The organism is Bradyrhizobium sp. USDA 4502 (assembly GCF_054063355.1).
Genome location: NZ_JBSSGF010000001.1, coordinates 9122921 through 9180591, shown reverse-complemented (window position 1 = coordinate 9180591; position 57671 = coordinate 9122921). Strand labels below are relative to the sequence as shown.

53 protein-coding genes and 3 pseudogenes (2 of these 56 running past the window's edge) are annotated in these 57671 nt (G+C 59.2%); 11 read left to right on the top strand and 45 right to left on the bottom strand.

Annotated features, from left to right (window positions below; genetic code table 11):
- Positions 1 to 1043, top strand: a pseudogene (locus ACVW1B_RS42770) (IS5 family transposase); it begins 291 nt to the left of the window's first position.
- Positions 1044 to 1132: 89 nt separating this feature from the next.
- Here ACVW1B_RS42770 and ACVW1B_RS42765 read toward each other — a convergent pair.
- The 3 genes from ACVW1B_RS42765 to ACVW1B_RS42755 all read right to left on the bottom strand — a co-directional run bounded on the left by ACVW1B_RS42765 (position 1133) and on the right by ACVW1B_RS42755 (position 8854).
- Entirely contained in the window at positions 1133 to 1519 is a 387-nt protein-coding gene (locus ACVW1B_RS42765; protein ID WP_253588048.1) for a transposase, read from the bottom strand.
- Positions 1520 to 1709: 190 nt separating this feature from the next.
- On the bottom strand, positions 1710 to 8309 hold the full coding sequence (locus ACVW1B_RS42760) for a shikimate kinase (protein ID WP_253603974.1): 6600 nt from the start codon (positions 8307 to 8309) through the stop codon (positions 1710 to 1712).
- Complete coding sequence (locus ACVW1B_RS42755; protein ID WP_141713704.1) at positions 8288 to 8854, bottom strand: hypothetical protein; 567 nt, start codon at positions 8852 to 8854, stop codon at positions 8288 to 8290. Before ACVW1B_RS42755 ends, ACVW1B_RS42760 begins: the two co-directional genes overlap by 22 nt.
- A gap of 1244 nt (positions 8855 to 10098) precedes the next feature.
- Here ACVW1B_RS42755 and ACVW1B_RS42750 point away from each other — a divergent pair.
- Positions 10099 to 10862 (top strand): IS5 family transposase gene (locus ACVW1B_RS42750; RefSeq protein ID WP_141713710.1). Its coding sequence is split into 2 segments (ribosomal slippage): positions 10099 to 10434 and positions 10437 to 10862, totalling 762 coding nucleotides; the frame shifts between segments, so codons are not numbered across the junction.
- A 56-nt stretch (positions 10863 to 10918) separates the two neighbouring features.
- Here ACVW1B_RS42750 and ACVW1B_RS42745 read toward each other — a convergent pair.
- Entirely contained in the window at positions 10919 to 11176 is a 258-nt protein-coding gene (locus ACVW1B_RS42745; protein ID WP_253587780.1) for a LexA family protein, read from the bottom strand.
- A gap of 43 nt (positions 11177 to 11219) precedes the next feature.
- Between ACVW1B_RS42745 and ACVW1B_RS42740 the strand changes: the two genes are divergently transcribed.
- From ACVW1B_RS42740 to ACVW1B_RS42715, 6 genes are all read left to right on the top strand, one after another.
- Positions 11220 to 12341, top strand: coding sequence for an IS630 family transposase (locus ACVW1B_RS42740; protein ID WP_253588045.1), 1122 nt, complete (start codon positions 11220 to 11222; stop codon positions 12339 to 12341).
- Between the two features lie 335 nt (positions 12342 to 12676).
- Positions 12677 to 13174 (top strand): type 2 periplasmic-binding domain-containing protein, encoded by a 498-nt coding sequence (locus ACVW1B_RS42735; protein WP_069277635.1) that lies wholly within the window; start codon positions 12677 to 12679, stop codon positions 13172 to 13174.
- A 28-nt stretch (positions 13175 to 13202) separates the two neighbouring features.
- On the top strand, positions 13203 to 14372 hold the full coding sequence (modC, locus tag ACVW1B_RS42730; RefSeq protein WP_245313880.1) for a molybdenum ABC transporter ATP-binding protein: 1170 nt from the start codon (positions 13203 to 13205) through the stop codon (positions 14370 to 14372).
- 10 nt (positions 14373 to 14382) lie between these two features.
- Positions 14383 to 15060, top strand: coding sequence for a DUF2478 domain-containing protein (locus tag ACVW1B_RS42725; protein ID WP_069277634.1), 678 nt, complete (start codon positions 14383 to 14385; stop codon positions 15058 to 15060).
- A 343-nt stretch (positions 15061 to 15403) separates the two neighbouring features.
- Positions 15404 to 15958 (top strand): peroxiredoxin, encoded by a 555-nt coding sequence (locus ACVW1B_RS42720; protein WP_069277633.1) that lies wholly within the window; start codon positions 15404 to 15406, stop codon positions 15956 to 15958.
- Between the two features lie 6 nt (positions 15959 to 15964).
- On the top strand, positions 15965 to 16513 hold the full coding sequence (locus tag ACVW1B_RS42715; RefSeq protein WP_069277632.1) for a carboxymuconolactone decarboxylase family protein: 549 nt from the start codon (positions 15965 to 15967) through the stop codon (positions 16511 to 16513).
- A gap of 225 nt (positions 16514 to 16738) precedes the next feature.
- Here the strand turns inward: ACVW1B_RS42715 and ACVW1B_RS42710 are convergent, their stop codons facing one another.
- The 7 genes from ACVW1B_RS42710 to nifH all read right to left on the bottom strand — a co-directional run bounded on the left by ACVW1B_RS42710 (position 16739) and on the right by nifH (position 24290).
- Entirely contained in the window at positions 16739 to 17035 is a 297-nt protein-coding gene (locus ACVW1B_RS42710; protein ID WP_069277631.1) for a ferredoxin family protein, read from the bottom strand.
- Between the two features lie 39 nt (positions 17036 to 17074).
- Entirely contained in the window at positions 17075 to 18382 is a 1308-nt protein-coding gene (locus tag ACVW1B_RS42705; RefSeq protein WP_253588051.1) for an FAD-dependent oxidoreductase, read from the bottom strand.
- A gap of 13 nt (positions 18383 to 18395) precedes the next feature.
- Positions 18396 to 19505 carry an electron transfer flavoprotein subunit alpha/FixB family protein gene (locus ACVW1B_RS42700; RefSeq protein WP_253588052.1) on the bottom strand — a complete coding sequence of 370 codons (1110 nt, stop codon included), beginning with the start codon at positions 19503 to 19505 and terminating at the stop codon, positions 18396 to 18398.
- A 957-nt stretch (positions 19506 to 20462) separates the two neighbouring features.
- Positions 20463 to 20804 carry a nitrogenase stabilizing/protective protein NifW gene (gene nifW, locus ACVW1B_RS42695; protein ID WP_253588053.1) on the bottom strand — a complete coding sequence of 114 codons (342 nt, stop codon included), beginning with the start codon at positions 20802 to 20804 and terminating at the stop codon, positions 20463 to 20465.
- 179 nt (positions 20805 to 20983) lie between these two features.
- Complete coding sequence (gene nifV / locus ACVW1B_RS42690) at positions 20984 to 22171, bottom strand: homocitrate synthase (RefSeq protein WP_253588054.1); 1188 nt, start codon at positions 22169 to 22171, stop codon at positions 20984 to 20986.
- Between the two features lie 376 nt (positions 22172 to 22547).
- On the bottom strand, positions 22548 to 23264 hold the full coding sequence (locus tag ACVW1B_RS42685) for a nitrogen fixation protein NifQ (RefSeq protein WP_253588055.1): 717 nt from the start codon (positions 23262 to 23264) through the stop codon (positions 22548 to 22550).
- Between the two features lie 141 nt (positions 23265 to 23405).
- Positions 23406 to 24290 (bottom strand): nitrogenase iron protein, encoded by an 885-nt coding sequence (gene nifH / locus ACVW1B_RS42680; protein WP_057018216.1) that lies wholly within the window; start codon positions 24288 to 24290, stop codon positions 23406 to 23408.
- 843 nt (positions 24291 to 25133) lie between these two features.
- On the opposite strand from nifH, the gene ACVW1B_RS42675 reads away from it, so the two are divergent.
- Together ACVW1B_RS42675 and ACVW1B_RS42670 are read left to right on the top strand one after the other, a co-directional pair.
- Positions 25134 to 25547, top strand: coding sequence for an ArsC/Spx/MgsR family protein (locus tag ACVW1B_RS42675; protein WP_253603976.1), 414 nt, complete (start codon positions 25134 to 25136; stop codon positions 25545 to 25547).
- Positions 25548 to 26009: 462 nt separating this feature from the next.
- Positions 26010 to 26754 (top strand): annotated as a pseudogene (locus ACVW1B_RS42670) (OmpW family protein).
- A 567-nt stretch (positions 26755 to 27321) separates the two neighbouring features.
- Here the strand turns inward: ACVW1B_RS42670 and ACVW1B_RS42665 are convergent.
- From ACVW1B_RS42665 to ACVW1B_RS42595, 15 genes are all read right to left on the bottom strand, one after another.
- A complete protein-coding gene (locus ACVW1B_RS42665; protein ID WP_253588057.1) occupies positions 27322 to 27669 on the bottom strand; it encodes a (2Fe-2S) ferredoxin domain-containing protein in 348 nt (115 codons plus the stop codon).
- 955 nt (positions 27670 to 28624) lie between these two features.
- The gene (locus ACVW1B_RS42660; RefSeq protein WP_253588058.1) at positions 28625 to 29098 is read right to left on the bottom strand and encodes a Rieske (2Fe-2S) protein; all 474 of its coding nucleotides are present in this window, start codon (positions 29096 to 29098) and stop codon (positions 28625 to 28627) included.
- On the bottom strand, positions 29095 to 29316 hold the full coding sequence (locus tag ACVW1B_RS42655) for a hypothetical protein (protein ID WP_057018212.1): 222 nt from the start codon (positions 29314 to 29316) through the stop codon (positions 29095 to 29097). The genes ACVW1B_RS42660 and ACVW1B_RS42655 overlap by 4 nt, the downstream gene beginning before the upstream one ends.
- Positions 29317 to 29575: 259 nt before the next feature.
- A complete protein-coding gene (locus ACVW1B_RS42650) occupies positions 29576 to 30769 on the bottom strand; it encodes a DegT/DnrJ/EryC1/StrS family aminotransferase (RefSeq protein WP_253609789.1) in 1194 nt (397 codons plus the stop codon).
- Between the two features lie 5 nt (positions 30770 to 30774).
- Positions 30775 to 31044: a hypothetical protein gene (locus tag ACVW1B_RS42645; protein ID WP_057018211.1), complete on the bottom strand. Its 270-nt coding sequence runs from the start codon at positions 31042 to 31044 to the stop codon at positions 30775 to 30777.
- 34 nt (positions 31045 to 31078) lie between these two features.
- Complete coding sequence (locus ACVW1B_RS42640) at positions 31079 to 31438, bottom strand: DUF3024 domain-containing protein (RefSeq protein WP_253603980.1); 360 nt, start codon at positions 31436 to 31438, stop codon at positions 31079 to 31081.
- 13 nt (positions 31439 to 31451) lie between these two features.
- Entirely contained in the window at positions 31452 to 31691 is a 240-nt protein-coding gene (locus ACVW1B_RS42635) for a nitrogen fixation protein NifZ (protein WP_057018209.1), read from the bottom strand.
- Positions 31684 to 32007, bottom strand: a complete 324-nt coding sequence (locus ACVW1B_RS42630) for a nitrogen fixation protein NifZ (RefSeq protein ID WP_057018208.1) — start codon at positions 32005 to 32007, stop codon at positions 31684 to 31686. The genes ACVW1B_RS42635 and ACVW1B_RS42630 overlap by 8 nt, the downstream gene beginning before the upstream one ends.
- Entirely contained in the window at positions 32000 to 32383 is a 384-nt protein-coding gene (locus ACVW1B_RS42625; protein ID WP_253588059.1) for a hypothetical protein, read from the bottom strand. The genes ACVW1B_RS42630 and ACVW1B_RS42625 overlap by 8 nt, the downstream gene beginning before the upstream one ends.
- Positions 32384 to 32541: 158 nt before the next feature.
- Positions 32542 to 32766 carry a 4Fe-4S binding protein gene (locus ACVW1B_RS42620; protein WP_081334786.1) on the bottom strand — a complete coding sequence of 75 codons (225 nt, stop codon included), beginning with the start codon at positions 32764 to 32766 and terminating at the stop codon, positions 32542 to 32544.
- Positions 32767 to 32775: 9 nt separating this feature from the next.
- A complete protein-coding gene (nifB, locus tag ACVW1B_RS42615; protein ID WP_253603982.1) occupies positions 32776 to 34335 on the bottom strand; it encodes a nitrogenase cofactor biosynthesis protein NifB in 1560 nt (519 codons plus the stop codon).
- Between the two features lie 345 nt (positions 34336 to 34680).
- The gene (locus ACVW1B_RS42610) at positions 34681 to 35544 is read right to left on the bottom strand and encodes an SIR2 family NAD-dependent protein deacylase (RefSeq protein WP_069277626.1); all 864 of its coding nucleotides are present in this window, start codon (positions 35542 to 35544) and stop codon (positions 34681 to 34683) included.
- Entirely contained in the window at positions 35541 to 35765 is a 225-nt protein-coding gene (gene nifT, locus ACVW1B_RS42605; RefSeq protein WP_069277625.1) for a putative nitrogen fixation protein NifT, read from the bottom strand. Before nifT ends, ACVW1B_RS42610 begins: the two co-directional genes overlap by 4 nt.
- Complete coding sequence (nifS, locus tag ACVW1B_RS42600; protein ID WP_069277624.1) at positions 35762 to 36955, bottom strand: cysteine desulfurase NifS; 1194 nt, start codon at positions 36953 to 36955, stop codon at positions 35762 to 35764. The genes nifT and nifS overlap by 4 nt, the downstream gene beginning before the upstream one ends.
- A 319-nt stretch (positions 36956 to 37274) precedes the next feature.
- Positions 37275 to 37595, bottom strand: a complete 321-nt coding sequence (locus tag ACVW1B_RS42595; protein WP_069277623.1) for a HesB/IscA family protein — start codon at positions 37593 to 37595, stop codon at positions 37275 to 37277.
- A gap of 273 nt (positions 37596 to 37868) precedes the next feature.
- Between ACVW1B_RS42595 and ACVW1B_RS42590 the strand changes: the two genes are divergently transcribed.
- Positions 37869 to 38459 carry a hypothetical protein gene (locus ACVW1B_RS42590; RefSeq protein ID WP_253588062.1) on the top strand — a complete coding sequence of 197 codons (591 nt, stop codon included), beginning with the start codon at positions 37869 to 37871 and terminating at the stop codon, positions 38457 to 38459.
- 7 nt (positions 38460 to 38466) lie between these two features.
- Here ACVW1B_RS42590 and ACVW1B_RS42585 read toward each other — a convergent pair.
- The 19 genes and pseudogenes from ACVW1B_RS42585 to hypD all read right to left on the bottom strand — a co-directional run.
- Positions 38467 to 38861, bottom strand: a pseudogene (locus ACVW1B_RS42585) (Rieske (2Fe-2S) protein).
- Between the two features lie 664 nt (positions 38862 to 39525).
- The gene (locus ACVW1B_RS42580) at positions 39526 to 40365 is read right to left on the bottom strand and encodes a host specificity protein (protein ID WP_253588063.1); all 840 of its coding nucleotides are present in this window, start codon (positions 40363 to 40365) and stop codon (positions 39526 to 39528) included.
- A 629-nt stretch (positions 40366 to 40994) separates the two neighbouring features.
- Positions 40995 to 41294 carry a ferredoxin III, nif-specific gene (fdxB, locus tag ACVW1B_RS42575; protein ID WP_092084232.1) on the bottom strand — a complete coding sequence of 100 codons (300 nt, stop codon included), beginning with the start codon at positions 41292 to 41294 and terminating at the stop codon, positions 40995 to 40997.
- Positions 41295 to 41307: 13 nt separating this feature from the next.
- Positions 41308 to 41508 (bottom strand): CCE_0567 family metalloprotein, encoded by a 201-nt coding sequence (locus ACVW1B_RS42570; protein WP_092084234.1) that lies wholly within the window; start codon positions 41506 to 41508, stop codon positions 41308 to 41310.
- A gap of 8 nt (positions 41509 to 41516) precedes the next feature.
- Positions 41517 to 41987 carry a NifX-associated nitrogen fixation protein gene (locus tag ACVW1B_RS42565; RefSeq protein ID WP_253603984.1) on the bottom strand — a complete coding sequence of 157 codons (471 nt, stop codon included), beginning with the start codon at positions 41985 to 41987 and terminating at the stop codon, positions 41517 to 41519.
- 6 nt (positions 41988 to 41993) lie between these two features.
- Positions 41994 to 42389: a nitrogen fixation protein NifX gene (nifX, locus tag ACVW1B_RS42560; protein ID WP_092084238.1), complete on the bottom strand. Its 396-nt coding sequence runs from the start codon at positions 42387 to 42389 to the stop codon at positions 41994 to 41996.
- Positions 42386 to 43795 carry a nitrogenase iron-molybdenum cofactor biosynthesis protein NifN gene (gene nifN / locus ACVW1B_RS42555; protein WP_069277618.1) on the bottom strand — a complete coding sequence of 470 codons (1410 nt, stop codon included), beginning with the start codon at positions 43793 to 43795 and terminating at the stop codon, positions 42386 to 42388. Before nifN ends, nifX begins: the two co-directional genes overlap by 4 nt.
- A gap of 9 nt (positions 43796 to 43804) precedes the next feature.
- Positions 43805 to 45451 carry a nitrogenase iron-molybdenum cofactor biosynthesis protein NifE gene (nifE, locus tag ACVW1B_RS42550; protein ID WP_069277637.1) on the bottom strand — a complete coding sequence of 549 codons (1647 nt, stop codon included), beginning with the start codon at positions 45449 to 45451 and terminating at the stop codon, positions 43805 to 43807.
- A 111-nt stretch (positions 45452 to 45562) separates the two neighbouring features.
- A complete protein-coding gene (nifK, locus tag ACVW1B_RS42545; RefSeq protein WP_253603986.1) occupies positions 45563 to 47119 on the bottom strand; it encodes a nitrogenase molybdenum-iron protein subunit beta in 1557 nt (518 codons plus the stop codon).
- An 89-nt stretch (positions 47120 to 47208) separates the two neighbouring features.
- Positions 47209 to 48711 carry a nitrogenase molybdenum-iron protein alpha chain gene (nifD, locus tag ACVW1B_RS42540; protein WP_253603988.1) on the bottom strand — a complete coding sequence of 501 codons (1503 nt, stop codon included), beginning with the start codon at positions 48709 to 48711 and terminating at the stop codon, positions 47209 to 47211.
- 273 nt (positions 48712 to 48984) lie between these two features.
- Positions 48985 to 49122, bottom strand: a complete 138-nt coding sequence (locus ACVW1B_RS42535; RefSeq protein ID WP_253603990.1) for a hypothetical protein — start codon at positions 49120 to 49122, stop codon at positions 48985 to 48987.
- A 62-nt stretch (positions 49123 to 49184) separates the two neighbouring features.
- Positions 49185 to 50432, bottom strand: coding sequence for a cysteine desulfurase (locus tag ACVW1B_RS42530; protein ID WP_253603992.1), 1248 nt, complete (start codon positions 50430 to 50432; stop codon positions 49185 to 49187).
- Positions 50432 to 51751 carry a Fe-S cluster assembly protein SufD gene (gene sufD, locus ACVW1B_RS42525; RefSeq protein ID WP_253603994.1) on the bottom strand — a complete coding sequence of 440 codons (1320 nt, stop codon included), beginning with the start codon at positions 51749 to 51751 and terminating at the stop codon, positions 50432 to 50434. Before sufD ends, ACVW1B_RS42530 begins: the two co-directional genes overlap by 1 nt.
- 19 nt (positions 51752 to 51770) lie before the next feature.
- Positions 51771 to 52523, bottom strand: a complete 753-nt coding sequence (gene sufC, locus ACVW1B_RS42520; RefSeq protein WP_253603995.1) for a Fe-S cluster assembly ATPase SufC — start codon at positions 52521 to 52523, stop codon at positions 51771 to 51773.
- 69 nt (positions 52524 to 52592) lie between these two features.
- Positions 52593 to 54089 carry a Fe-S cluster assembly protein SufB gene (gene sufB / locus ACVW1B_RS42515; protein WP_253603997.1) on the bottom strand — a complete coding sequence of 499 codons (1497 nt, stop codon included), beginning with the start codon at positions 54087 to 54089 and terminating at the stop codon, positions 52593 to 52595.
- Positions 54090 to 54279: 190 nt separating this feature from the next.
- Positions 54280 to 54474, bottom strand: coding sequence for a 4Fe-4S binding protein (locus ACVW1B_RS42510; protein WP_253603999.1), 195 nt, complete (start codon positions 54472 to 54474; stop codon positions 54280 to 54282).
- A 702-nt stretch (positions 54475 to 55176) separates the two neighbouring features.
- Positions 55177 to 56289 carry an alanine dehydrogenase gene (gene ald, locus ACVW1B_RS42505; protein ID WP_253604001.1) on the bottom strand — a complete coding sequence of 371 codons (1113 nt, stop codon included), beginning with the start codon at positions 56287 to 56289 and terminating at the stop codon, positions 55177 to 55179.
- 204 nt (positions 56290 to 56493) lie between these two features.
- Positions 56494 to 57540, bottom strand: a complete 1047-nt coding sequence (gene hypE / locus ACVW1B_RS42500) for a hydrogenase expression/formation protein HypE (protein WP_253604003.1) — start codon at positions 57538 to 57540, stop codon at positions 56494 to 56496.
- Positions 57537 to 57671, bottom strand: partial view of a hydrogenase formation protein HypD gene (hypD, locus tag ACVW1B_RS42495; RefSeq protein WP_253604005.1) — the 3' portion only. It continues 1008 nt past the right edge of the window; the window shows 135 of its 1143 coding nt (coding positions 1009-1143); the start codon falls outside the window, past its right edge — the gene reads right to left on this strand; the stop codon is at positions 57537 to 57539. The genes hypE and hypD overlap by 4 nt, the downstream gene beginning before the upstream one ends.

The window sequence follows — 57671 nt, the reverse complement described above, 5'->3', positions numbered from 1 at the left end:
GCCACCGTCTGCCGTTCGATCGATCGTCGATGACGCGCTGGCGGCAGCGGCTCGGCGAGGAGCAGCTCGTTGCGCTAATCCAGGAAAGTCTGTCGGTGGCGCACAAGACAGGCGCCCTCGGCCCGAAGGACCTGGAGCGCGTGGTGGTCGATACCACGGTGCAGCCCAAGGCGGTTGCGCATCCGACCGACGCGCGGCTCCTGCATCGAGCAATCATCAAGCTGGTCGGGCTCGCCAAGCGCAACCGTGTGCCGCTACGCCAGAGCTATCTGCGCCTGGCCAAGCGCGCCGCCATCATGACCGGCCGCTATACCCACGCCCACCAGTTCAAACGCGCCCGGCGGCAGCTCAAGTTCCTGCGGACACGGCTTGGCCGGATCATCCGCGACATCCGCCGCAAGATTGATGGCGATACGGTGCTGGAAGCTCGCTTCGGCCCGTTGCTCGGTTTAGCGCAGCAGGTGCGCAGCCAGGATCAGCATCAGCGCGGTCCGAAGGTCTATGCGTTACATGCTCCGGAGGTTGAGTGCATCGGCAAGGGTAAAGCCCGCGCGCCCTACGAGTTCGGCTGCAAGGTCAGCATCGCCACCCCTGTGACGTCTCCGAAGGGCGGCCAGTTCGTGGTCCATGCCAAGGCGCTGCATGGCAATCCCTTCGATGGGCACACGCTCGGTCCCGTAATCGCCGACATGGAGAAGCTCACCGGGGTGGAGGCTCGCGGTATCCACGTCGACAAAGGATATCGCGGTCACAACCACCCGCATCGGTTCAGGGTCTGGATCTCGGGTCAGGTCCGCCGCGTCACAGCTTCCATCCGTCGCGAGATGAAGCGTCGCGCGGCTGTCGAGCCCGTCATCGGCCACGTCAAGGCCGAGCACCGCATGGACAGAAATTATCTCAAGGGACGCCTCGGCGACCGCATCAACGCTGTTCTCGCCGCTGCCGGCTATAACTTCGGCCTGCTGCTGCGATGGCTCGCAGAGCTCTTGCGTGTCATCATCCGAGCCTTCTTCGAGACCCTCCCGGCTCGAAACACCGCTTGAGCCGGGCGCCGGCGCCAGTTCTTCACGAACGACTAAAGATCAGGCGTGAAGCGTCAATCTTGCCTTGATGGGCCTTCCAGCGTGTCCGCTTACGGGCGATGTCGGGGCGATCTTGTTCGACTGGCAGGATCGTTTTTTTTGAAGCTCAGCCCTTCGGCATGCACAAACGTCCACACCGCCCGCACATCGGTCTTGATCCCGCGCGCCGCCAGTTCCTGTGTCAGCTTCCGCAAAGTGAATGGTCCCGAGAGAACGCGCTTACGCAGCCAATCAGCATTGGCACCGGACAGAACCGGCTTCTTGTGACCGCCGATCTTGCCGGGCGAAACGCCCCCAGTCTCCCGTTTCAGATTCTTCCACTTCGTTACACAGGACGGGCTGATCTGAAGCGCCTCTGCAATCGAACGAACTGTCTCTCCTGCATCAGCTCGCGCCAGAGCCCGTTCACGAAGGTCTTCTGAATAGGGTCGCGTCATCCATGCTGGCCGCCGTTCTCCAGCACGGAGTTTGAATCAGAAATCGCTCCCGCTGGGAATCCCGATTCTGCGAAAAAACAACATGCTCTAGAGCCGTGGATACGACGCCGATCATCCCGCTCGAGGCGAAGAGACTGTTCGGCTCGATCCCTCGGGGCGATATCGACAATCAACCTTGTGAGCGGCGAGGTCATGGTGCCGCTCCCATGACATTGGCCGGTGTCCGGTCCGCGCCCCCTTCGCCGCAAAGGTGGGCACGCAGCGCGGCCACACATTGATCTGCGTTCTTGTTGTCACGTTTTTGACCGGGGACGATCGTGAGATCGGCAAGTTGATAGAACGGCGAGCGCTCGCTGATCAGCTGCGTGATCTTGTCCTTCCGGTCTTCGGTCTGCAACAGCGGGCGGGCGGTGTCACGACTAAGGCGTTTCCTGATCTCACCTTCGTCGGTATTGAGCCAGATCGAGACACCCTTCTCCGCGACGCGGTGCCGCGTCTCCTCACGCATGAACGCGCCGCCACCGGTGGCCAGCACCACCGGCCCCCGCTCGAGAAACTCTGCGATTGACCTCGCCTCGAGGTCCCTGAAATACTGCTCCCCTTTGGTTGCAAAAATCTCCGCAATCGGCATGCGAGCCGTCGTCTCGATTTTTTTATCGGTGTCGATGAAGGGCAGCCCCAGTCGACGCGCAAGAAACGGGCCGATGGTGGATTTGCCGGAACCGGGCATGCCGACGAGCACGATCGGCCGTCCGTCGAGGGCAGCGACAACTTCCTTTGCAGTCGGTGATCGCTCGGGCGTCGCGGTCTGTTGGGCAGATCGCAACCCGAGGGTTGCGCCGACGCCAGCTGTCCGCGCCCCTTCGATCGAAAAGTGGGGAATGTTTCTGACACCCTCCGGTATCGCAACTTCTTTGCAGACCTCGCGCACGCGCTGGGCGAGCTGCTCCATCTTACGGGGATCCGGTGCATCGCCTCTGCGCCGTCGCTGGAGTTCCTTGTACGTGTCGTGATTGGCAATTTTGGCCTTGTAGCTGCCCGGCGTATGGAACTCCGCCTCGAATCGGTAGCCATCCGGCGTGGCGAGCACAGTCTTCATGCCGACAAACGTCGGAGCGCTCATCCTGAACCAGTTGGTTGTGCTGATTTCGGCGTAGCCTTGCTCCTCAAACGCCAGAATGCCTTTCGTGAAGGCACGTGCAAAATCCTTGTCGGGCACTTCGAAGACATGGCGCACGGCGCTGCTGATCAGCAGTGAGGCGCCTTCGGGGGCATCATTCACCTCCATGAGTTGGTCTCTGAGGGAGCTTTCCGATCTTAACCGACGGTCGAGATGGGGCATCTTCACATCGATGCCCAACAGCTCAAGGTCCTTGGCAACCTGACGTGCTGCTACAGTGATCTCCTTCTCTTCGGCTGCGGCGCGCGCGACCTCGATTTGGGCGCGCTCTGAAGCCTGCTCGCGAGTTAGCGTCAACGTGATGGCAGAAGCCTCGGCAGGCTGTCGGCCAAAGCCAGGCAGAATCCCTTTCTCCGCAGCAAGATGAATAGAGGCCTCCATGATTGAAGCTGCCAATGTGGGATTGTCCTTCAGATCCTCCAGGGTCGTGTCGACATTGAACCGTCCGTGGTTGAGGGTCGCCGCCATGCTCTTGACATAGGGCACGGACTTCAGGCCTGGCGTCTGCTGCAGGAGCCCCTGGAGCCATTCGCTTTTCTTCATGAAGAGCTGGACACTCGTGTCGGACTTGAAGGCGTCCGTTCCGACCTTGATCCCGAGGCTCAGAAGATTGCTCGCGCTTTGCACGAGGTCATCGGCAATGTACCCATCCGGCCGCGGAGTGATGCGCGGAGGATAGTGGTCGAGCAAGGACTGGATGCGGTCGCGTGGGTGAGCGGCTGCCGGATAAGTCTCCGCCAGGCTTGGGAAAAGCTCCGCAAGCGCTGGGCTCACAGTCAGTTTAGTGTCGCTCACGCTTTCGGATGTTTCGGGCAGCATCTGCTCAGCTGTGCTCGCTGCCCACGCCTCGAGGTCGTTGACGAGCAACTCGGCAATTTCGTGGGCGACTGCATGGTCTGCAAGCTTGATCTCGGGCCTCGCTCTATCGAGCATGTGCTCGACATCCTGGGCGCTCACCTGCTCCTTGGTCAGCAATTGACGGATGTCGCGCTGAAGTTCGTGATGAAACCCCTCGTAAGTTCCAAAAACCGCGCGCTCAGCAAACCAACGCCGTGCTTGATGGGATTGCGCCAGAAAGCTCCGCTGCAGGCCGCTATAAATTTCCAACGCGTTCCGCGTCGCCGCGAGGATCTGGCTGGCACGACTGAATTGGTAATTGTTGCCCTCGATCGCCGGGGTATACGACTTCGGCGGCTTGAGCGAGCGAACTCCGCGAGCTTGTTCCTTCTCATCGAACTGGCGAACATGCTCATACAGCTGCGGCCGATCGCCGATGATAACGACGGTATCCCCGTCGAAGTCGCCGTCGAGCTTTTTCTGCTCGCCGGTCGGGACGGCGACCAACGACCCCGGAGCGAACACTTCGGTCGCCTGCAGGATACCCACACAGTCGACCGGCGTGTCTACGTTTGCACGGTCTTTGCGCTCGGTCCAGCTCGAATGGCACTTGACGTCTTCGGCCGACATCACCAGCCCGCGGTCCGCGTAGTTGGCCGGCCACATCCCATCCGGCACCACGATCAGAATGCCTTTGGCAAAGAAGCTCGGGTCGTCGGCCGCCAGCTCCTCCTGCGACTTCTGGGCGACACTGAAACTGTATTGCATGGCCACGCATCTATCGAGGAATGCCGCAGTCGGATCCCCGTCAGCTGCCGACCTGACTCGCTCGGCGGCGAGTGGGCGCAGGTTAGGCTTGTCATAGGGAGATCGCCCGATCAGCACGCCCCCCGTTCCCGTTAACGTCTCACTCTTGCACTTCGGCACATGGAGGTAATCATCACTGGACGGGACGGCAACGCCACCGGGAGCATCGATGTGGCCTGCCGTCACCATGCGAAACAGCTGCTCGCCTATCAGGCTTTCCCCTCCTCTGCTGTCCAGCCAGCTCTTGGCCTTTTCGCGAGCCTCGTCGGCCACCTGCTCACTGCGCGGATAATGTTGCAACGCCGAGGCAGGAACGGACGATCTCCTTCCCTCACCATAGGCCGGCATTCGATCGGGGCCTTCCTGGGGGCCGGCCCGGCGAATAGCGAGCATACGTTCGGCGAGCGAGGCCTTGATAAAGCCACAGCCATCATGCGGTCGCAAAGCAATCGGGCCTTCCGGTCCAGTCAATTTGAACGGATGCTCCTCGTTGGTAGGGCGGTCTGGCGTCAGCAACAGCTTGAAGGCGCCCTCCAGCGCGTAATCGTGAGGGCCCAGATCCTTGATTGCGGGTGGCGCCGCAAACCCCCTGCGCTGAGTATACCAATAGGCTTCCTTGAACGGGGCCCAGGCCCGCAACAGCTTCTCGAATGACGTCCCCGGCGCGGTTTCGGCATAGGGAATGGCGAGCAGTTTTCCCCCCGAAGACGGTGCTGCCGGTCCGCCTGGAGTATGGGCGGCGATTTCGAGCACGGTCGGTCTTGGTGCTTTCAACTTGCTGCCGCCGAACAGGTCCATGCGGTACGGCACCCCCTTGTAGGTGAGCGTGCGCGCCAGCATGAGGGCGCTCGGCTTTGCCGGCAGCTGGACGGCGACCACCTCGATCGCGCCTGAGGTCAGCCGATGAAAGATCGAGTATCGTGTCTCGGGCTCTGTGGCCAGTGGCCGTCCTTGCATGTCCACCACCGGCAACCGCATCAGACCCGCTTCGCCCTGTGGGGGCCTCGGCTCGTGATCCATGGCTCGCAATACCTCGTGGACATCGAATGTGGACGCAGGATATTTGTCCCGGATCGTTGCCGCGTTTTGCTCGACGAATGTGTCGAGCGCATCGACCGGGCTCTCCGCCTCGATCTGTGCGATCAGGTTCCAGCTCATGTTGGAAAGATCGCCCTGGATGAGGTCGCGCGTGCCGGCCAGGATCTCTTTGGTACCGTGCCGCAGCTCTTGCTGCCTCTTGCGCAAATCTGCCTTCTTGCCCTCGATAACCGGTCGCTTGAACATGTTCGCCAGGACTGCACGAGCCTTGAGCATCTGATAGATCGAGAGGGCAGGATTGCGACTCGCGCGCGGCCCACGGATGCGCTCTGCCGCGCTCGCATCGAAGTGTGCCTCGATCTTTTGCTCCACGATCGGTTGGACATCGTTCAGCAAGTGGAGAGCCACTCTGCGGTGCCAGCGCAGGTGCGGGCTGCGCGCCAGCGGCACCAGCGCGGCACAGAGATTGCCCATGGTTTCGAGGTTATTCTCAGCGGCAAAACCAGGGGCACGATGCAATTCGTTGAGCCGATCCAACCCGGTCGAGGCGAGCGAGCCAAGATCTTCGAATAGTCGAGCCTTCGCCAAGGCCTTGAAAATGGTGGCGATAGTCAGAACATCGCTCTGCTCCAGCCGATCATTGTCGTAGTGAAGGTGATGGGCCAGCTGATGTAAGCGATCCTTCAGCAGAGCGGTCTCTATGATCTCTCCCGCGTCTTCCCCTCTCGTGATACCTCGCCCCAGGGCATTGGCGATCATGTTGAACTCGGGCGTCGTGAAGGTACCGAAGCGTTGACCGCCCCGGCCTAGTCCGCGCGCGATGTCCACTACCGCCCGGTGACACGCCGGGTCGTCCGGCCACTTGCTGAAGCCATTTATCAGATGTGCCATTTGCTGCGGCGTGAAATCGGAGAGCGCGCGGCGACCGACCTCACCCGCGACCACGGCTGCGGAATGGCAAATGTCCTCGTCTTCCGGCCACTTGCTGAAACCGTTCACCAGGTTCGCCAGCTCCTGCTCATGAAAACGAGCGAGCCGGCGGCCGTCGTCACAGACCTCACGGGCGATTGCGAGGACGGCCCGGCCGGCATCGTCCTGGCCCGGCCACTTGCTGAAACCGTTCACCAGGTTCGCCAGCTGCTGCTCATGAAAACGAGCGAGCTGGCGGCCGTCGTCACAGACCTCACGGGCGATTGCGAGGACGGCCCGGCCGGCATCGTCCTGGCCCGGCCACTTGCTGAAACCGTTCACCAGGTTCGCCAGCTCCTGCTCATGAAAACGAGCGAGCTGGCGGCCGTCGTCACAGACCTCACGGGCGATTGCGAGGACGGCCCGGCCGGCATCGTCCTGGCCCGGCCACTTGCTGAAACCGTTCACCAGGTTCGCCAGCTGCTGCTCATTAAAACGAGCGAGCTGGCGGCCATCGTCACAGACCTCACGGGCGATTGCGAGGACGGCCCGGCCGGCATCGTCCTGGCCCGGCCACTTGCTGAAACCGTTCACCAGGTTCGCCAGGTCCTGCTCATGAAAACGAGCGAGCTGGCGGCCGTCGTCACAGACCTCACGGGCGATTGCGAGGACGGCCCGGCCGGCATCGTCCTGGCCCGGCCACTTGCTGAAACCGTTCACCAGGTACGCCAGGTCCTGCTCATTAAAACGAGCGAGCTGGCGGCCATCGTCACAGACCTCACGGGCGATTGCGAGGACGGCCCGGCCGGCATCGTCCTGGCCCGGCCACTTGCTGAAACCGTTCACCAGGTTCGCCAGGTCCTGCTCATGAAAACGAGCGAGCTGGCGACCGTCGTCACAGACCTCACGGGCGATTGCGAGGACGGCCCGGCCGGCATCGTCCTGGCCCAGCCACTTGCTGAAACCGTTCACCAGGTTCGCCAGCTCCTGCTCATGAAAACGAGCGAGCCGGCGGCCGTCGTCACAGACCTCACGGGCGATTGCGAGGACGGCCCGGCCGGCATCGTCCTGGCCCGGCCACTTGCTGAAACCGTTCACCAGGTTCGCCAGCTGCTGCTCATTAAAACGAGCGAGCTGGCGGCCGTCGTCACAGACCTCACGGGCGATTGCGAGGACGGCCCGGCCGGCATCGTCCTGGCCCGGCCACTTGCTGAAACCGTTCACCAGGTTCGCCAGGTCCTGCTCATTAAAACGAGCGAGCTGGCGGCCGTCGTCACAGACCTCACGGGCGATTGCGAGGACGGCCCGGCCGGCATCGTCCTGGCCCGGCCACTTGCTGAAACCGTTCACCAGGTTCGCCAGCTCCTGCTCATTAAAACGAGCGAGCCGGCGGCCGTCGTCACAGACCTCACGGGCGATTGCGAGGACGGCCCGGCCGGCATCGTCCTGGCCCGGCCACTTGCTGAAACCGTTCACCAGGTTCGCCAGGTCCTGCTCATGAAAACGAGCGAGCTGGCGGCCGCCGTCACAGACCTCGCGGGCGATTCTGATCGCCCCATTGCGGCATTCCGCCGCCCGGAGGTTCCGACCAAACGATAATGCGAAGAGCGAAAGCGCATTAGGGTCGACTTTCGTTATTAACGCATCTTCCAGCTGCGACAGCCGAGCTGCCAAGGCCCTGCAAGCTTCCACACCTGCACGACCACCGGCCTCTCGGCTCACCACGTTGCATGTTGTGGCGTACCCCCATGATCGCCCGGCGCGGATGTTTTCCTCCAGGCGCGAAACGAATTCAGTCTTGAAATCAACGGCGGCCTTTTCCAGAAACCTTTCATGGTCCTCCCGGTCCGCCTTTCGCAGCCTCTTGTCATGCTGCACCACTGCAGTTGAGAACGCACGGATGTCGCGAACGTGATCAAGGTCCCTCAGAGCTGCATTAAGTTCATCCGCACGTCTATAAGGACGCGCCAAGCTTGCAGCCCGGACGCTCTCGGCGCCTATATCTTCGATACGCTGCATTTTTGGTCCAGCACCCAGGTCAGGCACGGATTGCCTATGTCGAGAGAGCGCATCTGTCTGCGAGCTGGTAGCGGCTTGATCGCCTCGCCAGTGGTCGCCGCTTGAACGCCAGCTTGCTCCCCCAGGTACTCCGTCAAGATAGGATCCATACGGTCGTTCGGAGCTCGCACCTTGGACCCTCTGCGCGGCGACATCGTCAATGCGCTGCCTTCCTGGTCCGCCACTTCGGTCAGAGATGGATTGGCCATGCGGCGCCAGCCCGCCGGCGCGATCGGCGCGCCGACGGTCGCCATCCGAAGACGACGGGGCAACTTCCAGATTGGCTGCGCCACGATAAGTTCGATGGGCTCGCTCCGAGCTTCCAGGCTGAATTGGCTGCGCAGCGACACCGCCGATGCGCGAGCTTCCTGGCCTGTCACCCCGCTCGGAGGCGGATGGTGTATCTGGCGGGAGCCCACCTCTCTGCGAGCGCTCAGCCGTTCGGTCGGCACGCCACTGATTGCCATCAGAGTGCGCCAGGCGTGTTTCCTGATTTGCTGCGCCATTATAGGTACGATCGCTTCGTTCCGCACCTTCACGCTCGATTGGCTGCGCAGGCGCGTCGGCGACGCGCCATCTTCCTGGTCTGCTACCTCGCTCAGACACGGACGGCGTATCCGGCGGGCGTCTACCCACGTGCGAGCTTTGAGCCTCTCTATCGTCGCGCCAGAACTCTTCGCCACGCGGATGCGAGGCGCCCGCGTTTCGACCTGGTCTCCCACTGTAAATTCCATAAGGTCGCTGCGGGCCTGGGCCTAGGACACTCTGCGTGGGCACATCGTGGACGTGTCCCACTTCTGGTCCGTCTCCGCCGTGCGATGGGAGAGAGCGTCCTAGCGAGCCTTCCGCCTCTGGATCGTCGCGACGCACTTCCTTATCAGATCGCGACGAGCCGGATCCCGGCAAGGAGCCGAAACGACGACGGCTCCCACCGATTACGCCATGCAGCGCAGCCCCAAAGAGTCGATGTGCGCTGGCGGGAGGAGCGGCAAATCGGCCTGCACCGCTGGCGCGCTGCGCGCTGCGCGAGTATGAAGCATCTGAATCCTGAGGCTCAGAGCGCGTCTGCTCCACAACGGAACTGAATGATCGGCCCTCTTCGCCGGGGGCACAAGCCGATCTAGCGCTAGAACCGTCAGCGCCTTGACCTTCATCGGCACCAAATTCCGAAATGGGCGATGTGCCGCGCTCGTCAATGCGCCTCATAATCCTTCTCCAATGTAGCAGAAACTGTGCAGGCTGCCCTCACGAGCGCGATAGCCACGTGCCGGCTCGACCACTTGTCCTCGTCTTGGCTGACAGAGCTGGCTGAATGGGCGCCGGATTAGCAACGGCTGAGCGCATGATTTCGTCAATTGGATGACCCTTAGTGTCCGACCGAAAAATAAGTATGATGGTGGATGGCTTTCAACTGGCGGATAGGCTGATCGCGGCGAGAAGTTCGCGATATTCCAGCTATCAGCGGGAGCGTTCCCCGCTTGATCCCCTTCATGCCAAAACGGCTTCGGCAAATCTCGCACCCAGGTTGAGTCCGACGACGCCAGGCCCACAAATTGTGATGAGGGCCCCGGTCGATCCGCCGCAACCGCCCCTTGCCCACTGCTCAGACGTATTTGAAGTTGCTGCCGATCGGCGACGACGTTGTCAAGGGAAAGCGCGCCTTGCGATTGGCGCTGCGCTAGGCGGTGTAGACTCTAAGGATTCCCTTTTAGGAGGAAATCAGATTCAAGGCTGCTTTTGGGAGGCAGTCTTGGGTGTGATGGATCGTCTGGTGTTGAGCGATGCGGCTTGGGAGCGGATGGCGCCGCTGATCATAGGCCGGCCTGACCAGAAGGGCTCGACCGGGCGCGACAATCGGATGTTCGTGGAAGGTGTGCTGTGGATCGTTCGCACGGGCTCTCCCTGGCGTGATCTTCCGGAAGCGTTCGGGGATTGGAACAGCGCGTTCCGGCGCTTCAGCCGATGGAGTGCCAAAGGCGTCTGGTGGCGGATCTTCGAGGCAATGTCCGACGATCCGGACTTCGAATATCTGATTGTCGATTCCACCATTGTTCGAGCCCATCAGCATGCTGCCGGGGCCAAAAAAGGGGGTCTGAAGATCAAGCGCTTGGCCGTTCGCGCGGCGGCCTGAGCACCAAGATACATATGGCCGTTCGCGGCTTGGGATGTCCGGTACGGTTCACGATCACCGCAGGCCAGAAGGGCGATGCACCGCAAGCCGCCACATTGATCGAGGGATTGCCTGCCGAGGTTTTCATGGCCGATACGGCCTATGACGCCGATCACCTGCGCCAGGACATTGCAGCCAAGGGCGAGCTCGCCGTCATCCCCAACAACCCGTCACGCGCGCTCAAGTATCCGCTCGACAAGCATCTCTATGCCCAGCGCCATCTCGTCGAATGCTGCTTCTCAAAGCTCAAGCAATTCCGCCGCGTCGCAACCCGCTTCGAAAAGACCGCCCGAAATTACCTTGCCGTCATCACCATCGCAGCCATCGTCCTATGGCTGCGATAACTGTCCACACCGCCTAGTGGCTCTGCACAGTGATTTTGACGGGTTGCGTCTGGCGGTCAGAGTAGCTCCGGCAGGTGTTTTGGATCAACGAGGACCTCGATACTGCGAGGGGTCCTTGGCTGCCGTCTGATGAGGCCCTCCCGTTCCAGCGTCAGCACCATCTGGTGAACCGAGGGCGGGCTAACGCGGAAGTATTCCCGCATGTCGGTTTCGGCCGGGGGTCTGCGGTGCAGGCGCGTGTAGAGGTGGATGAAGGCCAGGTACTGCCCCTGTGTGGGCGTGAAGGGTTTTGCCGAAGGACTCACGCCGGCCATCCGATTCAGTTGTTGGTGCGTGCCTCGAACACGGAGGCATGCCATGAATGTACGCTATCGGGTCGACCTCAGCCAAATCGAGCGCACGGAACTCAAGGCGCTGCTCAGCGGCGGCAAGCATGCGTCCCGTAAGCTCAAGCGCGCGCAGATTTTGCTGGCTGCCGACACCGGCGGCAGCGATGAGGAGATCGCGCGGAGCGTCGGCGTGGGCGGCTCGACCGTGTACCGGACCAAGCGCCGCTTCGTGGAAGGCAATCTGGAGCGGGCGCTGAGCGATGAGCCGCGGCCCGGAGCGGAGCGCAAACTCACGGTCAAGGAAGAAGCCTTGTTGGTGGCGACGGCCTACGCCAGTCCGCCAGAAGGCCGGGCCCGCTGGACGCTTGAGCTGCTGGCAGGTGCGATGGTCAAGCTCACCGAACACAAGAGCCTGTCGCATGAGACGGTTCGGCGGCGCCTGGCCGAAAATGGCCTCAAGCCCTGGCGCAGGGACATGTGGTGCATTCCGCAGATCGACGGCGAATACGTCGCCCGTATGGAGGACGTGCTCGACCTCTACGCCGAGGCGCCAGATCCCAAGCGGCCGGTGGTGTGCTTCGACGAAAGCCCGGTGCAGCTCATCGGCGAGGCGCGTCAACCGATTCCGGCCGAGCCCGGCCAGCTCGAACGTTACGATTACGAGTACCGTCGCAACGGCACGGTCAATCTCTTCGTATTCCTCGACGTGCATCGTCCCTGGCGCAAGGTCAAAGTCACTGAGCGGCGCGCGGCTGAAGACTATGCCTCCTGCATGCGCGACCTCGTCGACATCCATTATCCCGACGCCGAGATCATCCGGGTCGTCCAGGATAATTTATCGACCCACTCCGCCGGCGCCCTGTATCAGGCCTTCCCGCCCGCCGAAGCCAGGCGGATTTTGCGACGGCTCGAGTTCCACTACACGCCCAAGCACGCAAGCTGGCTCAACATGGTCGAGATCGAGATCGGCGTCCTGCGGGGCCAGTGCCTCAATCGCAGAATCGACGCCCCCAAGCGGTTGCGCCGCGAAATCGCCGCTTGGGAACGGAAGCGAAATGCCGCCCGCTCTCGCATCAAATGGATGTTCACAACAGACAAGGCCCGCACCAAAATGGGCCGCGCCTATCCCGCGCCTTCCAAAGAGTCATAATCACTGTGCAGAGCCACTAGCCGGCGCCGTCGGGTCCGCTTTGAGGGGCGAATGTCACGGTCATGGTCTCTCCAACCCATTCTCGCCGCAAGGGCCGACAGTATCGTATCATCTTCAGCTTATATCACGTCCCTCCTGCATGGCCGGTTCACGACGCGGACGTCTGAAACTCGACCATACGATGGGGCGATTCCACACGCAGGGTGGGGGCCTGGCGAGCTTTATCATGGACGAAGCCCCCGCGCACCTGCTGTTATCCGGCACGCAGATTGCTGGGTGAGGAGCAAGGAGCCGCCGCGAGAAAAGCGGCCGTGCGGACCATCTTCCGAGTCCCAATGAGGCTTTTCCGATTGATTCTATTCGACCTGGCTTTGATGCTGCTTGCACCTGAAGTCGCAGAAGCCATGAATGCAGGCCTCGGCGCACACCTGACATCGGCCACCAGCGCCATGGCGCCGTTCGAGCGGATCGCCGGCCATGAGGCGGTGTCAAGCTCTGGGGATAGCCGACGCGTCCACAGCCAAACGACGCAAGGCGCGCGAGTCCAGCCGGCGGACGAACTGAGTCCGGCCAAGCTGGCTGAGGATTCCGCGATATTGGACGCCCGCCTTGCATGTGTGATCGGTAAGCGCTTGCGGCAGCGTTCGATTGGGACGATTCTCGATGACAGGGAGATGCTCAGGATGCCAGCCGTCGTAACGCCGTCGATCTGCAATGCTGCCGCGGCACCTTTTGGCCTCCTCGGGGCGGAACCGCCGCGCTGGAGCAAAACAGACTCGATTGTCGGCGGCATGGTGTTCATCGCCTTTGCAATCATTCTCGTCGTGATTTGATGAAAAGATGCAGCATAGGCGCGCGCACGTGAGAGAAGCAAAATCGGGCTATATAGAAGTCGCCTTCAACGGCACCCCCGCAAGCATCCCTTTGGATGCGCAATTCAGCGTGCCGGCCAAGGGCGTCACGGCGATTTTCGGTCCGCCAGGGTGCGGCAAGACCACTCTCGCGCGCTGCATTGCCGGCGTGCAGCGTATGCCGACTGGATTTTGCGGTGTCAATGGTGAAATCTGGCAGGACGAAACGACGTTTCGGCCGCCTCATCTGCGTCCGATCGCATATGTATTCCAGCGACCAATTCTTTTCTCTCATTTGTCCGTCAAGCGCACCCTTCTGTACAATGCGCCAAAATCGAAAGCGTCACTGATTGACCTTGATGGCGTCATCGAGTTGCTCGACCTGGCGCCGCTGCTTGACCGTGCGCCTTCACATCTTTCTGGTGCCGAGCGACAGCGACTTGCGCTGGGCAGCGCGCTGTTGTCCCAACCTCGGCTACTTCTGCTGGACGACCCGCTCATTGTGCTCGACCGACCCGCCAAGCATGAAGTTCTGCCCTTTATCGAGCGCATGCGTGAAGAGCTCACGTTGCCTATGATCTATATCTGCCACGACATGGCTGACGTCGAGCGCTTTGCCGACCATCTCGTCACGATGAAAGATGGCATTGTGACCGCGGCCGGGCCGCTGCATGCCGTCCAGAGCGATCCAGCGCTTGCTGCTCGAGGCGAATCGGCTGTCTGCGTCGATACCGTAATCGGCGGCTATGACGGGCGCTATGGGCTGATCATCCTGCGCCTCAAAGGTGCGCGTCTGTTGATACCTGGGCCACCGCTCAGACCAGGCGCGCAGCTAAGGCTGCGCATCGCGGCCGGTGATGTCAGCATTAGGCGCGAACCACCGCGCGCAAGCTCGATCCTCAATGTTTTTCCGGCACGGATCAAAGCCTCTCTGCCGTTCGACGAAGCTGAGGTCACGTTGGTCCTGGCGCTCGAAACCGGCCGTGCGGGCGTTCCCCTTTTGGCGCGCATCACTCGCCGCTCGTTTGATGAGCTGGGGCTCAGTAACGGAATGAACGTATTCGCCGAGGTCGCGCGAGCCTTGCCGGTCTCACCCCCCGAGCGGCTGCTCATAACGCCTGCGACACCAGTAGGAGATATTCCACAGAAAAGCGCTAACACGCGAAACGAACAGAAATAGGATCACGGCCATGATCGATAACCTTGATGACGTCGATCCGACAGCTGTGGCGGCGGTTCTCTACCAGCCAGAAGATGACGCCGACGAGCTCCTTGCCGATTTCGTCCAGGATCTCGCGCGGCATGACGTACGCGTCGGCGGCATCGTCCATCGACCCTTCAGGAATGCAAACGGCACGGACGTAATGCTCGCAATCGACGTTGCCACAGGGCGAGATATCTCGATTTCCCAGCTACTCGGCAGCGGGGCGGCGTCCTGTAAACTCGATACAAACGGATTGGCCGAGGCCGCAGTTGTCGTTTCCCAGGCGCTTCGCGACAAAGTCGATCTCCTCGTGATCAGCAAATTCGCAAAACAGGAAGCGGTTGGCTGCGGCCTGCGCGCTGAATTTGTTGATGCGATCACTCGGGGTACGCCGCTCCTGACAGCTGTTCCAAGAAAATGTCTTGCCGACTGGAGAGCTTTTACCGGTGATGTTGGCACGCTGCTACTTTGCGATCGTCAAGCCGTAGAGGAATGGTGGCGCGTTGTCTCCACGCGCCCGGGGCGACGCCGCGCCTTCAGCCCTAGCTGGAGCTATTTGGGGACGATGATACCGGACAGCTTGATGACGGCTGCGAGAATATCGCCGGCGTCGATTCCGGAATCGCCGATGAGGCTCCTTCGCCGCCCACGAAAACAGCCTTAGCATCAGCAGCCGTTTCACACTGTAAGCTGCTCTGCGAGGACGCCGTGAGTCCATTTTCGGTCGGCAAGTAGCCGTTTTCGAACAGCGGTTCAATCGCTGGTCGCGAAATTCGGTTGCTAACTTGGACTGCGGCAGCCCAATCGTCACGTACGCACCCGTCCATGACCTTTCAAACGATCGAGCATCGCATCCAGACAGCATGATTGGAGGTGGGATGTGAGGGCCGTCAGACCCAAGCCGCTGGTGATCTTAGTCGCGACAATCCGATCTTGACAACGGATGGCATATAGCTTGCTTCAGCAATGACGACACCACTTACGCAAAGCACACTTGTGAGGTCAGCATGCTCGGAATTGGAAGTCAGTTGCCGCCGTTCGAAATCACAGGCGTGAAGCCCGGCTTTCAGGCGCAGGAAGAAGAAGGACACAGCGCGTTCGAGACGCTGACCGAAACGAGCTTCCCAGAAAAATGGAAGATCATCTTTTTCTACCCCAAAGATTTTACGTTCGTCTGTCCGACCGAGATTGCTGAGTTCGGCCGGCTATCCAAGGAATTCACCGATCGCGACGCTGTGGTACTGGGCGGCTCGACTGATAATGAGTTCTGCAAGCTCGCCTGGCGGCGCTCGCATGCAGACCTGCACAACTTGCCGATTTGGCAGTTTGCCGACACAAAAGGAACCTTAGTCGACGGCCTCGGCGTACGTTCACCTGAGGGCGTTGCCTATCGCTACACCTTTATCGTCGACCCCGGCAACATAATCCAACACGTCTATGCGACAAATCTGAACGTCGGGCGTAGCCCCAAGGACACGCTCCGCGTTCTGGACGCGCTGCAGACCGACGAACTCTGTCCCTGCAACCGCGAAGTCGGCGGCGAAACGCTGAAGGTTGCGTGAGGCAGCATGTCGTCGATTGAGCAGTTGAATGAGACTATTCCCGATTTCGCCAAGGACGTCAGGCTTAACCTGGCGTCCTTGCTGGCCGATGATACGCTGTCGCCGCAGCGACAATACGGCCTGCTGCTGGCGAGCGCGATTGCCACTCGCAATGCAGACTTGATTGCCGCGATCGAAGCGGCAGCAGCTGCCGTGATGACGCCCGCGGCGATCGCCGCAGCGAAATCCGCAGCCTCTGTGATGGCGATGAACAATGTCTACTACCGATTCGTTCACCTCGCGTCCAACCCGGAATACAAGACCATGCCGCCACGATTGCGCATGAACGTGATCGGCAATCCTGGCGTGGATAAATCCGATTTTGAGCTGTGGTCGCTGGCGGTCTCGGCCATAAATGGCTGCGGTGCCTGCATCGACGCTCATGAGAAGACGCTGCGGACTGAGGGCGTCAGTTCCGGAGTGATCCAGGCTGCCGTGCGCTTTGCTGCGATTGTGCAATCAGTGGCGGTTGCGATCGAGGCCGCCGGGCGCGCCCCGTCCAAGCCGACGGGCTGATTCCTTTGTGCGGTCGGATCGACACCGCTTACGGCGCCACTCCATTGCGGCACGACCAATCCTCGGCATTCAAGCGAGCATGATATCCTCAATCTGAGTCTTGCGGGCATCTCCTCGGTTGCCTCGTTTGAATTTCATCTTAAGTGCAGACGAGCCAGAATGCGCCACAAAGGCGGCGAGATCCTCCTTGTGATGGCGATCTCACCGCCGCCTTTCGCTGCACTCTCAGCCAAACTTGAACAGCACGCCGTACCCGCCGCGCGGATGGCTCCATTTGATGTCGCCGGAGGGTTCAGCGATGACGCGGCAGGTGCCGCACTCGATGCAGCCGTCGACGGCTATCTCGACTTGGCCGTTGTCGTTAAGTTCGTAGCATCGCGCAGGGCAGGCTTTCAAAAGCGCAAGTAGCTGCGGCGACGGCGTGGTGTGCGGGCGCACGGTGACGTGAGGGCGACCGACATCGACAAGATAGCGGTTGTAGTACAGCTTGTCTTCGACGCGCACTGAGGGCTCGACATTCATTCTTTGGCCTTCCATTGTTCGATTTCACACTGTTGCCGGTCAGCGCCAGGCCCTGGCAAAACGGCACGCATCCCCGAACAGACCTGTCCATGACCGCGCCTTGACGAAGGATTTCAGGGTCACCTTCTCCTTCTCAACCTTCGGCGTACCGTCGACGCGTACAAAGTTCTGAAGCGCCTTGGAGATAAGCTGCGGATAGGTAAGAAAGAAGTTTTGCGAATGGGTGTGCATCAGCGTCGGCATGTCTTTGTACTTCTTGAGGTCTTTGATGACGAAGGACTCGTCCAGCATCTTCTTGTAGAGCAACAGATTTTTTGCGGTCATCGGCTCGCGGCGCGATTTGACCTGGGCGATCGCTTCGGCCGCAATGCGGCCTGAGGTCATCGCAAGATTGGAGCCTTCGCGATGAATGGCATTGTTGAGCTGTGCCGCATCCCCCACCACCACCCAACCCTCACCGTAGAGCTGCGGGATTGCTTTGTACCCGCCTTCAGGAATGAGATGTGCCGCATATTCCTTGACTTCGGAACCTGCGATCAGCGGCGCCACGGAGGGATGCTGCTTGAAATGATCGAGCATGCCGTAGGGTGTCTGGCCGGTGCGCTGGAAATCGGCGACGAGGCAGCCGATGCCGAGCGAGATGCACTCCTTGTTGGCATAGATGAAACCCATTCCGGTCATGCCGCGGGAAATGGTACCGGCAGCCTCGATCACGACGCCTTCGTCGCCCTTAAGATTGAAACGCGCCTCGATCGTCTCGCGAGGCAAAAAGTGCATTTCCTTCACAGCGAGCGCGACATTATCGGGTGTCGGCCGCGCGCGCAGGCCCGCCCGCGTGCCGAGGAGACCATTGACCCCCTCGGCCAGCACGACGACGTCGGCGTGTATTTCGCCGTCGCGGCGATCCGTACGAACTCCGACGATCCTCTCATGGTCGTCCCGTACGAGCTCCGTGACTGTCGTCTCGCACAGCACGGTCGCGCCGGCCTCCCGCACCTTCGAGGAGAACCATTTGTCAAACTGCGCGCGTATGATCGTGTATCGGTTCGGCCGCTCCTCGTTGAAGTCATCCGATCGGTAGTGCACGCCGACATGGGAGCGATCGTCCATAATCCAGAACCGCTGTTCGACCAGATGGCGTTCGAGCGGCGCCTCCTCGCGAAACTCGGGTATCAGCTTTTCCATCATGTCGGCATAGAGGATTGCGCCCTGCACATTCTTCGATCCGGAATATTCGCCGCGCTCGAGCTGCAGCACCTTCATGCCGTGCTTGGCCATGGTCAACGCCGCTGCGTTGCCGGCCATACCGGCTCCGACAACGATCGCATCGAACCTCTCTTCAATCATCACATCATCTCCTCTAGACCGCGAGCCGGGCGCGCGAATTCGGCAAGAGCCTGGCGCGAAATGCGGCCGTCAGCGACGGGAGCAACTGCATGGCATCACTGACGATCGCGACATGAGCGAAATCGAAGATCGGTGCGTCCTTGTCGGTATTGATCGCGACGATCAGGTCCGCCCCCTCCACGCCGACCCTGTGCTGAATTGCGCCGGAAATGCCGGCGGCAATGTAGAGCTTTGGCCGGATGGTCTTGCCGGTCTGGCCGATCTGCCGGTCAGACGTCACCCATCCTTTTTGCACTAGAGGACGCGAGCAACCGTACTCGGCGCCAAGAAGAGTTGCTAGCTCTCGCACCAGCCGAAAGTTCTCGGGCGATCCCAGTCCCAAGCCGCCGGCGACGACGACATCTGCATAAGCCAGATTTGACGTTTCGGAATCGCGATCGGGAATGAACGTGAGCACTTTCGTGACGATATCGTCTTCGACAAGACCGAGCGGATGGATGATGATGCGAGCGGCGTCGCGGACGACACGCTCCGGCATCGGCATGACGCGCGGCCGGACGGTTGCCATCTGCGGACGGTAGTTCAAGGTATAAATCGTGCACAGCAACGAGCCGCCAAAGGTCGGACGCGTCGCTGCAAGCGACCCATCTGCGTCGACATCGAGCGCGGTGCAGTCGGCGGTGAGCCCCGTCGACAAGGTGGTCGCCACCGAACCTGCAAGATCGCGACCGAGTGTCGTCGCGCCCAACAGCAGGATTTCAGGCTTGTAGGTGTTGACGAGTTCGGTTAGCGCTTTGGTATAGGATTCATTTCGGTAATCCGACAAAACATTATCGCTCACGAGATAGGCCAGATCGGCGCCATAGCAAAACGATTCAAGTGCGGCGTTACGCGTCGGCTGCCCCTCCGGACCAATAACGACCGCGGCGAGGTTCACCTTCAGCCTGTCGGCAAGTCTGCGCCCCGCCCCCATCAGTTCCCAGGAGACGGGATGCACTTGGCCGCGCTCCTGCTCGACAAAAACCCAGACATGCTTGTAGGCCTTAAAGTGCTCCGGCAGTTCCTTTTTGGCCGCGGCGCGGCCGGCCGCCGGCGGCGCAGCCGTTTTGGTGACATTGCTCATGTTTTAAATTCCCCTCAATAGTGCGCGCGCCCGCGCCACAGGATTGGTTTCCAGTTCGGTTGGCTGAAGATCAGTTTTGCTCAGCAGATGGCCGGCTGCACGGTGGTTCCGCCTGCTCGGTGCGGCCCGACCGCGCAACGAGAGGCGTCGCTCGGGGCGAACGCACGGAGCGGGCCAGATTCCGAGAGGGCCTGGAGACAGGCTTCCTGTGGGCTCCGTTCGACAAGCGCCAGCGAGGCGGCCAGGCCGCTGCGATCACCCTGGTTGACCCTGTCCATGCTTGAGTACGCGGGCCCACTTGCTTCGCAAGAGCTGCACCTCGCTTTCGGTCCAGCGCTCCACATCGGCAGTAACGACCCAGGTGATCTTGCCCCCGCGCTATCGTGCGATGAGTGCTTGGCCGCCAGCGCTGGTGACTCGCGTGGGCCACCGTTGTCCACTCTTTTTGCCGCATGTTGCTATCGGCCGTGGGGTAGATGTAGATCTGCGCACAAGCGGGCACCCGCCTGATGCTGACGAAGATGTGCATACGCTCCCCAATTGAAGCGTGGACGGGCGGCTTACCCGTTGGCCGCCCTCGCGGGCTCCATAGTGGCTTTAATCGCATCAAAAGCCATCTCGCTTGGCACTGCGTGAGCGTGAGCCACGTAATGTTGCCGTACAACTCGGTAGGCAGTAGACGTAACGTGAAAGGTCTTCCTTCAGATCTCATTTCGGACGGCTACCATTTATTGCATCGATGACTGGATCGATACGACAACAGCAAGTGTCGTACCAGTTGCAAGAACCAAGTAAATCGGGCGAAATCAACGGCTTATGAGGCACTTGGAACGACTGCCAATCCCAGGACACGATCCGTTCGGACAAGGGTCGGGAATACGACAGCGTCGCGCGAGTCCTGGCGGAGAGAGTTGATGGAAGGAGACGAAGCCTGCACGAGGAGCCGTCAGCGTAAGATCATTTCAGCTCGCTCAATGGGACAAAGGCCGTCGGCTTGCCACGGTCTGCGACGGCATCCTTCAAGACCTTGAACACCCGCTGCTCGATTGGCGACGATGCCACGAAGTCGGCATAGGCCTGCTCCAGCATCGCTTTGCAACGAGCTCTGATGTCCGGCTCTGCGACACCAGCGAATTGCTCATTGGCAAAGTATTGTCCCATGCGCTTTAGGATGTGAAGGCGCGCGACATCGACGATCATAGGGTCGTAATCGACGCCCAGCAGTGAAAAAAACTCTTCCGCCGACGAAGCCTTGCTGAGCCGATCCAGGATACCGGCTGCTGGGTGCGAGTTACTCATCGAAAAATCTCCTTTGAATCAGCGGGTGAACGGTCGGCGAAAACGCGGCAGAGCCTGGTCATCGTAGTGCATGCCCCTCGCGCAACATGCGGAGGCAAGCCAGTGTTGCCGCCGATCAACGATTCCGTCCTCGCGCGCTTGGTCTTGAGTGTATCCTAGACGTTGCTGGGCGGGGCTGGTCACGCCGGGTGGGTCGCCAAGCATCCGCACACATCGCGCCAGATCGCCATCACGGTTTCGCGCTCGACCGGTAGCTTGTGCTCGACGGCATGTTGGCGTGCTTGCGACAGGATCTGTCTGGCCTGATCGGTGCTGGCGACGAGCTGTAATTCTTTGAGCAACGCGGTGATCGCCGACAGCCCGGAATGCTTGCCGATCACAAAACGGTTGCGGCGCCCAAGCAGAACCGGATCAAGCGCCTGGTAGGTGCGTTGATCCTTCAAAAGGCCATCCACATGAATGCCCGATTCATGCGTAAACACATGCTCTCCGACGATGGCCTTGTTCAGGGGAATCGCACGTGCGGCTGCGGCTGCAACCACCGCAGCGACGTTCTCGAGCTCCGACAGTATGATGCCAGTCTCGCGGCTATAGAGCTGCTTGAGCGCGACCGCGACCTCCTCGAGCGGTGCATTTCCGGCCCGCTCGCCGAGGCCGATAACGGTTACCGAGGCGTGGCTTGCGCCGGCCTTGATGGCGGAGAGCGTATTGGCGGTTGCGAGACCAAGATCATCGTGACCATGAAACTCGAGTTCGAGATCCGTGGTCGCACGCAAATTTCCAACCAGCGCGAAGGTTGTGTCCGGGTCGAGCACACTGAGCGTATCGGCAATGCGAAATCTACGCGCTCCCGCCGCTTTTGCCGCTGCTACCAGTCTGATGAGGAAATCGATGTCGGCGCGGGAGGAGTCCTCGCCGCCGACAGCGACCTCAAGTCCCTGCTCACGGGCATAACCTACTACTCGCTTCACTTGTTCCAGCGCCAGCTCGCGACGTCCGCCAAGCTTGGCCGCGATCTGCACATCGGAACTTGGGATCGATATATTGACCATGGACACCTTCGCTTCGATCGCGGCATCGATGTCCGCTTGCCGCATCCGGCACCAGCCTATGGTGGTCAGCGGAAGCTCCGCTTCGACGATTGTGCGGATAGCGGCGATCTCCTCGTTGCCCATCGCGGGCGTTCCCGCCTCGATCTCCGTCACACCCGCGCGCGCCAAAGCCTGCGCGATCGCCAGCTTTTCCTCGGTGGTGAACGCAACACCAGGCGCCTGCTCGCCGTCGCGTAATGTCGTGTCGTTGAGCACGGTTGGCCGGACGTGCGCCTGCTCGGACCAAGGCGGTTTGGCGGTGGTGGTGGCGGCCATCACGAAAGGGCTCCTCATTGTTTTCGACCTAGAGCGCTTCAGCAACCCGCATGCCAGCCCGCCATCGTTGACAACCCGTTGAAAATGATACGCTCTTCTCCTCGGCTGACCTTCGCAATTGGATTGTCGCAAACGCGACAGGTTCACGAAGCGGACGCCTCACCTTGCCTCTTGCCTCGCTGAACTCGAATGTTGACGCGATTGCACTACGGGATGCGGAAAACGTTGCGAATCCCCTCTGGCTCGGCATCGCCTTGGACCTCATAGTTGCGTCCGCATCGAATGGCGTTAGCCTCGCTCTTCAGCTCCTGCGAAGTTCGCCAAAGCCCGCGATGCGTTATCAGATGACCGGGAGATCGAGGAACCTTGTGGCAACTCAAATAGGCCAGTCGCCACTGACTTCCGGGCGAGCTGCCTGCAACAGAAGGTCGCGCCGGCGCTCGGCCATCCGACTCTCGCCGCTTTCTTCGCCGAAGCAGAGATTGAAGTCGTTACATTGTGTGCACACGGGCGTGGTGCACATGACGAGGCCTTCATCCTCGCATAGCGAGCGGTAGAAGAAGCGCTTCCAGCGCATATTGTTGATATTGCGCGCGGCGAGGGGCGCGAAGTGGCGGCTTAGTAGTCGCGAGAGTTCGCCACGATTGCGCAATCCGAGATCTTCCCACAGGTGATCTGGCTCTATGGAGCGGCGGGCGATCATCGCGGCCAGCCAGCCGCCGATATGCCCTTCCGTCGAGCGTTGCTTGAGTAAGAGATCGCGCACCATCGAGATTTCGTCATTTTCATCGCACTTAGACGCCAGGAGCTGCTCCGAGATCTTGACCTCAACCGACGGAAAATAGAGCCCCAGCAGGGCCGCCAGCTCGTGGCCGGACAGACCGGCCTTCTCGGGAAGCGCACCACCATCCATCGAGGCGGCCGCCAGGATCGACGCCAGGACATGGCAATCGAAATTGCTGTCGGTGACAATGTCGGCATCTTCAGGAGGCACGCCAATAAGCGCTCGGTAGGTTTCAATTCCTCGCTGCACATCGCTGCTCGCATCGACGGCGCAAGCAGCCATAAACGTAAGGAGGTGCGTTTCGGGCATGATGTTTTTGGGCTAAGCAGTCACGTTTGCCCCGCCCCGTTCTGGCTGGTCGAGTGCTGTTAGAGTGCCGGTCTCCCCGGATGGGGGGTGAGGGAGACCGGCATCCGTCGCGCGCCTTCAACAGGCCGCGACCCGAGACCCTTATGAGGCCGCGAGTTCGGCGGCGGTCTTGCCGATGATGGATTCGTCGACGGCCTTCATTATGCCATGCTCCATCAGCATGTCCTCGAGCTCGTCCATAGAGATCGGGGTGGGAATGATGCCCTTGCCGCCATTGTTGTGGATTTTGGTTGCAAGATTGCGATAGTGATCGGCCTGCTGCGACTCGGGCGCATACTCGAGCACCGTCATGCGCCGCAGCTCGGCATGCTGCACCACATTGTCGCGCGGCACGAAGTAGATCAACTGAGTGCCTAACTTCTTCGCCAGCGCCTCCGCCAGCTCCAGCTCCTTATCGGTCTGCCGCTCATTACAGACCAAGCCACCCAGCCGCACGCCACCCGAGTTGGCGTATTTCAGGATGCCCTTGGAGATGTTGTTTGCGGCATACATCGCCATCATTTCACCCGACATGACGATATAGATTTCCTGCGCCTTGTTCTCGCGGATTGGCATCGCGAAGCCCCCGCAAACGACGTCGCCGAGCACATCGTAGGAGACATAGTCAATGTTCTCGTAGGCGCCGTTCTCCTCCAGGAAATTGATCGAGGTGATGACACCGCGGCCGGCGCAGCCGACACCCGGCTCAGGACCACCGGATTCCACGCAGCGGATGTCCTTGTAGCCGACCTTCATTACATCCTCGAGTTCGAGATCCTCCACGCTGCCGGCGCTCGCTGCAAGACTCAAGATCGTGTCCTGCGCCTTGGCATGCAGGATCAGGCGCGTCGAATCCGCCTTAGGATCGCATCCCACAATCAGGATTTTCTGGCCCATTTCGGCCAGTGCCGCCAACGTGTTCTGGGAAGTGGTCGACTTGCCGATGCCGCCCTTTCCGTAGAACGCGATTTGTCTCAGTGAAGACATTTAGTTCTCCATCAACCGATTTGCCAAAAGTTGCGTGCTTCCTACACGCGAGCTTGTTTCTCTTTCAGAAACGGGGCACACGGGTTCAAGGGAAGGAGCGCATCGCTCGTCTTACGCGTCGGCGTGCACCCAGCCCCTCACTCAGTGTTGCTGCCGGTGAATAGCAACTGCCATGCCAACGCTATCCAGGCTCATTAAGCTTCTGATTAGGTTCTAAAAAACCAACTGTCCGTTGAGTAGCCCCAAGACGTTTTGGACGGACAGGATCTTCGCGCCTGTCAGAAAACGAACAACGGCAACACCCATCAACCGAAAAGCCGCAGCTTGGCATGACCTCATCCAATGCCCTTAAATGGAACGGGACTTGCTCCCTTTCTTGCAAGGCGGTGGTCGGCAATTTGCGAAGAGTGAAATGCAGGTCGAAGTCGGAACATCCAAGTGGCCTGGCGAGGGTGTTCGTGGGTCGAGGATGACGAAATCAATTGTGCGGCAGAACTCGCGATCCAGCTGATCAGATTGACGCATGACCTTACGGCAGCTAGAAGCACGCGGCCGCCTGCGGATCGAAGCTAACTGGGTCCTGTTTCGAGATTCGCTATGAGACATAAAAGGCCGATGCTCGTTGATAAGTTGGCGCGTCAATTTCTAGCTGGCTCGGATCTTGCTCGTTTGCGAGCCACCGCGGGAGATCACGGCCGTCGATCGCACTAACGCCAGCGCACGCACGGTACGGTGCTTACGCCACTGACGGGCGATGGTGCGCAACGGTGTCAAAATGCGCTTTCGGACGTAGCGGAATTGCCGCCGACCGTTCAGCTCGGCGCGGCCCACATGAGGTACACCATGGCGACAATCCTTTTTTATCGGAAGCCAGGCTGCGTCACCAATGCGCGTCAGATGCTCGCGCTGAAGGCCGCTGGCCACGACCTGATAGCCAAGGATATATTGAAGGAGCCATGGGCTGCGGAGGACTTGCGACGCTTCTTCGGCAGTATGCCGATCGCATCCTGGTTCAACCGAGCCGCGCCTCGTATCAAGTCGGGGGACATTAATCCTGACACAATCGACGCCGCGAGTGCGCTCGCGGCGATGCTGGCAGATCCGCTCCTGATCAGACGACCGCTGATCAACGCCGACGGTGCAAGATGCGCCGGTTTCGATCATGAACTCGTGCTGTCGCTTCTTGGTCGGGATACGCAAGATGATCTTGAGGGGTGCTCCCACGAACAACAGGACACCCACTGTCCATCGTGGTGAGGAAACGATCGATCATACTACTATTGCCGCCGACCAATCCGAACAACGATCCTCCCACTCCTGTCCATTTTCAGAATGGCTGACAGTACTTCGCTGAGGATGGCCGGCGTGCGTGGCTCTTCGTAACCAGCAGCGCCCAGGCTGCTCGGCTTGAATACGACCTTTCCATCGCCCGCTTGTGTGAAACCGCCGCAGCTCGATCGCGCTTATCGCACATGATGGCTTCAGTCTGAATTTGCCGGCGCTTTACGCCGAGACGCGGCTTATTGAATAGATTCGGCTCAGACAGAACATTGAACTGAATAACGATCCAGACAGAGGACGCGAAGCTCGCGGCCGTGATCCTTATGCAACGTGGCTGCAGAATTGCGCTACGTCCGCCGCCATTTGATCAGCATCAAATCCTTCGCCGTCTGCCATGTGTGACAGAAGTCTCGCGCGACTCTTCGCGCGAACTTTGGAATGGAGAATTCGATGAGGACAACGACAATTCTGACAACGGCATCGCTGCTTGCGCTCGCGACCCCGCTGGCCAGCATCCCGGTAAAGGCCGCGGACCTGGCGCGGGCCCCGATCTACTACAAAGCACCTCAGATTGAGCCCTTCAATCCGTGGATGATCCGCCTGCGCGTGCTTGGCGTTTTGCCGGATACCGCCGGAAGCTCCGTCAATGTTGCCGGGGTGCCGGCGCTGTCCTCGCCCGCTTCCGGACTATCGATCAGCGACCAAGTGGTACCGGAGCTCGACATCACCTATTTCTTCACAAACAACGTTGCCGCCGAACTCATTCTCGGCGTGACCCGTCATCACATCAGCGGCGCGGGCACGCTAACTGGTCTAGATGTCGGCAAAGCTTGGCTATTGCCGCCAACCCTGACTCTGCAATATCACTTCACCGATTTCGGCCCGTTCAAGCCCTACATCGGCGCGGGCATCAACTACACCGTATTCTTCAACCAATCCGCAGCCAATACGTCACTCACTGGCCCTGCTGTGACGGATTTGCACATCAGCAACCAGCTTGGTGCCGCGGTCCAATTCGGCTTCGACTATATGCTTGACCGTCATTGGGGGCCTCAACTTCGACGTGAAGAAGTTGTGGTTGCGACCGAATTATTCGGCGACCGTAAACAATGCAATTGCTGTCACCGGCCGCGCCAATATCGACCCATGGCTCGTCAGCGGCGGCATCACTTACAAGTTCTGACGCTAAGAACTCGCTTCAGCGAGCTCTCGGACGCGCCGCCTCGTCTGGCGCGTCTCCCCGCTGTAGTGCAGTACAAAGGCGAGCGGGATGATGTGTAAAACGACACGTCGTCTCGCCGAAGGCCGGGAGCCATTCGCAGCATTACTCTCGCTGTGAGCTTTGGACGTGGCGGTAAATGACAGAGCACAAACAGATTGAGCCAATAGCGGTCAATAAAATCCTAATCGTGTTTCCTTCTCGGCGGGAGCAGAAGCGGTCACCCTGCTTATCGGAGCCGAGACTTCAAGCCCGAACGCCCCCTTGTGAGAACGATCGCTCCTGCAACAGACTTGAGTTCGAGTTCAGGGCTCATCGGACCCGATCATGAGCAGGACTCCGGTCGAGGCTTCCCTCTCACCGGATGATCCAGATCCAGGGCCATAACGACGGTTCAGTAGTCCGCCGCTGCGCACGTACTGGAAGCGTTAGGGCGCCCGATCATCGGAGATATGCCGAGATGCCAGCTGGCTGGGCATATAAGCTGCCCATATAGACGACGCCCGGGCAAGCGGCGCTAAAACGGAGTCTTTAGCTTCGCCTCAGCACCATCACGAGGCGGTCGACACGTTTGCCCTGCTTGAGATGGGAGTCTACGATTTCATCAACGTCTTCGGGCGTGATGGCGCGATACCAGACCCCGTCTGGATAGACGACCATCAAAGGACCGGAGTTACAAAAGCCAAGGCAGCCCGCCATGGTGAAACCGACATCGGTGAGGCCTTGGGCTTCGATTGCCTTACCCATCCGATCCCAGAGGACCTGCGCCCCAGAAGCGCCGCAGCTGCCGTGCGGATGATCGGGCGGACGCTGCGTGTGGCAGGCAAAGACGTGATGCCGATAAAGTTGAGGAAGCTCGAATTCGGTTTCTGCGTTCATGCGCCTATCCTGCAATCAACGGCTTCATCTGAGAAGAGACAAGATCCGGGATCCGCCCAAAACGTCTTCTCTTCATTCGAACGCCGTATCGGCCATAACCAATTTCCACTCGTGCTTGCGAAGGCAGGCGAAATGAGCGGGCGACATATTGATGATCATCGCTGACCGATCAGCGACAGATGCTTGCCATATGAAACACCCGCCATGATCAATTTCAGCGTCGTGATCTTCTTTTCCCTCATCACTTACGCGACCATCCAATTCCCCCAAAGCAAGTTCCGCACCAGATGCGCAGCGCTTGTTTCTCCAACAATCTCATTCTTCGCTCTGAGACGACCGACAATTATGCCGAGCTCGCGACAATGTCGCCCGCCTCTGTTTCGTGCATGACAAATGTTGCATCGCGTTCGACACTCTTCCGCCTCAGCCATTCGCAGTTCGTATGTAGCGCGCCCATGTCCCCGTTATGCATCGACCTTGGCGACGCCGTCGGCTGACGAGATGGCGGTGACCGCTAGGCCATCGCATGAACGGAGGCTTGGCATTGCAATTGCTACGCCCGCTTCAGCGGTCGGCCAAAAAATCGGAAGATAGGAAAATCGGGACACAGGATCGTCATTCCTCCAGACCAAACGGTCCTGTCAGTCTGGGCCTCCCCATTTCATACAGCCCAGACGGTGCCCTCGGCGAACTTGTAGCCGCCGAGGGCATTTCCTTCTCGAAAATTCTATCCACCGGCAACAATGGCCTTGCTCGCCGTTTGGTGAGCTAGCGCCAGAAACCTCGTTGGTGCCGCCAAGATCGCGGTTGCTGTTCGGACTCCGGCAAGACCGCCAGCTTTCACTCTCAGTTCACACGTATTGACGCGGGTCCGGGACAGTACTCGTGAGTCCGATGGCTCTATTCGGCGATGCGTGTTAAAAGCGACTTGATTAGCGGCCAAGTGTTACGCCTGTTAATCAGGATGGATCGCAATATCCATGGCTTCGTCGCTGTCCTCAAACGAGTCGTACAACCGATCGTCCTCCAGTAACCTGACGCCGCACAGGCAGACGTCACCGTCGATGATGGCGAGCGCGACCGGTTCAAGCGCTTGTCCATTGCAGGGACCATCGATGCATAGCCCAGTGTCGATCTCAAATCTGGCACCGTGCCTGCCGCATCTGAGAAAGGAGCGGTCAGAGGAGAAAAACTCGCCGGAGCCGATGTTGAGCCATAAGCTGTCATGCGGACAGCGATTGACGTACCCTAAATAGTCGTCGCCGAACGTGCGAACCACAATAATTGGAAACGGGCGGCTCTCGCCGCTGTCGTCGACTCGCGACAAGCTGAAGCCCCTGGCGCCACTTCGCTCGATGGCATCGGCGGGACAGACGGCGAAAACCGCGATCTGGTCACTCATCGGATTGCCAATCATCCCTTTGCTCATCCGGGCCTCGCAGTTTCCTGCTTGAAGGCTTCGACCGTAGTCCGGGCCAGCCGGAAGGCGCCGCGGCCACGAGCGAGCGGTCGATAATTCGAGCCGACACGGGTGTTGAGCACATCAAACCACTGGTCCGGCGTGAGCTTCGCCGGACGCTCGCTGATTTGGATCACCCTCCCGTTCGGGCCGAAGCGGACGTGAATGATGACTTGTTGCGGGTCCATTGCAATTCCCTATTTAGCCGACTTTAAAGACCCGAGCCGAGACTGAGGATCTCAATTGTGAATAGCTCGGTTTCCAGCAGCTTCGCGCGTGGCCTCGAGCCGTGGATTTCAGACCGCGCCTCGCTACCTTCGAGCAGGTCTTCTTCGTGCTCACGGGCCCGCCCTTGGTCGTTCGCCTTGCTCATCTGGCGCGGTGAAGCACAACTACGATCATCGCTATTCAAATGCTCGTCCTTCCGTTTGGCGGATTATCCGCATCTCAGTAGATCGCTGCACCCGCGCCCACGTTGATCGACGCATCTTTCATGGTCTCGACAATAAACTCGATCTTGTCGTTCGAAAGATGAGTGTGAAACGGCAGTGCCAGGGCGCGATCGGCGATCTTTTCCGTAATCAGCAAATCGCCACGGCGATAGCCGAGGTCGAAATAATGGCGTTGCAAGTGCAGAGGATGGCTATAGGCGACGGATTCAATTTGGGCGGCGCGCAGATCCTCGACGATAGCGTCGCGGCCGGATCGCGTGAAGCGCGTTCCCAGATGGACGAGATAGAGCAACCAGTTAACCTCGGTCACATGAGGGCCTACGTAAGGCGGCTTAATACCTTCAAATGATTGCATATGCGCGCTGTAGAGCTGCTCCACCAGGCGACGACGCTCCAGGATTTCATCGAGACGCTGGAGCTGCGCCAGCCCCAAGGCTGCCGTGAGATCGCTCATGCCGGCCTGGTACGGTGCTGTGGCGCCGACGATCACGGAAGAGCGCTCGTCCAGGCGGTGGGCGCGATAGCGCCGCACGCCAACCGCAAGGTCGATATCGTCCGTTACCACCATTGCGCCTTCGCCGCAGCTTAGGGCCAGGGGTTGGGCAAAGTCGAAAACCGCCAGATCGCCAAACCGGCCGACCAGTTCGCCCTTGTACCGCGATCCAATTGCTTCGGTGGAATCCTCCAAAAGTGCCAGATGATGGCGCCGCGCGATCACACGCAGTTCTGACCACGGCGCGGGATGGCCGTTGGGATTACCGGCGACAATCGCCCGCGTGTTGGCCGTGATGCGCTCTTCGGCTTTCTCTGGGAGCAATGTTCCCGACCAATAGTCGATGTCGGCAAATACCGCCCGCGCACCTGCAAGACCGATCGCATGGACCGTCTCGCGAAAGGAATACGGCGAGGCAATGACCTCCTGTCCTGGCCCGACGCCGAGTGCCTTGAGCGCCAGCAGCAGCCCGATGGTGCCGCTCGATACTGCTACCGCATATTTGCGGCCAAGATAGACGGCAAACGCCTGCTCGAACGCCTCGGTGATCCGCCCATTGGAGATCTGCGGCGTGCACAGAAGCGCTTCCACGGCGGAGAGCTCGGCGAAGCTGATATCGGGATCGGACAGTGGAATGAAGGATGTATTTGCCTCCTTCCCGTCCGGGCCATCAAGCCGATGCTCTGCCAGTTCAATTCCGTTCACCCTACAGTATTCCTCTTCGCTAACACGATAGCGGTCGCCCGCTTCGGATCGGCTGTAATCTGCACGCAGTGATCCGACCCGTCGAGCAAATGCAGATCGAAACTAGGAAATTGCCGAAACGGCTGATCCGTCACATCCGACGCATCGCAGCGAACGCATGCAAGCTGCGGAAAGCGGCGCCGCAGCTCGACGAAGGGACTCGTGTCGGCGTCATCGACCGCAAGCAGTCGCTCGATTTCGATCAGTTCCTCCGCAGTGAGCGCCATCGTGACTTCTCCATGATTCGTCAACGGCAATTCGTCACTGCCAGAACAAGCGCTCGGGATCCGCGTTCAATTCGTCGATTGCTGAACTCAGGCGGTGGTAAAGGCTGTAAAACTCCCAGATACCTTGCGCGTGGTTCTTGCAAAACACTTTCCAGATTCCGCTCACGGCATCATAAAGAATCAGCGCGACATCAATGAGGCCGCCATCCTTGTCGATATTGCGCGAGCAGCATGGAGTTTCGACCAGATAGCCGCCCTTCACCGGCGTCACGTTCGGCGAGACATAGAGATAGCGATTGCGCGAGCTCAAGCCGCGCTCGATCCGCTTGCGATCCAGCTCGTTCGGGTGAGGGACCAGCCCGGTCTTTACCTTCCTCATCAGCCCGGCATTCATCGCGAAAGCCCCCTCAAAGCGCGGTGATTTCCTCTTCAAGACAGCCAATGAGCCGCCGCTCGCCAAAATCGACAGTATAGATCGGTACGTCCGCCTCCGTATGGATAGCGACCCTTACGATCTCGCCGGTTGCTCCGGCGCCGAGCACAAGACCCTCAGGCTCGGTATCGGGAAAAGAGCCGTCGTTGATGAGGTCAACTGCAGCTTTGACGCGCTGGCCCCGCCGATACTTCGGAAAGCGAACCTCAGTCATACACAGTCTCTTCCGGCAATGGCAGATCATCGATCTCCTCGCATGCGTCCACCGACTCAAGCTCCTTGCGCTTCATGCCAACGCGGCAGCCGCTTTCGAGGAACTCGACGCCGTAGATGTAGAATTGCTGCAAGAACGTGCCGATCGACACGACGTAACCGACATCTCCCTTCTTGACCAAAATCTCGCCGATCTCCTTGCCGCGATATGTGCCATCGTTGCGGATAGTGCGATTGGCGCGGACCTTTTCGCTAAAACTGAAGACCGGCGGCCCACTGAGCTCGACGACGTCGCTGTCCCGAACGATTTTATTCATGCACCACCCCCTCGTGGACACGCAGGGACGCCGCCATACCGGCGCATGCGAGGTCCCGCATCAATTCGTCCTTATCTCCATCTGCCGATTCACCCGCGGCAATGCAGCGCGCCACTGCATGGTAGACGTGTGGGCCAGGGGCACGCTGTGGAGCAGTTAGCGGCTCCGGCAACAGGCGCCGTATGTTCTCGACCCGCACCGGGGCGTCTAGGTCGTTCGCTGTGGCTAGCGGCCGCTCATTGGAGACACCGCGTGCCACGATGTGGCGGAACTCGAGCTCCTCGTCGCTCATCAATTGGCCGAGCTGCTGCGGCGCGACGCGGTGCGCCACGGCGCGACTAAGCTCGTAGGTATGGTCAGCCAGCATCAGCGTCACTCGGTCGCATCAAATGGAGTTCCAGCTCGGCTGGCAAGGCTGCGATGGCCCTCGTTTCGCCGCCGCAGAAACAGGGCATGGCCTTGCGCCGCGTTCCCGGGTACAGTTTCGTCCACATCATCCAGCGGCGGCGGGAATCCGTTCATGGAGCTCACCCTTCAGGCTGGCGCGTGGTAGCGCGGCCAGGACGTGTCGATGACGCAAGTATTCTCGACCGGACAGGCAGCAACACATTGCGGCTCGTCGAAATAGCCAACGCATTCAGTGCATTTTGCCGGCTCAATGACGAAGATCCCAGCCTTCTCCGAGATTGCAACGTTCGGGCACAATGGCTCGCAGGCTGAGCAGCTCGTGCATTGCGAGGCGATGATCTTGAATGGCACACAACCTCCTCACGCCGCAGAGTTCAGAGCTCCCTGTCGAATCGAAGCATCGCCGCGCTTCACGTGCTGGATCTCACCGCTCTTCACCTGGTCGAGATAGGACCGGAACCAGGCAATTGCCGACTTCTCGATGAACTCATGCGCGTATTGATCGACCGGCTCGATTCCAGCCTTGATCAGATTGCCTTTCGGGCCGCCGCCGATCTTAGCCACGAACACCGCGTGGCAGTCATTGATGCCGCGGACGATGGTGGACAGCCTATCCTGCTCCCCATAACCGCCCTGGCAGTAGACGTCTACACGGCGGTGGCCAACGAATTTTGTGCCGGAAGTGGAAAGTTCGTAGATTTGGAATTCCTTTGCATGTCCAAAGTGCTCGTTGATTATCCCCGAACCTTTGGTTGCGACTGCCACCAGAAGCGAGATCTCACTCGTCTCCCCAGCCAATTTCCCGAGTTCCTCGTTGTTGGCCTTGCCTTTGGCGGCACGCTCATCCTCTACCCGGTCGCGATAAGCCTGGCGCACGTCGAGGTCATATTCGACGTCCATCTTCATGACTTTGTCAGTGGTAAACTCCGCGCTGCGATCCTCTCCGAGCAGACCCACAGCATCGGCCCGGCACTGACGGCAGTGGCGCATCATGTTTATCTCCCCTTCACAAGCATCCTGCAGCGCCCTCAATTCCAGCGCTGTCGGCCCGCGCTGACCGTTGAGGCCAAATACTGTTCCGTACTCGGGTGCGGAGATCAGCGGCATGATATTGTGAAGGAAGGCGCCTCGCGACTTCACCGCCTTGTTGACTTCGACCAGGTGATGATCGTTGATATGCGGGATCATCACAGAGTTGACCTTGCACAGGATCCCCCGTTCGCTGAGCATCTCCAGGCCTTGCAGCTGACGATTAGTAAGTATCCTTGCCGCGTCGATGCCGGTGTAGCGCCTGTGGTCGAAGAAGATCCATGGATAGATCTTGGCGCCGATTTCGGGATCGATCGTGTTGATGGTGATCGTGACATGGTCAATCTTGGACTTGGCGATGATGTCAACATAATCGGGCAGGCTCAGCCCATTGGTTGAAAGACACAGCTTAATGTCCGGAGCCGCTTTGGCGACGAGTTCGAACGTCTTGAACGTCTTCTCTGGATTGGCCAATGGGTCGCCCGGACCGGCGATGCCAAGCACGGTCATCTGAGGAATGGTGGCCGCAACCGCAAGCACTTTCTTGACCGCCTGCTCAGGCGTGAGCTTCTCGCTCGCTACGCCCGGGCGCGATTCGTTGGCGCAGTCGTATTTGCGGTTGCAGTAATTGCACTGGATGTTGCAGGCTGGCGCCACAGCGACGTGCATGCGGGCGTAGTGATGATGCGCCTCTTCGCTGTAGCAGGGATGGTTCTTCACTTTTTCCCAGATCTCGGTCGGCAGATCGCCTTGTCCCGCCCGCGAGCCGCAACGCGCTTGGCCAATGTTGGACGAGGTGCGGCAGCCCTTATGCTCGGCGGCCGTCTGCACCATCTTTCCGGCACCTACCGCAGCTTCGGCATATTTCCCGCGTCCGACGACCGCGTTCATTTTCCAGTTCTCCCTGCAGGCAATCATCGGCCTCCCTGGAGTACCCCCGAGAGACCCTCAAGAAGAGCAGTAGCAACTCACATGCCATCGCGGAGACGATGACATTGCAGCTATACCCCAAAGGGTTAGGGGGAGCATCAACGCCCAGGCATGCAGGACCAGCAATGGCGCGAATGTAGGAAGCGCGACAAGTACGTCGTGCTTTTGGCGCAGAGCCCCACGGCTGTTGCGCTCATTCACGCACCAAGGTCACGCTCTCCCCGGCGCCATCTCTGTTGGCCTTAATGCGATGCGGCCACCTCACAACGGGCAATACGAGCTGGGGAATCCGGCTTCGCAACGCCGCTAATGGGTGAGCAGTATCTCGACCGCGCGAGGCAGACCAATCGCAAGCGGCATCAGGCCTTGCTCGCGCAGAAAACGGAGCTCATTGCGTGAGATCGCATCCAGATCGACGATTGCATAATGGGTATTGGCCGATCGCTTGATGACTTGCCGGGCGTAGCTACGCAACAGCTGATCGTTAAAGCGACAACCGATGAAGAGAAAGCTCTGTCCGATCCGCCTTTCCTTGATGATGTCCGGAATCGGTGTCTGGATGTCGATTTCGGTCAGCACCTCGACATAGTCGGCATCGGCAATCAGGAAGTTATTTGCCGGCTGCACGCCGCCGTGCGGCTTGTACAATACCGTCGCCCAGCTGTCCGCCACGACACTGTGGACCTCTCGGCCAACCGAGTCATAAAAGCGATACCAGCGATTCTCACCAATGCCGACGCGGCTAATACCCTGCACTTCGCCCCATCCATCGCGCTTATCCAGCGCCGCGCGCATCGCCCCATCATACCATGTGTCGATTATGATGGGCAGCGACAGAGACGCAAGATGATCGTGCAACCCGGTCGGCTCGACCGGCCGAGCGAACGCCTGCGCCATCAATGCCGTCACGGTGGAGCGATGTTTGCTGATCTCGATGTGCTGTGCCGCGGCCCATGCATTGCCCTTTGCCCGCCGCGGCAGCGCAACCTTGCTGGCGAAGAACTCAGATAACGCCTCAGGTGTCGTCGGCACATCGGGTCTGGACAATTCGACGAGGCCAGGACCAAGATAAGGAACGACGCGCGCGGCCCTGAGCCCGGCAGCGACGTCCGCGAGAATGGCCTTGGCATCGGTCCCATTGACAAAATCGATCTGTGGAGTCGCCTTCACGGATCGTCACCGTTCTCGCCCCGTTTTTTGGCGTTGATTGTCACCGGCAATCGTGTATCGCTTGCCATCTCCGGCAAGTCGAGCACCCAGCCATTCGCTATTTTGATCCAGCCGCCCCACAGCGTTTCGTGCTCGGATTCCACGATCGGTTCTTCGAGATCCTTTTTCGGCACATAGATCGATAGGCCCGCGTCCGGAGAGCGGCGGATCATGATCTTCAAGAGTTCAACTCCCTCGATTGCGGCGCATAGTTGGCCAGACTGGCAGACTCCCGCAAGTTGGCGCGCAATCGAGCCACGATTTCTGACAGCACGCACACGACCTCATCGACCTCGGCGAAGGAGGTTTCACGCGACAGAGAGAAGCGCACCGCGCCGCGCATGCTCCGCTCCGGTACCTGCATGGCGCGCAGAACATGCGAGGGCTCCATTGAGCCGGAGTTGCAAGCTGATCCCAGCGACACGGCAATGCCGGCGCGATTGAGATGATGGACGATTGCCTCGCCATCGAGATCATCGAAAGCGATATTAGCCGTGTTCGTTAGCCGGTTGCTGACATCGCCGAGCACCACGCACTCGCCATTATGCAAAATCCCCTGCTCCAGGCGGTCTCGCAACGCACCAATGCGAACTCGTTCCGGCTCGAGCCGCTCCAGCGCCAGTTCTGCCGCTTTTCCAAGACCGACGATGCCGGGAATGTTCTCAGTTCCGCCGCGGCGCCGACGTTCCTGTGATCCGCCCCAGATCAGCGGCCGGAATTTTGTTCCTTTGCGCAGATAGAGCGCACCGATCCCTTTTGGGCCATGTAGTTTATGTGCTGAAAGCGACAACATGTCGATCGCACTGTCCTTTAGGTTGACACGTACCTTTCCAACGGTCTGGACCGCATCTGTGTGGAACAGGGCGCCGGCCTCACGGGTCAATCCGGCCAGAAACTCCACCGGAAAAATCGTACCGGTCTCGTTGTTGGCCCACATGATCGAGGCCACCGCCGTACGAGGCCCGAGCGCGCAGCGAAACGCCTCGATGTCGAGCCGGCCGCGGGAATCCACCGGTACGATATGCGCCTTGACGCCTCGCGTCGCCAACTGCTCAACCAGGGAAAGGATGGCGGAGTGCTCAACCGATGTGGTGACGATCTCGTCGCGGTCCTCTTGGATCGCAAGCGCCGAGAGGATGGCGGCATTATTCGCCTCGGTCCCACCGGAGGTAAAAACGATCTCATGATCGTGGGCATTGCCCAACAGATCCTGCAAGCTACGGCGCGCCTGCTTCAGCGCGACTGCGACCTCGCCGCCAAACGTATGGCTGGATGACGCATTGCCGAATTGTTCGGTGAAGAATGGCAACATGGCTTGCACAACGGACGGATCGGTCCGCGTCGTCGCGTTGTTGTCGAGATAAATCGGCACTTGATCCCTCGCTTAATCTCACGCCTTGGCTGCGGCAGCTACCGGGAATAAGCGGACCAATTCGCAGAGCCTATTGACAAGCCACCCCTGAATGTCTTCCAGCGCCCCCTTGAAAGCTTGCAGAACGCGCAGGCACCAAGGCTGACCACGACACTGCCGCGATCGATCCGGTTCAGCCGACTGTCGCTGCCTCGTTGCAGAATGGGTCGGACATCTTCGATTACGACACGAATGGATAGTTCTCGGCCGGTCGGTCGTGGCGGCCGGTAATTGCCTCATTTGCTCTGATTCGGTCAGCATGCTTGACGTCTCTTTTTTGTTAGCTGAACGATTTTCCGCACGAGCAGCTCGAAGTGGCGTTCGGGTTATGAAAGGTGAAGCCTGGGCTCTCCAGCGCCATCACGAAATCGATGGTTGTGCCGACCAGATGCTCATGGCTCTTGTTGTCGACAAACACCCTCAGGCCGCCGCACTCGATCACTTTGTCGTCGGGCTTCGGTTGCTCTTCAAGACCCATCATGTATTTGAACCCGTTGCAGCCGCCTGCCTCGACCATAATGCGCAGCCCGCTTGCTGGCTGGGCCGATGATGAAATCGCGCTCTTGACCGCATTCACCGCGCTATCCGTCAGGTTGATCATGGCTTATCCTTCATCTGCTTCGGACCACTTGCTTATGGCAAGTCATGTGCCAGCGTGCAGAGGATTGATGATGTTTGCCTTTTCGGATCGTGCCTGTTGGCTTTGGCACTCGCGTCGAATTTCCGACAAGACTGCTTGAGGCGGCCTGGGCCCATTTACGCCTTTTCCTTCCAAGCTACGTCGAAGACTGCTGTGCGTGGACGGCAAGCAATTTGCAGTGCGTCTCGCACCGGCCAAGGCGTCGGTGAAACGCTTAGATCGAGGACGATTTTAATGACTACAATCGAGAACACCGCGCTCGGCAGACTTGAGAGGGAGGGCCGCCTGCTCAATGCCGTATTCAAAGGCGGGACCATAAAGCCTGGCCGGTTCGGCTTTCGCGGCGACATCGCACTGAAATTCCAGACCCAGGTCGCGGACGAGAAACGGCCGCCGGACTATTCGATCGAGCAGGTTTTGACGATTGCGCAGAGCGGAGAACGGGTCATTCCGGTGCTGGCCGGCTATCTGCATTCATTCGCGTATCTGGCCGACGTTGCGGGCGTGCTGGACGGCGCGTTAAGCCCAGACGGCAGCTACTTCATGTTCTGCAACAACATAGACCTGCTCGCGAAATACCGAGTCAAGCTTGGTGACGTTATCTTTCACGTCCTGCCGTGCGATGAATCCACGGTTTGGAAGGAGATGATGGACCTGGTCGGGGTCAACAAGGATGACATCAAGAAACTCGATTCAGGTGGCAAGCTCGATTACCTGCTCGATGCGGCAAAGGATCTCGATCTGTCCGATGACGAGATCTCGTACGAAGATGGACTTAAGAAGATGGCCCCTGTGAAAAACCGCAACGAAAACCGGCCCGTCTGAACAAGCTTCATTCGTTGCGGGAAGCATCGTCTTCGACAAGACTCACGCCGACGGCGCAGATATCTCCATCCAGGACTATCAACGCGATCGGCGTGAGCGTTCCACCCTTACAAGGACCTTCGACGCATTGGCCGGTGCCGAGCTCGAAGGTCGATCCGTGCTTGCCGCACATCAGTCGAACGCCGTATGGATCGAGGAATTCGTTCCGCTCCCAGTCCAGATTGACGCCGTTGTGCGGGCATTTATTGACATAGCCAAGCACGCTCCTCCCCATCGGATCACAACGATGGACCACGGCCGTCGATTACCCTCGTCATCTATGACCATAAGATGGAATCCCATGGCTCGGCAGCTTGGAATATCTTTAAAGCCGCAAATCGCGTTGACGGCATCTGGCTGCATTCGCTGCTCGCTTAATGTTAGACGTCTTTTACTGTCGCTGTGCAATCAACCATGCAGTGCAAGATCGTTGTTGACACGGTTCTACGGGTCAAGGCCAATCCACGCGAACATTTGGCTTTGCGCTGCGACATCACTACGCGGCACAGCCTTCGCCACCGTTCTGGAACTACTTGCCGGCCCATCAAACGCACTGTCGCTCGCAGAACATCAATGCCTTCCGACAGCACCGAATAAGCCAGATTGCGCACGTGAATGCCACGACAAGTGATCTTGGCATACTTTTGAATGAGTGAAGCGTCTGGATTTTGGTGTTTATGCCAAGACACGCTGATGCGATTGGGTGCAGGATTGCAACCGCGAAACCACACTTAGCCGTCGCCGGTGGTATTCGAGTTGTTCCGGCTCAAACTTCACGGTTGCGACCGCCAAGCATGTTGCAACAACTTACGATCGCAGCTCGCGGGTGCCCGCGCCTTTCGGTCCACCGGCCGGGGTATCTAGGTCCTGCCGATTCGGCGAAGCACAACGCTAGGCTACTTCCGGCAAGGACCGCAAGCCCGAGATCCAGACGAGAGGGAGCGCGAGCGAGCATGCGCTCCCTTCTGGAGGTTAAGACTTTTGCGCTAGCAATGAGGAAGGACCAGTCATTTTCGAGCCAGTCTCGTCATTCCGAATCGTCTTGCGCCAGACCCATTCTTTCCATGGCGCGCTCCAAATAGAACGCAGGATCATCGTCGGAGGATACCGTCTCGAAATTGCCGACATCATTACCATCAGAATTGGAAAGATACTTTGTAGGCTTGTCCGTTCGCTGCCACTGATCGTTCTCGTTCTTCGTCCACACCTCGGGATGCTCGTGAGGATCAAGCACCCAGTAATTGCGGCCGAAGTGGACAAAACCCATTTCCGCCAGACGTGGTTCCATGCCTTCTACGGCAGGACGTGACAAGACCAGCGGATATTTGCCGTCCATTCGCAACTGATGCTCCAGCAAAATATCCCCAGCATTCTCGACCAGCGGATGAGTAACGCGGAGATCTACCACGGACGTGACGTCGCTACGCCCAAACTGCCGCAGAAAACGTTCTCCTTTGATCGTGGCGGGGCCACCTGCCCTTAGAAGCCCGACACTTTCGTCACCCAGTTGATAGCTGTAGAATTTTGCCTGTTTGTTCGGATCATCGTAAGTGCTGGCATAGCTTCCAGCAACCGTTGCCGCGCGCTCCGCTTTCTCGGATACGAAATCCGAGTACTCTTCTGGGTTACTTGCGATTTGCATGATGTCGCTACCCAAATATCTTCTTACTCCATCCATGAAGGAAGATCGGTTAATCTCGATGATCGGAGGACTGGAAGTGAGAGTGTATCGCGTCATTGATGAGGACTCACCCGGATCCATACCCGCCACCGCCTCCGAAAAGCGGGAGCTGTCTCCCGCCTCTTCCCATTCGGCCTGGCTACCGCTTGCCGACTGATCGGACGCACCAACGATTCTGCCATACATCAGCTTCGCTCTCCTATCGGCAAAATTGCATGTTGTTGAGCTCGTGCCGCGCAAGCTCTGCGGGTGAGGATATCCAGACCAGCTGACCACAACCTGACGCACAGGCAAGGCGCCTGTCCGAAACTTTCACGCGAACGCTAAGCCACCAGCAGCGCATTGCGATTCGACGATATGTTTTCTCCTGTTGAGGAACTGCACTCCTATTGCGCTAGACTGGTCGCGCCTGAGCTGGCTCTCTGCGTCCTGCAGGTCTGATCCGACCGCTAGCACCGTTCCTAGCAAGGGATATTGTCAGCCACCAACGGCCGAGGCTTTGGCCGTGATCACGTCGGTTCGGAGCTAGAGACTAAAGCTAGAGACCAAATAAAGCGCAAGACTCGGTCGGGGACGATCAGGGAAGGGGATCTGTCCACGGTCATACCATGACCAAACGCACGCTCCTCCTGATCCCCAACCGAACAAGCGTGCCGCTGCATCGGAAACAGCATTTCGTAATTCGTTACGACCTAAAACGGTTCGCGTTACAGCCACGTTCCGGTCCGATCTTTGTTGCGGTCACTGCTCAGGAAGTTCAACGATGGCTGTATTTTTGACCGTAACGCCCTGCGGGGGAGGGATACGGCGGCGGGTCAGACAGCTTCAGCTTCGGCCGGAACGTGGGTTTGGCAGTTGGCCGGACAAACCCTACTGCAGGCGCCGCAGCCGATGCAGGCGCCCTGATCACTCAGAACCATGACTTTTTTTTCGATCTCATCGTCCTCGTCATCGTCGAGATCGACAAGTTCGCCCTCCTCGTTGATTCCTTTCAACGTCATGACGTCCCGACCGCACACTTTGAAACAGCGGCCACAGCCGATGCACTTCTTGGCATCGATCGAGATCAGGTAGTCCGGCGTCCAGTCGCGACCATCGCGCGTTGCAAACGACATGAGTCGAAACCCTCTAGATATTTTCCAGCGCCTTCAAATCCAGACTCTTGCGTTCGAGTTCGGCGTAGGCATGGTGCGCCTTCTCTGCCACCGCCATGATTGATGCCCAGTTGATAGGAAGCTCTTCCGAAAGATCGTGCAGATCCATTTTCGCTTGTAACGCTTTAGCCGACAGTTTCTTTAGTTCTGCCTTCAGTGTTTCACGATCGCTCATGAGTGCCCTCAATAGTTCGCCACGTCCGGAAATTTACGAATCAAATCGATCCCGCTCCTGACATATTTGTCTCCCTCCTGTGCGAGCATTGCGAGATTGTCGAAACCAAAGCGATGCACATCGCGCAGCTGTTTGTTCACCGCAATCAGCCGACCTCCGATCAGCACCATGCGGCCAAAGCCTTCATGATGCATCTTCAGCATCGGCTGGATCATCACGCCGGTGGCCTTCTCAATCGAGAGTGCAACCGCATTGAAGAACAGCTCCAGCCGCCACAGCGTATCGGGATCAGGATCGCCGACGATCGGCAGCGCACGCCGCTTCTCCTTGTCCAAGATATAGGGTTCGAGCAGGTCGAAATCGCTCTTTGCTTCCCACGCTCCATTGGCATCCTGAGCGCGCCATATCTTGACGAGTTCCTTGAAGAACGGCGCATCAAGGTCGCCACGCGGCTGCTCCATTTCTACGGCCTCGGTCATCTCACCTCATTCGTCGAACTCGAATGTGCGGCGTTGGTCCTTCGCCAAGGCCTTGCGGAGCCAAGGCGGCGGCGTGCCCTTCAGCACCTGCTCGAGCTTTTCGAGCAGCACAAGGATGTTCTCTGGCTTGTTCACTTTGATGGGATGGATGTTGTTGGCGACCACCCGCGCGGCGCCAGCACCGCCGATTGCGGCAACGTACAGGATTGCGCAATCCTTGATCGCTTCGATCTTCGGCGCTAACTTATCGTCGTTGCCGTCTTCCTTGAGATCTCCCTCAAACTCAACCGCCTTGAGAAACACGTGTCCGCTTGGCGCGACATCGTAGATAGCGATATTCTTTGCCCAACCAAAATGGGCATCGACCTGTCTTAGGTCTTGTGTGGCGAACGCGACCTTCATGCAATCGACCTCTCAGTCGCTCCCTCGGAGCTGCGGTTGGCGGCCGCCGCTGGCAGTGCGGCCCGACCCCGCCAGCTATCGGGCGTGGGCTGATGATTCTCCTCGCGGTCCGCGATCAGGAGATTGGCGATGTCGAAGATCAGATCGCGCGTACCACGATACCCGATGGATAATTGGTGTCCTGCGCCAAGCCGATCGAACATCGGAAAGCCGGCTCGATAGAACGGAATTTTCAGCCGAGCCGCCGCTTGCCTACCATGCGAATGCGTGATCAACAGGTCGCAACGCCTGGTTTTGGCAAGCTCTTCCAGATCCTCGAGATCGCCAATCAGCACCTCTTCGGTCTTGATCCGCTCGATCACGGCCGACTGCGTAGTCGTCACCGCCACGGCCACCTCCGCACCCATGTCGTGCAGCATACTGGACAGGTCGAACAGCAGGTCGGGCTCCGCCGCGATCGCAAGTTTGCGACCGCCGATATGGAAGTGCGTATCCAGCATTGCATCGGCCAGCTGGCCACGCTGGCGCCGATACTTCGACGGGACGGGGCGACCGCTGATCTCGCTCAAGAAAGTCATCAAGTCGTCGTTCGGATCGAGACCGCACAGCCGTTCGAACAAGCGAATGGGCACGCCAGTTTTGGCCTGCATGACCTCCGCTGCTCGCCGCATTTGCCCGCCGACCGCGATGGTCCATCCGGCACGCCCCATGCTCGCGATTTCGTCGACGCCTATGCCGCCGATGGTCGTTGCCGTAAACTCGTCGGGAATATGCCCATCGAGCGACCCCGCCAGATCAGGCAGGAACGACGGCCGCAACCCAAAATCCTCCAGGATCGTGCGGAGTTCATCAAGGTCACCGGGCGTGAGGTGACATCCTGGAAGAACATTCACCCTCGATGGATCGCGCAGGCCGCTGACGTTTGGCCTTTCCACCAGCAAATCCACAATGCGCGCCACAGCCTTCTCCCAGCCGTCCTGGAACGCACCTTTGAAATCAGGCGTGGAGACATAGACCAGCGGTAATTTCGCGAGCTGCGGATGCTTGTCGCGGATCAGCTTGAGGTAGGCATCCACATCGTCGCCGTTGGTCTCGGTGACGCCCGTCGAGCAGATTCCGATGATTTTTGGCTTGGTCCGGTTATAGATATTGAGTATCGCCTGCTCGAGATTCTCGTAGCCGCCCAGCACGGTCGCGACCTCGCTCATCGCGGTGGTCTGCAGTGGTACAGCTTCCTTGAAATGCCGCACAAAGAGGGTGAGCCCGAAGGAGGTGCAACCTTGTGAGCCGTGCAGAAGCGGCATCGCTCCACTTAGCCCCATGAAGGCAAAAGCGGCGCCGATCGGCTGACTCATCTTCAGCGGGTTAACCGCGCATGCTTTTGTCGGCACCGTGGCAATGGCCATGACACGTCCCTATTCGGCGGCTTGCAGCCCGGCAGGCGGCGAAGACGACAGAACGTCCTCGATGCGTTGCTTGCAGCAACCACCGACTGCATTGGTGTGGCCTCTGACTGCATCGACGCTGCTTAAGCCATGAGCGTAGATCGCATCCTCAATTGTGCCGAGATCGACTGTGTTGCAGAAGCAGATCTTCCTCGCGCGCCGCGCCCCCTCCGTGACTGCCGGATCGCCGGCGACCACGGCCACCGGCGGCTGCATCTGCACCATCGCCTTGGCCAAGGCCTGCCATGGCGCTGGTCGACGTAGCTGCTCCCACATCGGGTTGAAGAGCGACTTATCGATCTCCTCCACCAGCTTGACCATTCCGACATAGCCCATATAGGCGTGGCACCGCTCCTGGTTGATATCGAGCCAAGGCATCGCCGCCTTCAACGCAACGAACTGCGATTTGCCGCCCGAAAGCATGATGTCCGCCTTGGCCTCCTTCAACATCTTGTACATTTCGCGCGGCGTCATATCTTCGATCATGTGGGCATCCTGCCCCATCAGCTGCTTGATGCGTTTCTTGTCCTCCCTCGTCGATTTCTTCACACTGGTTCCGACCAGTTCGAGACCGGCCTGCTGGAGTGCCGCAACAACCGACCAGGACTTGACGCCGCCGGTGATCAACAAAGCCTTCTTGCCCTTGAATCGTGGCTTGTACGGTCCGATCGCGGCCCATGCTCTCGCTTCCTCGCGGGCGATCACAGCTTCGGTGCGTCCAAGCAAATCCTTCGGCGCGCCGCGCTCAACCAACAAGCGGGCAATCTGGCGCAGCGATTCGCTTGAATCCTGGATGCCGTAGAACGAGCCTTCGAAGAACGGAATGCCGTAGCGTTCCTCCATTTTGCGTGCGACGTTGAGCATGGCTTTCGAGCACACCAACATCGCCGCCCGTGCCCGATGGGATGAAGCGACTTCGCGATATTTGGCATCACCCGAGATGCAGGAGAGAATCCGGACTCCAAGCTCATCCAACAGAGGCTTCACTTGCCAGAGCTCTCCGGAGAGATTGTATTCTCCGATGAGGTTGACATCGTACGGTGTGGTGTAGTCCGGCTCTTGCGTTCCGATCACATAGTCGAGTAAGGCCTCGCCGGCGAGTTTGTTACCGAGGTTCTTCGAACCAACGAACCCCGGGGAATTGATCGGGATCACCGGCTTGCCGAACCTTTGAGACGCCGCCTTACAGACCGCGTCGATATCGTCGCCGATCATGGCTGGGATGCAAGTCTGATAGACGAAGACAGCGGGCGGGTCGTGCTTGTCGATGATCTCCTTGATCGCTTTGCAGAGCCGCTTCTCGCCTCCAAATACGATATCGGTTTCGCTCATATCGGTCGTGAATGCGGTGCGCCACAGACTAGAGCCGGAAGACGCCGCGCCGCGATTGTCCCACGAATTGCCTTCGCACGCGATCGGACCATGTACGAGGTGAGCGACGTCGGTAAAGGGCTGCAGCGCAATTTTTGCGCCGTCGAACGCACAGCCGCCCGCAGCGCTGCCAGGCTGCAGCTGTTTGGTGCAGCCCTTTTTGCGCTCAGCCTCCGACTTACTACCATTCTTGGCGCAGCCCGGTTCGTTGAAAATACTCTGGACCCTGGCCGCTAGCGAGCTCATTCTTTTTTCCTTTCGATCGAAATCAAATGCAAGGCCAACCATCATGGCCAACCACATGTCTCTTGCGACATCGCCGAAGTCCTCGGCGATGTCGCAGCGCATTGTCTGCCATCAACGAATGATGTCGAAGCTGTAGTCGGTTTTGCCTAGAACATTTGTTTTCTTGTCGATTTCGTCGAAGATCTTGTCGAGAATCTTCACCAGCACATTCAAGCCGCCCTGATAGCCCCATACAGGGGAGCGGTGATGGTGATGTCGATCGAAAATCGGGAATCCGATGCGAATCAATGGCGTTCCCGTGTCGCGCTCCAGATACTTGCCGTGGGTATTGCCAATCAGAAAGTCAACCGGATCGGTAAACAAGAGCGAACGCATGTGCCAGAGGTCCCGACCCGGATAGGCTTGGCAAGCCTGCCCAAATGGCGAGCTTGCAAACAGCACTTCCATTTTTTCCTGCCACGCCTTGTTGCCGTTGGTGGACAGCACATGAGTCGGTTCGGCACCGAGTTCGAGCAGAAAGGCAGCCAACCCATAGCAGAGATCCGGGTCGCCGTAGATGGCGAACTTCTTGCCATGGATATGCGCGCTGGAGTCCGCGATGGCATCAACCAAGCGGCCACGCTCTCGCGCAAGTTCCTCCGGGATCTCCTTGCCACTGATGCGCGATAACGCCACGAGAAAATCATCGGTTGCGGATACGCCGACCGGGTAATTGAAAGACACAACGTCCTGGCCATGCTGGGATACGAACGGCAGCGTTTTTTCCGTACACCATTGCTGCATGGAGATTGTCGCCTTGGCGTGAACCGCGTTAGCCGCATCTTCCAACGTGGTACCGCCGTCGTACATTCGGAACTCGCCGTCGGTCGGGGTATCGAAAACTTCAGAGTTATCGGCGAGAATCGTGTGCTTAATGTCCATCAATGCCAAGATTCGCTTGATCTCGCGAAGGTTTCCAACGGTATTGCCATCGAAACCGCCGATGATGTTGATTGCCTCGTTTGGCTCGCGCTCCAGCTTCGGCGCTGTTCCTGCCTTTCCGTCCCAAAAATGCTCCAGGATGCCCTTGAGCGCATTGTCATAGCCAGTGACGTGGCTGCCGACGAACGCCGGCGTGTGAGCGAACGGCACGTCGAACTCTGCCGGAACCGAGCCCTTTTCCTTCGATGTCTTGATGAAGGCGTTGAGGTCATCGCCGATCACCTCAGCCATGCATGTCGTCGAGACCGCAATCATCTTTGGCTTGTACATGTTGTAGCTGTTGGCGAGCCCGTCGATCATGTTGTTCAGCCCGCCGAATACAGCGGCGTCTTCCGTCATAGATGAAGACACGCAGGAGCTCGGCTCCTTGAAGTGCCGCGACAGATGGCTGCGGTAGTAGGCCACGCAGCCTTGCGAGCCGTGGACGAAAGGCAGCGTACCCTCAAAACCAACCGAGACGAATACGGCCCCAAGCGGCTGGCAGGCCTTGGCCGGATTTACCGTGAGCGCCTCCCGCGCAAAATTCTTCTCGCGGTATTCAGCCGTCTTGGTCCATTCCTTGATACGTTCGACCTCGCCAGGATCGCGGGGATTTTCGAACATCTTCTTGTCGGCCAGCATTTTTTGGTATTCTGGACCACGGAACAGTTCGACATGATCGAGCACATGTTCTGCACTCTGCGCCATTGTTAAGATCCTTTACTATCGAAATTGATGTCGCCCCAACTCTCCCCAGAGAGCGGGATCGGTTGCTCTACTCTGGAACCAAGTGCTTTTTATTCTGCAGCCAAGAGCTTCGGCTTCGCAGCTCCCTTCCAGGGAGCCTTCATCTTCTTCCAGATCGGCGAGTTGACCGCCATGTCCATGTCCCGCGCGAAGATCGCAAAGCCGTCATAGCCGTGGTATGGGCCAGAATAGTCCCAGGAATGCATCTGCCGGAACGGGACACCCATCTTTTGGAAAACGTATTTCTCCTTGATGCCCGATCCAACCAGATCGGGCTGGAGCTTTTCGACGAAGCGCTCGAACTCATAGCCATTGACGTCGTCGTAGATGAGCGTGCTGTCCTTGACGTAATGTTGAGCGGTGCGCTGATAGTCGTCGTTGTGGCCGAACTCGTATCCGGTGCCCACGACTTCCATGCCGAGATCCTCGTACGCGCCAATCACATGACGCGGACGAAGCCCGCCGACGTACAGCATCACCGTCTTGCCCTCTAGGCGGGGGCGATATTTCGCGATCACAGCGTTCACCAGCGGTTGGTATTTTTCAATCACCCGCTCGGCGCCTTCCTTGATCCTGTCGTCGAAATAGCCCGCAATCTTGCGCAGCGATTCTGCGATCTTTGACGGTCCGAAGAAGTTATACTCGCACCAGGGAATACCAAATTTCTCTTCCATGTGGCGGGAGATGTAGTTCATGGAACGGTAGCAATGCAGAATATTGAGCTTTGCCTTCGGCGTCGCTTCGAGCTCAGCGAGTGAACCATCGCCGGACCACTGCGCAATCACCCTCAGGCCCATTTCCTCCAGCAGAATTCGCGACGACCAGGCGTCGCCGCCGATATTGTAGTCTCCGATGATCGCAACATCGTAGGGGGTCGATTCGAACTTTGGTTTGTCGTCGGTCTCGAGCTTGTCGAAAATCCAATCGCGCACCGCGTCGTTGGCAATGTGGTGGCCAAGCGATTGCGACACGCCGCGAAAGCCCTCACAGCGGACGGGCACGATGGTCTTGCCGCCGTATTCCTTGGATTTTGCTCTCGATACGGCCTCGATGTCGTCCCCGATCAGTCCGATTGGGCATTCCGATTGGATTGTGATGCCGTTGTTGAGCGGAAACAGCTCTTGGATTTCGTCAAGGATTTTGATCAGTTTCTTGTCGCCACCAAATACGATGTCCTTTTCCTGGAAGTCGGAGGTGAATTGCAGGGTCACGAAACTATCGACGCCCGTCGTGCCAACGTAATAGTTACGACGCGAGCCCCACGAATACTGGCCGCAGCCAACCGGGCCATGGCTGATATGGACCATATCCTTGATCGGTCCCCAGACCACCCCCTTGGATCCTGCATAGGCACAACCTCTGATCGTCATCACACCGGGTATTGATTTGATGTTGGACTTGACCCCGCAGTCGGACTTGCCGGCCTGGTGAACGTTGAGGTGCTTGGCGCGCCGTTTCGCGGTCTTCTCCGGATAGACTTTCAGCACCTCCTCGATCAGCTCTTTGTTGCGAGCCTTGATTTCTGCAATGCTCTGGGTCGTAGCGAGACTCATGCTTATGTCCTTCAAGGGTTAGCTGTTGGAGAGCGGCTTGCTGTCCAAGACTTTTGCAACGAGCATGCCAGCCCGTCGCGTGCGCAAAAACTGGAGTAAATAAAAGCGGTTAGCGCACTTCGCCCCGTGGGGCTGATTGTTGTTGCGAACGCGACATCGCACTTTGCACGGAGACTTCTTCGTTAGCCCTGTTCGAAATGGAACAAGTGCCGGTTATGCGCGAAATTGCGTCGCACAATTCTGGAAGGCACGAAGTGCCGCCGATTGCAGTACCTAGCGATCACGCTCGCCGGGACAGCCGCTAACACGGAAAACAGGCAGGCTGAGCGGCTCCGGCATGCCAATACCATCCATGTCTGCAGAGACTACAGAAGCTTTACCCTCAGCAATGATGATGACGTCCTTGTGCATGACGTCATCGCCCCCGAGATCGACGCAAGCTGCCTACGCCTAGACGTGGCAAGCTCGCCGGTTCACGATAATAGCTGCCGCGCCTTGGTGAGCGCGCTTACGAGCGTATCAATCTCTTCGTATGTGTTATAGAGGCCGAAGGACGCACGGCACGTCGCCAGAACGCCGAAGCGCTTGAGCAGCGGCATCGCGCAATGGGCCCCCGCCCGCACCGCTACACCTGCGCGGTCGACAACGGTGGCAATATCATGCGCATGCGCACCCTTCATATCAAAGGAGATAATTGGCCCCTTATCGGCCGGTGTCCCGATCATGCGCAGGGAGTTGATGTCCCCCAGCTGCTGCTGTGCGTAGGCAAGCAACGCACTCTCGTGCTCGCGGATCTGCTCCTTGCCTATGGAATTGATGTAATCCACAGCCGCCCCGAAACCGACCGCCTCAACGATCGGTGGCGTACCCGCCTCGAACCGGTGCGGCGGATCACCATAGATGACGCCGGCACGTGACACCTCACGGATCATCTCGCCGCCGCCATTGAAGGGTGGCATCAACGCCAGATGCTCAGATTTGCCGTAAAGCAGTCCGATACCCGTCGGACCATAGAGTTTGTGGCCCGTCATCACATAGAAATCGCAATCGATATCGCAGACGTCGGCGTTCAGATGGACGCCCCCTTGCGAACCATCGATCAGCACCGGGATACCACGCGCGTGCGCGATACTCACCACATCCTTCACCGGCACAACGGTCCCGAGCACGTTCGACATCTGCGTGATGGCAACCATCTTGGTGCGTCGCGTCAGGAGCTGCTCGAATGCATCGAGCAGGAAGTTGCCGTCATCATCGACTGGCGCCCATTTGATCACTGCACCGTTCCGTTCCCTGAGAAAGTGCCACGGCACGATGTTGGAATGGTGTTCCATCATCGAGAGAATGATCTCATCCCCTGGAGTGACGCGTTCACGGCCGAAGGTCTGGGCGACCAGATTGATTGCTTCGGTAGCGCTGCGGGTGAAGATGATCTCTTCGTTTAGACGGGCGTTTACAAATCGCGCCAGCTTGGCACGGGCACCTTCATACGCCTCGGTCGCCGCGTTAGCGAGGTAGTGCAAACCGCGATGCACGTTGGCATATTCGCTGGAGTACGCCTGCATCATACGGTCAAGTACCGCCTTAGGCTTCTGCGCCGAGGCGGCATTGTCGAGATAGACCAGCGGTCTTCCATAAACTGTCATGCTCAGCGCAGGAAAGTCCGTACGCAGACGGTCAACCTCGTACCGGCCATTGTTCATCGCGGGATGCACGCTCATCACCGCGCCTGCAACCAGTGTTCAGCTTGCGCGGTCACAAAATCGCGCAGATCCTCGATACCGATTTCCTCAATCGCCTCACCCAGGAACGCTCTGATCAGCAACGCCTGCGCCTCCTTCTCGGATAGACCGCGAGCGCGCAGATAAAATACGAGAGTGTCATCCAGCGCGCCTGATGTCGATCCGTGGCCGCAAGTCACGTCGTCGGCCAAGATTTCAAGTTCGGGCTTGTTGTCGGCGCCGGCCTCTTCAGACAGAAGCAGCGCTCGCATCGTCAGCGTGGCGTCCGTCTTCTGCGCGGCAGGGCGCACGACAATCCGGCCTTGGAACACCGAATGGCCGCAATCATCTATAACCGCACGGAACTTCTCCCGGCTGGCGCAGCGGGGCACAGCGTGCTCGACGACGATTGTCGTGTCGACGTGCTGCTTGTGCCTGATGAGATTGACCCCGTTCGCCGAGAGCTTGGATCCCTCGCCGGCTAGCGTGATGAATCCCTGATAGCGACTGACCGAGCCGCCGCAGATCATGCCGAAGAGATCAAGCCTCGCCCTGGCGCCGACCGCGATGATCCCCGACGAGATATTCACCGCGTCAGCGGCATCGGCTGCCAGTCGGATATGCGAAAAGCGCGCCTCCTCACTAATCAGGGCGATTGTCGCATCGTTAGTCTGATAGCCGCTCGCGCCTTCGTTCGAGACGAAGCTTTCCAGCACGACCGCTTCTGCGCCTTGGCCGAGATGCAGATAGGAACGCGTGAAGTTGGACGCCCACGATCCGGTCGCGACGTGAACGATCTGTATCGGACGCTTTACCGCTTTGCCCTCAGCGATCGTAATCACCAAGCCATCGGTCGCCATTGCCGCGTTGAGCGAAATCATCGCATCAATCGTCGTCGAGAGTATCAGCCCGGCCATCGCGCTGTCGGCGGAATTCTCCAGGACCTCTCGGAGCGACCGCACATCGACCCCATTTTCCAGCCTACCTACGTCGGATAGCTCGGGGGCGAATATGCCATCCACCAAGACGAGCTTGACCGCCTGCTCGACTGCCGCTCGCTTAACTGACGTCCTTGCGTGCACCAGTGCAGCCGCATTCGGTTGCGGAGCGAGTGGCTGGACCTCGCCAATCAGGGCGCGCAGATCGGTGTATTTCCAAGCCTCAACGCGCCGATGCGGGAGGCCGGCGCACTTGTAGGCCTCAAATGCCCTTGCACGGATATGAGCGACGGGCCCAGAGCCAGGCAGCCGTCCATGCGCCGCGGCGAAGACATTGTCCATTGTGCGCCCAGCGGCGGCTTTGACTACAACCTGATTCATCTGGAAACCCTTTGAGCCGTCACGCCACGTCCTCGAATTGGGCGTAGCCAGAAGCCTCAAGCTCCAGTGCGAGTTCCTTGCCGCCGCTCTTTCTTACCCGCCCTTTCGACATCACGTGGACAACGTCCGGCACGATGTAGTCGAGAAGCCGCCGATAGTGGGTGATCACGATCATCGCTCGTTGCGGCGAACGCAACGCGTTGATGCCGCCCGCGACAATCCGCAGTGCATCGATGTCGAGACCGGAATCGATCTCGTCCAGGATGCACAGGCTCGGGTCGAACAGCGCCATCTGCAAAATCTCGTTGCGCTTCTTCTCACCGCCAGAAAATCCGACATTGAGGCCGCGCTTGAGCATGCCTTGCGGGATGTTGAGCGACTTAGCGACCTCGCGGACTCGTTTCGTAAAATCGGGAGTGGAGAATTCCTTTTGTGCGCGCGCCTTGCGCTGGGCGTTTAGCGCCGCGCGCAGGAAGTTCATGGTGGTTACGCCAGGGATTTCCACCGGATACTGGAAGGCAAGAAATACGCCCTTGGCAGCGCGCTCGTCTGCTTCCATCGCGAGCAGGTCGTCATCCTTGAACAGGATTTGGCCAGCGATCACCTGATAGCCGGGTTTGCCGGAGATAACGTGGCTAAGCGTAGACTTTCCGGAGCCGTTCGGCCCCATGATAGCATGCACTTCACCCACATCGACCGTAAGATCGAGGCCGCGAAGAATTTCGCAGCCCTCGATACCGGCATGCAAATCTCGGACTTCAAGTAGCGCCATTGTGATCTGATCCTGAAATGCGTGATCCGGAACGCGCGCCGCGATCAGGAGGGCTCGCGGAACGATTAATTATCCGACGGATCCCTCGAGCGAGATCGTGATCAACTTCTGCGCCTCCACCGCAAATTCCATCGGCAGTTTTTGCAGCACGTCTTTCGCGAAACCGTTGACCACGAGGCCAATGGCGTGTTGCTCGCTCAAGCCTCTTTGCGCGCAAAAGAACAGGATGTCTTCTGAGATCTTCGACGTTGTCGCTTCATGCTCGAGTATCGCCGAGGAATTCTTGGCCTCGACATAGGGCACGGTGTGCGCGCCGCATTTGTCGCCGATCAGAAGCGAGTCGCAGGCGGTGTAGTTGCGCGCGCCGGTGGCCTTGCGGTGCGCGCTGACCAGGCCGCGATAGGTGTTCTGCGACTTGCCGGCGGCGATGCCCTTGGAGATGATCCGGCTCGACGTGTTCTTGCCGAGATGGATCATCTTGGTGCCGCTGTCGACCTGCTGGAAGCCGTTCGAGATCGCGATCGAGTAGAACTCGCCGCTCGAATTGTCGCCGCGCAGGATGCAGCTCGGATATTTCCAGGTGATCGCCGAACCGGTCTCGACCTGGGTCCAGGAGATCTTCGAATTGCGACCACGGCAGTCGCCACGCTTGGTGACGAAATTGTAGATGCCGCCCTTGCCTTCCGAATTGCCCGGGTACCAGTTCTGCACCGTCGAATATTTGATCTCGGCATCGTCGAGCGTGACGAGCTCGACCACGGCGGCGTGCAGCTGGTTCTCGTCGCGCTGCGGCGCGGTGCAGCCCTCGAGATAGGAGACGTAGGAGCCCTTGTCGGCGATGATCAGCGTGCGCTCGAACTGGCCGGTGTTGCGCTCGTTGATGCGGAAATAGGTCGACAGCTCCATCGGGCAGCGCACGCCCGGCGGCACGTAGACGAACGAGCCGTCGGAGAACACAGCCGAATTCAATGTCGCGAAGTAATTGTCCGAGGTCGGCACCACGGTGCCGAGATATTTCTGCACCAGCTCGGGATGCTCGCGGATCGCCTCCGAGATCGGCATGAAGATCACGCCGGCCGCCTTCAGCTCCTTCTGGAAGGTGGTCGCAACAGAAACCGAATCGAACACGGCGTCGACCGCGATCTTGCGGTTCGGCGTCTGCTCGCCACCGGGCGGCGGCTCGACGCCCTCGAGGATCGCGACCTCGCGCAAGGGGATACCGAGCTTCTCGTAGGTCTTGAGGATTTCCGGATCGATCTCGTCGATCGAGGACAGCGTCTTCTTCGGCTTCGGCGCCGCGTAGTAGTAGATGTCCTGGTAGTCGATCTTCGGATAGTCGACGCGCGCCCAGGTCGGCTCGGTCATGGTCAGCCAGCGGCGATACGCCTCCAGGCGCCATTCCAGCATCCAGGCCGGTTCGTTCTTCTTTGCGGAGATGAAGCGGACGGTGTCTTCCGACAGCCCCTTCGGGGCCTTGTCGGACTCGATCAGCGTCTCAAACCCATATCGATACTGGTCGACGTCGATGCGCCGGACGCGCTCGACCGTCTCTTGTACAGCTACCATTGCCCCCTCCGCTCGCGCACGAACAACTCCGGCCGACGACGGTCCGCCTGCGTCCCCTCCGAGCCGATCGCGCAAGTCACAGCCAACGGGGGACGAGCGAGTGAGAAAACCAGGTGACCGATCCAGATAGACACCGCCTTCGCTGGTGTCTTCATCATGTGTGCCGGAGCCCCACTCATCGGCTAGTCTCTTATGCCGGCACGCAGGTGTTGGGCACTGGGCAAACGACAGCGCATTGCGGCGCCTCAAAATGCCCCTCACATTGGGTGCACTGGGCCGGATTGATCACGTATATGTCGTTCTTCAGGCTGATCGCGGCGTTGGGACATTCGAACTCACACGCGCCGCAGACAGTGCACTGGGACGCGATTATCTTGTAGGGCATCACTGCGATTCCATAGCAAAAGTGAGGGACCGCTTCTTGCGTTCAAGTCTTATGCCAAAGAGCCTGGGCTTGATTTGTCTCGGTTATTTTCCAAAGCACTTGTCGCCGCCTCAACGGTTGTCGCAAATGCGACAATGTGCATGACGGCAGGACGCCTTAGCTTGAGCCCATGGTCGATCCGGCGGCAGTCGACCAACGAGGTCAACCGCGTCCACCGGCTGATCTTTCAGATGGCCGCGGTAGCGCAGCTACAGATCGGCACCGTCCCCTCCGAGTGCTCCGCTACTGCGTCAGGTTCGCCAGTGCCGATCATATCGGTTCTGCTGACGGACGGCGGCGGATTTAGCGACAGCGCGCTACGATGAAGAGCCGGTGCAGTCGTCACCAATCCGATGCGCATCTCCACAGCACGACCAAAAATGTCGCACTGATCGCGCAGATAGCAGATAAAAGTCGGTTTGATGATCGCGGCCCCACCGGGCGAGCCGTTGCAGGCAATACCCAATCCTATCGGATTACCCGCAGACGTGCGTTCATATACCCTCTATTGGACGAACAGTTTGTCTCCCATGACGCGTCGGCCTTCGCTCCGCGTTCCAGGGACATGCCCGCGGCGCTCTGCAGGTTGATAGAGCCAAAAAAAAAGCCACCCCGAAGGGTGGCCCAAGTCAGGGAGGAAACGCCCGTGTGGGGCCTCTGGGATCAGGCCGCAGCCTGTTCGATCGGAGAGAAGGGGAGCCCGAGGCTCTCGGCAACCGCCTTGTAAGTGAGCCGGCCTCGATGGACATTGAGGCCCGCGCGCAGGTGCGGATTCTCGAGCACGGCGGAAAAACCCTTGTTGGCCAAAGCCAAACCAAATGGCAGAGTGGCGTTGTTCAGTGCCTGGCTCGAGGTCAACGGCACAGCGCCGGGCATATTCGCCACGCAATAATGGATGATGCCATCCACCTCGTAAGTTGGATCGGCGTGGGTGGTTGGATGCGATGTCTCAAAGCAGCCGCCCTGATCGATAGCGACATCCACGATGACCGCGCTCTTGCGCATTGAGCTCAGCATGCTCCGGCGGACCAGCTTCGGTGCGCTAGCTCCTGGAACGAGCACCGCACCAATTACCACATCGGCCGCAAATACTTCCTCCTCCACGGATTCGATGGTGGAAAACCTGGTACGAACGCGCCCTTCGAATAGCTCGTCCAACTCGCGGAGCCGGGGTATCGAACGGTCGATGATGGTGACCTCGGCGCCCAAACCGACCGCCATGCGTGCCGCGTGCGTGCCAACGACGCCGCCCCCGATCACCACGATCCGAGCCGGCTGAACACCGGGCACTCCACCGATTAGCAGCCCTCGTCCGCCTGCACTGCGCTTCAGCGCACTACCCGCCGCTTCGATCGCAAGCCGACCCGCGACCTCGCTCATCGGTGCCAACAGTGGAAGGCCCCCATGACCATCGGTTACGGTCTCATAGGCGATCGCGGTGCACCCAGATTTGAGGAGTCCCTTGGCCTGCTCCGGGTCTGGCGCCAGATGCAGGTAAGTGAAGAGGATCTGGCCCTCCCGCAGTTGGCTCCATTCGGACGGTTGAGGCTCCTTAACCTTTACGATCATCTCGCTCGATGCGAATACCTCGCCTGCAGAAGCCAGGATCGTTGCGCCGACGGCGCGATAATCGTCATCGGTTGCACCAATGCCAGCACCGGCATTGGTCTCGATCATCACGCGGTGGCGCGCTGCCACGTATTCGCGGACGGCTCCAGGGGTAAGGCCCACGCGATATTCGTGCGGCTTGATTTCCTTGGGGACCCCGACCTTCATTTGAAAACTCCCTGCCTGGAGGGGCTTTTTAATCGGAAGAGCGCAGCGATATTGCGATCCAGGCGCGTATATGGCGCAGAAATTCAGCGATCTTTCGCCAGCTACGCAGGATTTCAAACCCACAGATGCGAAGTGGATTGAATGACCTGCTCTTTGAGCTTAACCGCCATTCCCGCATGCTCGCCGCAAACGGGTGCGGTGTGTTCAACAGATCCGAGGCAATTGTTCGCCCGACAACCAGTCGACAATTCGTCCGCCGCCGAAACTGGTCGCCATTTGCACAAATTCGTGTTCGTCAGCGACCGCCTCGCCAATATCGGCTGCATCGCACCCGAGTGGATGCGCCTTCATGGCTGCAAGCACGGCGTCGGCCACATCAGGCGCGACGATCGCAACGAGCTTGCCCTCATTGGCGACATGGATCGGATCAAGCCCAAGAAGCTCGCAGGCGGCCGCAACGGCGGGCTTTATGGGAATGGCCGCTTCCTGCAGACGAAACCCGAGGCCCGATTGATGAGCAATCTCGTTGAGAGCGGCGGCAAGTCCGCCCCGCGTGGGGTCACGCATCACCCGGATGCCGCGCCCACCGGCCGTCATCATGACAGCCACCAAGTCATGCAGCGATGCGGAATCCGAGATGATCTCAACTTGAAGAGCAGCGTTCTGGCGCGCTGACATGATCGCCACTCCATGGTCGCCGAGGCTGCCGGACATCAGCACGCGGTCCCCGATCCTTGCCTTGTCGGCTGAGAGATCGAGGCCATCGGCCAGAAACCCGATGCCCGTCGTAGAGATGAACAGGCCGTCCGCCTTGCCGCGCTCGACGACCTTGGTGTCTCCAGTGATGATGTAAACGCCGGCAGCGCGCGCCGCCTCGCTCATCGACTGTGCAATCGTCCTGAGATCCGAAAACCGGAACCCCTCTTCAATGATGAAGCTGGCCGATAGATAGAGTGGACGTGCGCCGGCCATCACGACATCATTGATCGTGCCGTGCACAGCCAGTGACCCGATATTGCCTCCGGGAAAGAACAGCGGCGAAACAACATAGCCGTCGGTCGTCATTACCATCCTGCCTGCCGCAACATCGAACGCGGCCTGATCATTGCAGCGGGCAAGCCATTCATTACCGAAGGCTTGGTGAAAAATGCAGGAGATCAGTTGCGCCATGGCACGGCCTCCGGATCCGTGGGAAAGATCAACGCGTCCGTTGTCGACGTCGAGCTTGCCTTGATAGGCCTTCGCGCTCATGACATCCGCCTCACCTGGTCATCGCGAACTCGGCCATAGGTCCAATACGCGGCACAAGCGCCTTCCGAGGAAACCATGCAGGACCCGACGGGTGTTTCTGGCGTGCAGACGGTTCCAAACAGCTTGCAATC

Bases quoted from the DNA above. Each gene is read 5' to 3' on its own strand.
- ACVW1B_RS42765 (WP_253588048.1), bottom strand. From the start codon at position 1,519: ATGACGCGACCCTATTCAGAAGACCTTCGTGAACGGGCTCTGGCGCGA.
- ACVW1B_RS42760 (WP_253603974.1), bottom strand. From the start codon at position 8,309: ATGCAGCGTATCGAAGATATAGGCGCCGAGAGCGTCCGGGCTGCAAGC.
- ACVW1B_RS42755 (WP_141713704.1), bottom strand. From the start codon at position 8,854: ATGGCGCAGCAAATCAGGAAACACGCCTGGCGCACTCTGATGGCAATC.
- ACVW1B_RS42745 (WP_253587780.1), bottom strand. From the start codon at position 11,176: ATGGCCGGCGTGAGTCCTTCGGCAAAACCCTTCACGCCCACACAGGGG.
- ACVW1B_RS42740 (WP_253588045.1), top strand. From the start codon at position 11,220: ATGAATGTACGCTATCGGGTCGACCTCAGCCAAATCGAGCGCACGGAA.
- ACVW1B_RS42735 (WP_069277635.1), top strand. From the start codon at position 12,677: ATGAGGCTTTTCCGATTGATTCTATTCGACCTGGCTTTGATGCTGCTT.
- ACVW1B_RS42725 (WP_069277634.1), top strand. From the start codon at position 14,383: ATGATCGATAACCTTGATGACGTCGATCCGACAGCTGTGGCGGCGGTT.
- ACVW1B_RS42720 (WP_069277633.1), top strand. From the start codon at position 15,404: ATGCTCGGAATTGGAAGTCAGTTGCCGCCGTTCGAAATCACAGGCGTG.
- ACVW1B_RS42715 (WP_069277632.1), top strand. From the start codon at position 15,965: ATGTCGTCGATTGAGCAGTTGAATGAGACTATTCCCGATTTCGCCAAG.
- ACVW1B_RS42710 (WP_069277631.1), bottom strand. From the start codon at position 17,035: ATGAATGTCGAGCCCTCAGTGCGCGTCGAAGACAAGCTGTACTACAAC.
- ACVW1B_RS42705 (WP_253588051.1), bottom strand. From the start codon at position 18,382: ATGATTGAAGAGAGGTTCGATGCGATCGTTGTCGGAGCCGGTATGGCC.
- ACVW1B_RS42700 (WP_253588052.1), bottom strand. From the start codon at position 19,505: ATGAGCAATGTCACCAAAACGGCTGCGCCGCCGGCGGCCGGCCGCGCC.
- nifW (WP_253588053.1), bottom strand. From the start codon at position 20,804: ATGAGTAACTCGCACCCAGCAGCCGGTATCCTGGATCGGCTCAGCAAG.
- nifV (WP_253588054.1), bottom strand. From the start codon at position 22,171: ATGGCCGCCACCACCACCGCCAAACCGCCTTGGTCCGAGCAGGCGCAC.
- ACVW1B_RS42685 (WP_253588055.1), bottom strand. From the start codon at position 23,264: ATGCCCGAAACGCACCTCCTTACGTTTATGGCTGCTTGCGCCGTCGAT.
- nifH (WP_057018216.1), bottom strand. From the start codon at position 24,290: ATGTCTTCACTGAGACAAATCGCGTTCTACGGAAAGGGCGGCATCGGC.
- ACVW1B_RS42675 (WP_253603976.1), top strand. From the start codon at position 25,134: ATGGCGACAATCCTTTTTTATCGGAAGCCAGGCTGCGTCACCAATGCG.
- ACVW1B_RS42665 (WP_253588057.1), bottom strand. From the start codon at position 27,669: ATGAACGCAGAAACCGAATTCGAGCTTCCTCAACTTTATCGGCATCAC.
- ACVW1B_RS42660 (WP_253588058.1), bottom strand. From the start codon at position 29,098: ATGAGCAAAGGGATGATTGGCAATCCGATGAGTGACCAGATCGCGGTT.
- ACVW1B_RS42655 (WP_057018212.1), bottom strand. From the start codon at position 29,316: ATGGACCCGCAACAAGTCATCATTCACGTCCGCTTCGGCCCGAACGGG.
- ACVW1B_RS42645 (WP_057018211.1), bottom strand. From the start codon at position 31,044: ATGGCGCTCACTGCGGAGGAACTGATCGAAATCGAGCGACTGCTTGCG.
- ACVW1B_RS42640 (WP_253603980.1), bottom strand. From the start codon at position 31,438: ATGAATGCCGGGCTGATGAGGAAGGTAAAGACCGGGCTGGTCCCTCAC.
- ACVW1B_RS42635 (WP_057018209.1), bottom strand. From the start codon at position 31,691: ATGACTGAGGTTCGCTTTCCGAAGTATCGGCGGGGCCAGCGCGTCAAA.
- ACVW1B_RS42630 (WP_057018208.1), bottom strand. From the start codon at position 32,007: ATGAATAAAATCGTTCGGGACAGCGACGTCGTCGAGCTCAGTGGGCCG.
- nifB (WP_253603982.1), bottom strand. From the start codon at position 34,335: ATGAACGCGGTCGTCGGACGCGGGAAATATGCCGAAGCTGCGGTAGGT.
- ACVW1B_RS42595 (WP_069277623.1), bottom strand. From the start codon at position 37,595: ATGATCAACCTGACGGATAGCGCGGTGAATGCGGTCAAGAGCGCGATT.
- ACVW1B_RS42590 (WP_253588062.1), top strand. From the start codon at position 37,869: ATGACTACAATCGAGAACACCGCGCTCGGCAGACTTGAGAGGGAGGGC.
- ACVW1B_RS42580 (WP_253588063.1), bottom strand. From the start codon at position 40,365: ATGTATGGCAGAATCGTTGGTGCGTCCGATCAGTCGGCAAGCGGTAGC.
- fdxB (WP_092084232.1), bottom strand. From the start codon at position 41,294: ATGTCGTTTGCAACGCGCGATGGTCGCGACTGGACGCCGGACTACCTG.
- ACVW1B_RS42570 (WP_092084234.1), bottom strand. From the start codon at position 41,508: ATGAGCGATCGTGAAACACTGAAGGCAGAACTAAAGAAACTGTCGGCT.
- ACVW1B_RS42565 (WP_253603984.1), bottom strand. From the start codon at position 41,987: ATGACCGAGGCCGTAGAAATGGAGCAGCCGCGTGGCGACCTTGATGCG.
- nifX (WP_092084238.1), bottom strand. From the start codon at position 42,389: ATGAAGGTCGCGTTCGCCACACAAGACCTAAGACAGGTCGATGCCCAT.
- nifN (WP_069277618.1), bottom strand. From the start codon at position 43,795: ATGGCCATTGCCACGGTGCCGACAAAAGCATGCGCGGTTAACCCGCTG.
- nifE (WP_069277637.1), bottom strand. From the start codon at position 45,451: ATGAGCTCGCTAGCGGCCAGGGTCCAGAGTATTTTCAACGAACCGGGC.
- nifK (WP_253603986.1), bottom strand. From the start codon at position 47,119: ATGGCGCAGAGTGCAGAACATGTGCTCGATCATGTCGAACTGTTCCGT.
- nifD (WP_253603988.1), bottom strand. From the start codon at position 48,711: ATGAGTCTCGCTACGACCCAGAGCATTGCAGAAATCAAGGCTCGCAAC.
- ACVW1B_RS42535 (WP_253603990.1), bottom strand. From the start codon at position 49,122: ATGCACAAGGACGTCATCATCATTGCTGAGGGTAAAGCTTCTGTAGTC.
- ACVW1B_RS42530 (WP_253603992.1), bottom strand. From the start codon at position 50,432: ATGAGCGTGCATCCCGCGATGAACAATGGCCGGTACGAGGTTGACCGT.
- sufD (WP_253603994.1), bottom strand. From the start codon at position 51,751: ATGAATCAGGTTGTAGTCAAAGCCGCCGCTGGGCGCACAATGGACAAT.
- sufC (WP_253603995.1), bottom strand. From the start codon at position 52,523: ATGGCGCTACTTGAAGTCCGAGATTTGCATGCCGGTATCGAGGGCTGC.
- sufB (WP_253603997.1), bottom strand. From the start codon at position 54,089: ATGGTAGCTGTACAAGAGACGGTCGAGCGCGTCCGGCGCATCGACGTC.
- ACVW1B_RS42510 (WP_253603999.1), bottom strand. From the start codon at position 54,474: ATGCCCTACAAGATAATCGCGTCCCAGTGCACTGTCTGCGGCGCGTGT.
- ald (WP_253604001.1), bottom strand. From the start codon at position 56,289: ATGAAGGTCGGGGTCCCCAAGGAAATCAAGCCGCACGAATATCGCGTG.
- hypE (WP_253604003.1), bottom strand. From the start codon at position 57,540: ATGAGCGCGAAGGCCTATCAAGGCAAGCTCGACGTCGACAACGGACGC.